At 68.7% G+C, this 55,969-nt stretch carries 52 protein-coding genes (1 of these 52 cut by a window edge); 28 read left to right on the top strand and 24 right to left on the bottom strand.

The window, feature by feature from the left end:
* Positions 1-1,208, top strand: the 3' portion of a protein-coding gene (locus ACZ6YV_RS21555) for a chitobiase/beta-hexosaminidase C-terminal domain-containing protein (RefSeq protein WP_465511308.1). The gene continues 1,126 nt to the left of window position 1, outside the view; the window shows 1,208 of its 2,334 coding nt (coding positions 1,127-2,334); its start codon lies off the left edge, out of view; its stop codon occupies positions 1,206-1,208.
* Positions 1,209-1,329: 121 nt separating this feature from the next.
* On the top strand, positions 1,330-2,634 hold the full coding sequence (locus ACZ6YV_RS21550) for an aldehyde dehydrogenase family protein (protein WP_465511307.1): 1,305 nt from the start codon (positions 1,330-1,332) through the stop codon (positions 2,632-2,634).
* A gap of 234 nt (positions 2,635-2,868) precedes the next feature.
* Here ACZ6YV_RS21550 and ACZ6YV_RS21545 read toward each other — a convergent pair whose 3' ends face one another.
* From ACZ6YV_RS21545 to ACZ6YV_RS21525, 5 genes are all read right to left on the bottom strand, one after another.
* Positions 2,869-3,084, bottom strand: coding sequence for a putative acetyltransferase (locus tag ACZ6YV_RS21545; protein ID WP_465511306.1), 216 nt, complete (start codon positions 3,082-3,084; stop codon positions 2,869-2,871).
* Positions 3,081-3,320 (bottom strand): glutaredoxin family protein, encoded by a 240-nt coding sequence (locus ACZ6YV_RS21540; protein ID WP_465511305.1) that lies wholly within the window; start codon positions 3,318-3,320, stop codon positions 3,081-3,083. Before ACZ6YV_RS21540 ends, ACZ6YV_RS21545 begins: the two co-directional genes overlap by 4 nt.
* A 3-nt stretch (positions 3,321-3,323) precedes the next feature.
* The gene (locus ACZ6YV_RS21535) at positions 3,324-6,212 is read right to left on the bottom strand and encodes an ATP-binding protein (RefSeq protein ID WP_465511304.1); all 2,889 of its coding nucleotides are present in this window, start codon (positions 6,210-6,212) and stop codon (positions 3,324-3,326) included.
* 87 nt (positions 6,213-6,299) lie between these two features.
* Positions 6,300-6,494 (bottom strand): hypothetical protein, encoded by a 195-nt coding sequence (locus tag ACZ6YV_RS21530; RefSeq protein WP_093935228.1) that lies wholly within the window; start codon positions 6,492-6,494, stop codon positions 6,300-6,302.
* Positions 6,495-6,507: 13 nt separating this feature from the next.
* Positions 6,508-9,378, bottom strand: coding sequence for a type 2 lanthipeptide synthetase LanM family protein (locus ACZ6YV_RS21525; protein WP_465511303.1), 2,871 nt, complete (start codon positions 9,376-9,378; stop codon positions 6,508-6,510).
* Between the two features lie 307 nt (positions 9,379-9,685).
* On the opposite strand from ACZ6YV_RS21525, the gene ACZ6YV_RS21520 reads away from it, so the two are divergent.
* Entirely contained in the window at positions 9,686-10,555 is an 870-nt protein-coding gene (locus ACZ6YV_RS21520) for a PfkB family carbohydrate kinase (protein WP_465511329.1), read from the top strand.
* Positions 10,556-10,562: 7 nt separating this feature from the next.
* Here the strand turns inward: ACZ6YV_RS21520 and ACZ6YV_RS21515 are convergent, their stop codons facing one another.
* Entirely contained in the window at positions 10,563-11,063 is a 501-nt protein-coding gene (locus tag ACZ6YV_RS21515; RefSeq protein ID WP_465511302.1) for a hypothetical protein, read from the bottom strand.
* 98 nt (positions 11,064-11,161) lie between these two features.
* On the opposite strand from ACZ6YV_RS21515, the gene ACZ6YV_RS21510 reads away from it, so the two are divergent.
* The gene (locus tag ACZ6YV_RS21510; protein WP_465511301.1) at positions 11,162-12,394 is read left to right on the top strand and encodes an acetyl-CoA hydrolase/transferase family protein; all 1,233 of its coding nucleotides are present in this window, start codon (positions 11,162-11,164) and stop codon (positions 12,392-12,394) included.
* 570 nt (positions 12,395-12,964) lie between these two features.
* On the opposite strand, the gene ACZ6YV_RS21505 is transcribed toward ACZ6YV_RS21510, so the two are convergent.
* The 3 genes from ACZ6YV_RS21505 to ACZ6YV_RS21495 form a co-directional block, all read right to left on the bottom strand.
* A complete protein-coding gene (locus ACZ6YV_RS21505; RefSeq protein ID WP_465511300.1) occupies positions 12,965-14,149 on the bottom strand; it encodes an FAD-dependent oxidoreductase in 1,185 nt (394 codons plus the stop codon).
* A 293-nt stretch (positions 14,150-14,442) separates the two neighbouring features.
* Positions 14,443-15,501, bottom strand: a complete 1,059-nt coding sequence (locus tag ACZ6YV_RS21500) for a hypothetical protein (protein ID WP_465511299.1) — start codon at positions 15,499-15,501, stop codon at positions 14,443-14,445.
* Complete coding sequence (locus ACZ6YV_RS21495; RefSeq protein ID WP_465511298.1) at positions 15,486-16,010, bottom strand: hypothetical protein; 525 nt, start codon at positions 16,008-16,010, stop codon at positions 15,486-15,488. Before ACZ6YV_RS21495 ends, ACZ6YV_RS21500 begins: the two co-directional genes overlap by 16 nt.
* 124 nt (positions 16,011-16,134) lie before the next feature.
* On the opposite strand from ACZ6YV_RS21495, the gene ACZ6YV_RS21490 reads away from it, so the two are divergent.
* On the top strand, positions 16,135-16,851 hold the full coding sequence (locus ACZ6YV_RS21490) for a DUF6193 family natural product biosynthesis protein (protein ID WP_465511297.1): 717 nt from the start codon (positions 16,135-16,137) through the stop codon (positions 16,849-16,851).
* Here ACZ6YV_RS21490 and ACZ6YV_RS21485 read toward each other — a convergent pair.
* On the bottom strand, positions 16,831-17,940 hold the full coding sequence (locus ACZ6YV_RS21485) for a serine hydrolase domain-containing protein (RefSeq protein WP_465511296.1): 1,110 nt from the start codon (positions 17,938-17,940) through the stop codon (positions 16,831-16,833). The genes ACZ6YV_RS21490 and ACZ6YV_RS21485 overlap by 21 nt on opposite strands.
* Before the next feature lie 169 nt (positions 17,941-18,109).
* Between ACZ6YV_RS21485 and ACZ6YV_RS21480 the strand changes: the two genes are divergently transcribed.
* From ACZ6YV_RS21480 to ACZ6YV_RS21465, 4 genes are all read left to right on the top strand, one after another.
* The gene (locus tag ACZ6YV_RS21480; RefSeq protein ID WP_465511295.1) at positions 18,110-18,280 is read left to right on the top strand and encodes a hypothetical protein; all 171 of its coding nucleotides are present in this window, start codon (positions 18,110-18,112) and stop codon (positions 18,278-18,280) included.
* Between the two features lie 85 nt (positions 18,281-18,365).
* Positions 18,366-19,202, top strand: a complete 837-nt coding sequence (locus ACZ6YV_RS21475) for an MBL fold metallo-hydrolase (RefSeq protein ID WP_465511294.1) — start codon at positions 18,366-18,368, stop codon at positions 19,200-19,202.
* Positions 19,203-19,536: 334 nt separating this feature from the next.
* Positions 19,537-20,133, top strand: a complete 597-nt coding sequence (locus ACZ6YV_RS21470; RefSeq protein WP_465511293.1) for a hypothetical protein — start codon at positions 19,537-19,539, stop codon at positions 20,131-20,133.
* 6 nt (positions 20,134-20,139) lie between these two features.
* Complete coding sequence (locus ACZ6YV_RS21465; RefSeq protein WP_465511292.1) at positions 20,140-20,658, top strand: hypothetical protein; 519 nt, start codon at positions 20,140-20,142, stop codon at positions 20,656-20,658.
* A gap of 21 nt (positions 20,659-20,679) precedes the next feature.
* On the opposite strand, the gene ACZ6YV_RS21460 is transcribed toward ACZ6YV_RS21465, so the two are convergent.
* Genes ACZ6YV_RS21460 through ACZ6YV_RS21450 form a run of 3 tightly spaced genes read right to left on the bottom strand, consistent with a single transcriptional unit; the run spans position 20,680 to position 24,031 of the window.
* Positions 20,680-22,410, bottom strand: coding sequence for a tetratricopeptide repeat protein (locus ACZ6YV_RS21460; RefSeq protein WP_465511291.1), 1,731 nt, complete (start codon positions 22,408-22,410; stop codon positions 20,680-20,682).
* On the bottom strand, positions 22,407-23,591 hold the full coding sequence (locus ACZ6YV_RS21455; protein ID WP_465511290.1) for an ATP-binding protein: 1,185 nt from the start codon (positions 23,589-23,591) through the stop codon (positions 22,407-22,409). Before ACZ6YV_RS21455 ends, ACZ6YV_RS21460 begins: the two co-directional genes overlap by 4 nt.
* Complete coding sequence (locus ACZ6YV_RS21450; RefSeq protein ID WP_465511289.1) at positions 23,588-24,031, bottom strand: hypothetical protein; 444 nt, start codon at positions 24,029-24,031, stop codon at positions 23,588-23,590. The genes ACZ6YV_RS21455 and ACZ6YV_RS21450 overlap by 4 nt, the downstream gene beginning before the upstream one ends.
* A gap of 181 nt (positions 24,032-24,212) precedes the next feature.
* On the opposite strand from ACZ6YV_RS21450, the gene ACZ6YV_RS21445 reads away from it, so the two are divergent.
* From ACZ6YV_RS21445 to ACZ6YV_RS21430, 4 genes are all read left to right on the top strand, one after another.
* Positions 24,213-24,500 (top strand): hypothetical protein, encoded by a 288-nt coding sequence (locus ACZ6YV_RS21445; protein ID WP_465511288.1) that lies wholly within the window; start codon positions 24,213-24,215, stop codon positions 24,498-24,500.
* A gap of 124 nt (positions 24,501-24,624) precedes the next feature.
* A complete protein-coding gene (locus ACZ6YV_RS21440) occupies positions 24,625-25,476 on the top strand; it encodes a DMT family protein (RefSeq protein ID WP_465511287.1) in 852 nt (283 codons plus the stop codon).
* 445 nt (positions 25,477-25,921) lie between these two features.
* Positions 25,922-26,422, top strand: a complete 501-nt coding sequence (locus ACZ6YV_RS21435) for a hypothetical protein (protein WP_465511286.1) — start codon at positions 25,922-25,924, stop codon at positions 26,420-26,422.
* Complete coding sequence (locus ACZ6YV_RS21430; RefSeq protein ID WP_465511285.1) at positions 26,419-26,697, top strand: hypothetical protein; 279 nt, start codon at positions 26,419-26,421, stop codon at positions 26,695-26,697. The genes ACZ6YV_RS21435 and ACZ6YV_RS21430 overlap by 4 nt, the downstream gene beginning before the upstream one ends.
* A gap of 870 nt (positions 26,698-27,567) precedes the next feature.
* On the opposite strand, the gene ACZ6YV_RS21425 is transcribed toward ACZ6YV_RS21430, so the two are convergent.
* Complete coding sequence (locus ACZ6YV_RS21425) at positions 27,568-28,047, bottom strand: DUF6326 family protein (protein ID WP_465511284.1); 480 nt, start codon at positions 28,045-28,047, stop codon at positions 27,568-27,570.
* Between the two features lie 163 nt (positions 28,048-28,210).
* On the opposite strand from ACZ6YV_RS21425, the gene ACZ6YV_RS21420 reads away from it, so the two are divergent.
* The 7 genes from ACZ6YV_RS21420 (at position 28,211) to ACZ6YV_RS21390 (ending at position 34,788) form a co-directional block, all read left to right on the top strand.
* Positions 28,211-29,353, top strand: coding sequence for a sensor histidine kinase (locus tag ACZ6YV_RS21420; protein ID WP_465511283.1), 1,143 nt, complete (start codon positions 28,211-28,213; stop codon positions 29,351-29,353).
* The gene (locus tag ACZ6YV_RS21415; RefSeq protein ID WP_465511282.1) at positions 29,350-30,006 is read left to right on the top strand and encodes a response regulator; all 657 of its coding nucleotides are present in this window, start codon (positions 29,350-29,352) and stop codon (positions 30,004-30,006) included. Before ACZ6YV_RS21420 ends, ACZ6YV_RS21415 begins: the two co-directional genes overlap by 4 nt.
* A gap of 326 nt (positions 30,007-30,332) precedes the next feature.
* Positions 30,333-30,947: an indole-3-glycerol phosphate synthase TrpC gene (locus tag ACZ6YV_RS21410; protein WP_465511281.1), complete on the top strand. Its 615-nt coding sequence runs from the start codon at positions 30,333-30,335 to the stop codon at positions 30,945-30,947.
* Positions 30,948-31,206: 259 nt separating this feature from the next.
* Positions 31,207-32,529: a M20/M25/M40 family metallo-hydrolase gene (locus ACZ6YV_RS21405; protein WP_465511280.1), complete on the top strand. Its 1,323-nt coding sequence runs from the start codon at positions 31,207-31,209 to the stop codon at positions 32,527-32,529.
* Positions 32,529-33,407, top strand: coding sequence for an alpha/beta fold hydrolase (locus ACZ6YV_RS21400; protein ID WP_378241253.1), 879 nt, complete (start codon positions 32,529-32,531; stop codon positions 33,405-33,407). The genes ACZ6YV_RS21405 and ACZ6YV_RS21400 overlap by 1 nt, the downstream gene beginning before the upstream one ends.
* 40 nt (positions 33,408-33,447) lie before the next feature.
* A complete protein-coding gene (locus ACZ6YV_RS21395; RefSeq protein WP_465511279.1) occupies positions 33,448-34,044 on the top strand; it encodes a winged helix-turn-helix domain-containing protein in 597 nt (198 codons plus the stop codon).
* A complete protein-coding gene (locus ACZ6YV_RS21390) occupies positions 34,045-34,788 on the top strand; it encodes an SRPBCC family protein (RefSeq protein ID WP_465511278.1) in 744 nt (247 codons plus the stop codon). It abuts the gene before it with no gap.
* On the opposite strand, the gene ACZ6YV_RS21385 is transcribed toward ACZ6YV_RS21390, so the two are convergent.
* From ACZ6YV_RS21385 to ACZ6YV_RS21375, 3 genes are all read right to left on the bottom strand, one after another.
* Positions 34,781-35,002: a DUF5703 family protein gene (locus ACZ6YV_RS21385; RefSeq protein ID WP_465511277.1), complete on the bottom strand. Its 222-nt coding sequence runs from the start codon at positions 35,000-35,002 to the stop codon at positions 34,781-34,783. The genes ACZ6YV_RS21390 and ACZ6YV_RS21385 overlap by 8 nt on opposite strands.
* On the bottom strand, positions 34,999-36,012 hold the full coding sequence (locus ACZ6YV_RS21380; RefSeq protein ID WP_465511276.1) for a YncE family protein: 1,014 nt from the start codon (positions 36,010-36,012) through the stop codon (positions 34,999-35,001). The genes ACZ6YV_RS21385 and ACZ6YV_RS21380 overlap by 4 nt, the downstream gene beginning before the upstream one ends.
* 113 nt (positions 36,013-36,125) lie before the next feature.
* On the bottom strand, positions 36,126-37,091 hold the full coding sequence (locus ACZ6YV_RS21375; RefSeq protein WP_378241248.1) for an aldo/keto reductase: 966 nt from the start codon (positions 37,089-37,091) through the stop codon (positions 36,126-36,128).
* A 136-nt stretch (positions 37,092-37,227) separates the two neighbouring features.
* On the opposite strand from ACZ6YV_RS21375, the gene ACZ6YV_RS21370 reads away from it, so the two are divergent.
* The 4 genes from ACZ6YV_RS21370 to ACZ6YV_RS21355 all read left to right on the top strand — a co-directional run bounded on the left by ACZ6YV_RS21370 (position 37,228) and on the right by ACZ6YV_RS21355 (position 42,073).
* On the top strand, positions 37,228-38,274 hold the full coding sequence (locus ACZ6YV_RS21370; RefSeq protein ID WP_465511275.1) for an LLM class F420-dependent oxidoreductase: 1,047 nt from the start codon (positions 37,228-37,230) through the stop codon (positions 38,272-38,274).
* A complete protein-coding gene (locus ACZ6YV_RS21365) occupies positions 38,274-39,113 on the top strand; it encodes an undecaprenyl-diphosphate phosphatase (RefSeq protein WP_465511274.1) in 840 nt (279 codons plus the stop codon). The genes ACZ6YV_RS21370 and ACZ6YV_RS21365 overlap by 1 nt, the downstream gene beginning before the upstream one ends.
* 103 nt (positions 39,114-39,216) lie before the next feature.
* The gene (locus ACZ6YV_RS21360) at positions 39,217-39,927 is read left to right on the top strand and encodes a histidine phosphatase family protein (protein WP_465511273.1); all 711 of its coding nucleotides are present in this window, start codon (positions 39,217-39,219) and stop codon (positions 39,925-39,927) included.
* 103 nt (positions 39,928-40,030) lie between these two features.
* Positions 40,031-42,073 carry a M3 family metallopeptidase gene (locus tag ACZ6YV_RS21355; protein ID WP_465511272.1) on the top strand — a complete coding sequence of 681 codons (2,043 nt, stop codon included), beginning with the start codon at positions 40,031-40,033 and terminating at the stop codon, positions 42,071-42,073.
* Between the two features lie 57 nt (positions 42,074-42,130).
* On the opposite strand, the gene ACZ6YV_RS21350 is transcribed toward ACZ6YV_RS21355, so the two are convergent.
* Positions 42,131-43,363 (bottom strand): aminotransferase class V-fold PLP-dependent enzyme, encoded by a 1,233-nt coding sequence (locus ACZ6YV_RS21350; RefSeq protein WP_465511271.1) that lies wholly within the window; start codon positions 43,361-43,363, stop codon positions 42,131-42,133.
* Between ACZ6YV_RS21350 and ACZ6YV_RS21345 the strand changes: the two genes are divergently transcribed.
* Positions 43,362-44,744 carry an aminotransferase-like domain-containing protein gene (locus tag ACZ6YV_RS21345; RefSeq protein WP_465511270.1) on the top strand — a complete coding sequence of 461 codons (1,383 nt, stop codon included), beginning with the start codon at positions 43,362-43,364 and terminating at the stop codon, positions 44,742-44,744. The two genes, ACZ6YV_RS21350 and ACZ6YV_RS21345, sit on opposite strands and share 2 nt — an antisense overlap.
* 33 nt (positions 44,745-44,777) lie before the next feature.
* Here ACZ6YV_RS21345 and ACZ6YV_RS21340 read toward each other — a convergent pair whose 3' ends face one another.
* Complete coding sequence (locus ACZ6YV_RS21340) at positions 44,778-45,407, bottom strand: hypothetical protein (protein ID WP_465511269.1); 630 nt, start codon at positions 45,405-45,407, stop codon at positions 44,778-44,780.
* A gap of 70 nt (positions 45,408-45,477) precedes the next feature.
* Positions 45,478-47,271, bottom strand: a complete 1,794-nt coding sequence (locus ACZ6YV_RS21335; protein WP_465511268.1) for a right-handed parallel beta-helix repeat-containing protein — start codon at positions 47,269-47,271, stop codon at positions 45,478-45,480.
* A gap of 87 nt (positions 47,272-47,358) precedes the next feature.
* Between ACZ6YV_RS21335 and ACZ6YV_RS21330 the strand changes: the two genes are divergently transcribed.
* Positions 47,359-48,225 carry a TetR/AcrR family transcriptional regulator gene (locus tag ACZ6YV_RS21330; protein WP_465511267.1) on the top strand — a complete coding sequence of 289 codons (867 nt, stop codon included), beginning with the start codon at positions 47,359-47,361 and terminating at the stop codon, positions 48,223-48,225.
* Positions 48,226-48,299: 74 nt separating this feature from the next.
* On the opposite strand, the gene ACZ6YV_RS21325 is transcribed toward ACZ6YV_RS21330, so the two are convergent.
* Both ACZ6YV_RS21325 and ACZ6YV_RS21320 read right to left on the bottom strand, forming a co-directional pair.
* Positions 48,300-48,533 carry a DUF397 domain-containing protein gene (locus ACZ6YV_RS21325; protein ID WP_378241238.1) on the bottom strand — a complete coding sequence of 78 codons (234 nt, stop codon included), beginning with the start codon at positions 48,531-48,533 and terminating at the stop codon, positions 48,300-48,302.
* The gene (locus ACZ6YV_RS21320; protein WP_465511266.1) at positions 48,523-49,392 is read right to left on the bottom strand and encodes a DUF5753 domain-containing protein; all 870 of its coding nucleotides are present in this window, start codon (positions 49,390-49,392) and stop codon (positions 48,523-48,525) included. Before ACZ6YV_RS21320 ends, ACZ6YV_RS21325 begins: the two co-directional genes overlap by 11 nt.
* A 300-nt stretch (positions 49,393-49,692) precedes the next feature.
* On the opposite strand from ACZ6YV_RS21320, the gene ACZ6YV_RS21315 reads away from it, so the two are divergent.
* Positions 49,693-50,790: a ThiF family adenylyltransferase gene (locus ACZ6YV_RS21315; protein ID WP_465511265.1), complete on the top strand. Its 1,098-nt coding sequence runs from the start codon at positions 49,693-49,695 to the stop codon at positions 50,788-50,790.
* Positions 50,791-50,796: 6 nt separating this feature from the next.
* Here ACZ6YV_RS21315 and ACZ6YV_RS21310 read toward each other — a convergent pair whose 3' ends face one another.
* Complete coding sequence (locus tag ACZ6YV_RS21310) at positions 50,797-51,669, bottom strand: helix-turn-helix domain-containing protein (protein WP_465511264.1); 873 nt, start codon at positions 51,667-51,669, stop codon at positions 50,797-50,799.
* 594 nt (positions 51,670-52,263) lie between these two features.
* Between ACZ6YV_RS21310 and ACZ6YV_RS21305 the strand changes: the two genes are divergently transcribed.
* On the top strand, positions 52,264-53,397 hold the full coding sequence (locus tag ACZ6YV_RS21305; RefSeq protein ID WP_465511263.1) for an SWIM zinc finger family protein: 1,134 nt from the start codon (positions 52,264-52,266) through the stop codon (positions 53,395-53,397).
* Here ACZ6YV_RS21305 and ACZ6YV_RS21300 read toward each other — a convergent pair.
* Positions 53,380-55,827: a DUF6493 family protein gene (locus ACZ6YV_RS21300; protein WP_465511262.1), complete on the bottom strand. Its 2,448-nt coding sequence runs from the start codon at positions 55,825-55,827 to the stop codon at positions 53,380-53,382. The genes ACZ6YV_RS21305 and ACZ6YV_RS21300 overlap by 18 nt on opposite strands.
* Positions 55,828-55,969: the final 142 nt, after the last annotated feature.

Genomic DNA, 55,969 nt, shown 5'->3' with positions numbered 1-55,969 from the left:
TCTCGGGCAAGACCGCGTCGATCTCGCAGCAGCAGTGGTACTCCCGCGACAGCAGTTACGGCAGCTGGGAGGGCGGCGTCTGGAACATGGTGTTCTCCGGGACGAACGGCGCCCCGGCGAACACGTTCCCGAACCCGCCGGAGACGACGCTCGGCACCACGCCGGTCTCCCGCGACGTCCCGTACCTCTACTTGGACGGCTCCGGTAAGTATCGCGTGTTCCAGCCTTCGTTGCGCACCAACGCTTCCGGGCCGAGCTGGGCCAACGGCGGCACCCAGGGCACCTCGCTGCCGATGAGCCAGTTCTACGTCGTCAAGGCGGGGGACACGGCGTCGTCGATCAACACCGCCCTTTCCCAGGGCTGCAACCTGTTCTTCACCCCTGGCGTCTACCACCTCAACCAGACGCTGAACGTGACCAAGGCCAACACGGTCGTCCTCGGCGTCGGATACCCGACTTTGGTGCCGGACAACGGTGCGGACGCGATGAAGATCGCCGACGTGGACGGAGTCCGGCTGAAGGGGCTGCTGTTCGACGCCGGAACCACCAACTCGCAGTCGCTGCTCACGGTCGGCCCGGCGGGCTCGACGGCGAACCACTCGGCCAACCCGACGACGCTGCAGGACGTGTTCTTCCGGATCGGCGGCCAGCTCGCGGGGAAGGCGACGAACAGCCTGATCGTCAACAGCCGGGACACGATCATCGACCACATCTGGGCCTGGCGGGCCGACCACGGCAACGCGGGCACCTACGGCTGGACGGTCAACACCGGCGACACGGGCGTGGTCGTCAACGGCGACAACGTGCTGGCGACCGGCCTGTTCGTCGAGCACTACCAGAAGTACCAGGTGATCTGGAACGGTCAGAACGGCAAGACGATCTTCTTCCAGAACGAGATCCCGTACGACGTCCCGGATCAGGCGGGCTGGAAGAGTCCGAACGGGCTGAACGGTTACGCCGCCTACAAGGTGGGGGACAACGTGACCACGCACGAGGCGTGGGGCCTGGGCAGCTACTGCTTCTTCAACGACAACCCGGCGGTGAACCTCTATCACGCGTTCGAGGTGCCGAACCGCTCGGGCGTCCGGTTCCACAACCTGGTGACGGTTTCGCTGAACTACAAGGGGACCATCACCCACGTGATCAACGACGCGGGGGCGGTGACGCCGCCGGACACGCGGCCGAGCAACCTGGTGAGCTATCCGTAGCGGCCGGTAACTGAAGGGGACTTTCCCCGCATGACATGCGGGGAAAGTCCCCTTCAGTTCCTTCTGTATAACGACCTATACCGCCCGGCAGTCGGCGCGCCGCGCGGTTAGGCTCGAGACCATGATCAGCAACGATGCCGCCGAGGTCGTCGGTGACCTGCGCGAACTCTTCCGGTCCGGCGTCACGAAACCGGTGGCCTGGCGGCGGGCGCAGCTCACCGGCTTGCGGGCGCTCCTGTCGGAACAGTCTGAGGTGTTCCTCAAGGCGCTCTACGCCGACCTGCGCAAGAACGCCGTCGAGGCCAAGCGCGCGGAGATCGCGCTCGTGCGCAACGAGATCGACCACACGCTGGAGAACCTCGACTCCTGGCTGACCCCGGAGCCCGCCGGCATCCCGCAACCCCTGCGGCCGGGCGACGGTCGTGTCGTGCGCGAGCCGCTCGGGGTCGCGTTGATCATCGGGCCGTGGAACTACCCGCTGCAGCTGGTGCTCGCGCCGCTGGTCGGGGCCCTGGCGGCGGGCAACTGCGCGGTCGTGAAGCCGAGCGAGCTGTCCCCGAACACTTCGGCCGCGATCGCCGAACACCTGCCGCGGTACGTCGAAGGCGTCAGTGTCGTCGAAGGGGCGATCCCGGAGACGACGGCGCTGCTGGAGCAGAAGTTCGACACGATCTTCTACACCGGGAACGGGACGGTCGGCCGGATCGTCATGACCGCGGCGGCGAAGCACCTCACCCCGGTCACCCTCGAACTGGGCGGGAAGAGCCCGGCGATCGTCGAGCCGGGCGCGGACCTCGCCGTGACCGCGCAGCGGCTCGCTTACGGCAAGTTCGCCAACGCGGGCCAGACCTGCGTCGCGCCCGACTACGTCCTCGCGATCGGCGACACCGGCCCGAAACTGGCGGAGCACCTGGCCGAGACCGTCGAAGGGATGTTCGGCGCGGACCCGGCCACCAGCGACTCCTACGGCCGGATCATCTCGACCCGGCACTACGACCGGCTCTCCGCCCTGCTGGACAACGGGACCGCGGTCGTCGGCGGCAAGGGTGACCGCGACGAGAAGTACATCGCCCCCACCGTGCTCACCGGCGTCTCCCCGGACGCCCCGGTGATGAAGGACGAGATCTTCGGCCCGATCCTGCCGATCATCGAGGTCCCTGACGTCGACGCCGCGCTGGCGTTCGTCAACGAACGCGACAAGCCCCTGGCGTTGTACGCCTTCACCGAATCGGACGAAACGAAGCGCAGGATCGAGACGGAGACGTCGTCCGGCGGGCTGGTCTTCGGGGCGGCGATCATCCACCTCGCGGCCCCCGAGCTGCCATTCGGCGGGGTGGGGGAGAGCGGGATGGGCCGCTACCACGGCCGCTATTCGATCGACAACTTCAGCCACGTGAAGGCAGTGCTGGACAAACCCCTCGCGTAGCTCGCAAGCGTTGGAAACGCGCGAAGGTACCGGCCTGTTCGCCGGGCTCGAAGGCGTGACTCGCGTGATCAGACGCCGAACTCGCGTGATCAGAGACGGAACTCGCGTGATCAGAAGCCGCACACACGAGTGCGGCATCCAGTCACGCGAGTTCCGTCTCCAATCACGTGAGTTCCGTCTGTAATCACGCGAGTTACGTGCCGGATCCTGTTCGGCCAGAACCCGAATCGCCACTCACGACCCGCGAGGCCGACGCGGAGCTGGTGGAGGCGGGACCGTCTTCGCCAGGACGATGTCCGCCAGCCGGATCGTCGCGAGACCGCGTTTGGTCTCCACCGTGCATTCCGCGTCGTCACGGGAGCGCAGGTAGCCGAGCGCGTCGGTGAAGCCGCCCTCGATCCGGTACCGCACGACGACCCGCGTGCCGACAGGGACGCCCGGGAGGGTCACCGGTTCAGGTGCGCGGTGAGCTCGTCGTCGCTCGGTTCGACCAGGTGGGTGCCGTCCGGCCAGACGATGGTCGGGATCCGCCGCGCACCGTTCTGAAGCGCTCGCACGGTCTCTTCGGCGCCGGTGTCCGCTTCGACGTCGAGGTAGGCGTACTCGACGCCCTTCGCGTCCAGCAAGGCACGGCTGCGTTTGACGTCGGGGCACCAGCCGGCGCCGTACACGGTGAGGTCGCTCATGGATCACAGCATGCCAGGTCGCGGTCCGGCGGCGTGTTCGGCGAGGGCCGAACGGTCGGCCAGCCCGGTCTTGGCGAGCAGGCTCGCGACGTGCTTCTCGACCGTCCTGGGGGAGATGTGCAGCCGGGCGCCGATGTCCTTGTTGCCCATGCGCTCGGCGAGCAGCACCAGCACCTCGTACTCGCGCACGGTGACACCGGCGGCGCGCAGGGCACCGGGGACCCTGTCGACACCGGCGCGGCGCTGCCGGACGGGCGCGCCGAGCTTGCGGAGCAGGCTCCGGCAGGCGGCGGCGACCGCCTGGAGGTCTCTGCCGTGGAAGTACTCCTCGGCCTCTTTGAGCCAGCCCGCCGGGTCGCCCCAGCCGTCGGCGGCGGCCGGTTCGGCGATCAGCCGGAGCCCGAGGTGCCTGGCCAGCGGATACGGCGCCGACGTCTCCAGCGCGGCGGCCACGGCTCGTCCGGCCTCCGCCGTCTCGCCTCGCCTGCCGTGCTCGACGGCGTGCGCGAACTCGACGAACTGCCGGTTCCACCGCATCCCGCTCACGGCGGAGCCCGGCTCGGGGCAGGCGGCCCCGCCGAGCGTGTCGAGAAGTGTCCTGAGTCCGTGCTGGCCGGCGAGGTGGAACCGGCTCGGCCGCCGGTCTTCCAGCGCGATCACCTGATCGAGTTCGCGGCGGGCCCGGTCGGCGTCTTCTTCGAGCAGGGAGCAGAAGACCCGTGCCAGCCCGATGCTCAGCACCATCTCCTGCGCGTTCTCGCCGCCGCTCTCCCGGAAGTCCCCGAGCGCCTGTTCCATCGCCGGGCGGTCCGCCCGGTGCCCGGCCGACATCGCCCTGGTCATATGCGCGTACTGCAGCAACGCGGTCAACCGGAGCCTGCCGAGCACGGCGAGGTTCTCCTCCAGCAACGCGTGCGCTGTCTCGAACTCGCAGCGCAGGATCGCGTGCATGGTGCGCACGGAGTCGACAGCGCAGTGCAGCGTGATGGACCCGGTCCGCTGGGCGTCGGCGCGGGCGAGCAGCAGGGTCTGCTCGTCACCGTTCATCAGCACGCGATGCCCGCCGAGCCGCACCAGCGCCTGGGTGCGGAGGTGGTGCAGGTGGTTGTCCTCGGCGGTCCGCCGCGCGAGCTGCATGTAGCGCTCCGACTCGCTGAGGTCCCTCGACAGCGCGAGCATGCCGAGCACCTGAAGCGCCTGGCACACGACGAACGGCTGTTCGGTCTCCTCGGCCACTTTCCACGCCTGACGCGCGAGCCGTTCCGCCGTCCCCGTCCGGCCTGGGACGTCAAGCCAAAGGTTCGCTTCGACGGCGTCGAGCGCGGCCTGCTGAGCGGGCGAGATCTCCGAACCCAGGGGAGCGCGGGCGCGTTCGATCTGGCCGAGGCATTCGTCGTGCCGTCCGGCGATATAGGCGGCCCAGGCCAGCTGGGTGTGCAGTTTGGCGGCCCGTTCGAGGGTCCCGATCTCGCCGAAGCCGTCGGAGAGTTCGACGGCGCGGTCGAACTGCCCGGTCTGCCCGAGCGCGTACAACAGCGTCTCCAGCACCTCGGCCCGATCACCCGCGTCGGCTCCGGCGAGCAGGTCGACGGCTTTGGTGAGCATCGTGACCGCCGAGTCCGCGGCACCGGCGTCGAGGGCACGGCGCCCGGTCTCCGCGAACATGCGGCCCGCCGCCCGCTCGTCCAGCGCGGTCAACCGGAGCGATGCGACGAGCGCGCACAGATCGCCCGGCAGTCCCGGGTAGAGCTTCTCGACGACGTCGGCCGCCTGGCGGGCGAGTGTCGCTTTCCGTGCCGGTGCCTGGCGCGCCAGCAACGCCTCCGCTGTCAGCGGGTGCCGGAAGGCGTACCAGCCGGGCGTCGTCTCGTCGGTGGTCACCAGGTTCGCCGAGACCGCGGCGCTCAGGTGGTTGTGCAGGGTCCGGTCGTTCGTTCCGGTGACCGTCTGCACCACCGACAGCGGGAAACGGCGGCCGATGATCGCGGCCACCGACAGCAGTTCGCCCGCCTGCTCGCCGAGCTGTTCCATGCGGACACCGATACTGGTGACCAGCGCGGCGGGCACCCGGGCACGGAGTTCGCCGATCACCCGCCAGCCGTCCCGGCCCTCGACCAGCAGACCGTCGTTCACCATGCCGTGGAGCAGTTCCTCGACGATGAACGGCAGGCCGGCGCTGTTGCGCCACAACAGTTCCGCGGCGGGCGCGGGCAGGTGTCCCGGCTCGGTCTCCAGGCAGGCCGCGGCGAGGGCGCGGGTATCGGAGAGGCCGAGCCTGTCGAGTTCGAGGACGGCGCAGCTCATCCGCTGGGCACCGGAGGTCGCGAGGCGGAGGGCGTCGGAAGGCTCGTTGCGGAGTGTGCCGACGAACAGCGTCTGCGCCGCGGCCAGGTTGTCGACGAGGTATTCGAGGATGAACAGCGTCTCGGCGTCGGCGTCCTGGAGATCGTCGAGGACCAGGAGCGCGCCGCGATCGCGGCTGGTGACGGCCAGCAGCCGGAACACCGCTTCGGCGAGCACCATCAGGGAGCCCGATTCCCGTGGCCGGTCGCCTTGGCTCCAGTCGGGGATGAGCTGGGCGAGCACGGGGACGAAGGGGTCGAGTTCGGCCGCTTCGGGCGGTCCGCCGCCACGGAAGTACGACAACAGTGCCTGGGTCAGCGGCCGGAACGGGACCAGCGGGCCGATCGAACTGGCCCGGCCCTGCAGGACGGGGATGTCCGCGGTCACGGCTCGTGAAGCGGCTTCGATCGCGAGCCGGGACTTGCCGATGCCCCCTTCGCCCACGAGAAAGATCGCGCCGCCGCGACCCGCGATGGCGCGATCAAGGGCTCCGGAGAGCTCGTCCAGTTCGGCGTCGCGGCCGATCACCCGCGACGAACGGATTCCCACCGCCGTGACTATAGCGAGCGGAATCCCCTGTCACGGGAAAGCCGATCACGAAGGCGGGCGGCGCGTGCCCGCCTCCGTGGGCCTGTCTCAGATCCAGCCGCCGGTGAAGACGCTGACGACGGACGGCGATCCGGGGTCGCCGGACAGGGTGGCGAGCGGGTTGGCGCTCAGCCGCGGCTTGCTGCCCGCCAGCGCGTGGTTGCGCGAGCCGACCTCGAGGGCGCGCGGCAGGTTCACGGCGCCGAGGGCGTCTTCGGTGGCGGGCAGATCTCTTTCGTACATTCGGTTCTTCTCCTCATACTCGGTTTACCGGCGGAATGACGGTGGCCGCGGGATGCGGCCGGTCGGGGCGGAGCAGGAGCGCGGACGGGACCCGGTCGCCGAAGCCCAGCCGCAGCAGGCCGTAGCCGATGCCCGCCAGGCCGCTCAGCAGCCCGGGCGCGGGGACCGCGCCGGGAGTCCCGCAGCGGGCACCGCGCTGGTCGATGGCGGCGAGCAGATGACCGGTCCGGCGACGCACCGCGCCGGCGGCGCCAGTGTGCCCGTTCTCGGCCAGCACGCACAACACTTCCAAGACTCCGGACTCGCCGTGACACAGGCTGAGATCCTTCAAGGGCGCACCGTCGGACAACCGCTTGATCGTCCTGTCGAGCTGGAGGGCGTGGGTGGGATCGGGCAGGTGGGCGGCCTGGCCGAGAGCGTCGCCCGCGAGGCCCTCGCACCAGCCGCCGGTATTTTTCGCCCGATAGTCCGCCTTTCCGGGCGCTTCTTCGCCGGTCCGGTCGTGTGCCCGCAGGACCCAGTCGATCCCGGCGGAACCGCGTGCGAAGCCCGTCCCTTGTGGACGTTCGCGGTCGAGCAGCTGCCCGGCGTAGCGGTCCGCCTTCGCCAGCGCCGCCTCCAATCCGGTTTGGACATAGACCGAACGCATCGAGGCGACACCGCCCGCCAGTCCCGTCGTGAACCCGGACGGTGTCGCGGGCGTGGCGTCGGGCATCAGGTCGACGGCCTGTTCGATCAGGTCCCCCGCGGGAAGTCCGACCAGCGTGCTGAGCCGGGCGATCGTGTAAGCGACGCCGCCGAGTCCGAGAAGCCCGCCGCAGCCGGCGGTGGCGGCCAGCTCGCGATCGGCCCGGAGGGTGGCGAAGAGGCCGGGGAGCGGGCTGATCGCGTACGCGGCCAGATCGCGGTAGCGCGCGATCCCGGTCAGCTCGGCGAGCTGGGCGAGGAACAGGGCGACACCGCAGTAGCCCTCGCCGAGTCCCGCGCCCATCGGCAGCACGGTCCAGTAGCGGTCGTCGACGAGTTCGATCCCGAGCCAGTTGGAGCGGCGCTCGTCGGAGAAGGCGTTGGCGACGATGTGATCGGCGATCCCGCACGCGGTGACCAGCAGCCGCTCCGCGTCGGGCGCCTGATTCGGCACGGCGGTTTCTGCGGTCTCGACGCCGCTGTGCTGCCCGGTGGACGCCGTGCTGATGGCGAGGGTGGCCGAGATCAGCCACTCCTGGTCACGCTGGTCGAGCGGATCCATGTCGGCGACCTTCGCCAGCACGGTGTCCAGCGAAGGCCGGTCGACAACGCCTTCGACACCGTCACCGCGTGAATCCAGCAGCGACGTCGAGCCGGGGTTCGAGGTGAACATCGGTACGTCGCCCGCCCACAGGTCGGCCCGTTCGTGCGGTACGAGCCGCAGCAGCTTGTCCTCGCCCGCGGAGTCCTCTTCGAGCAGGTCGAACGCGCGGTCGCGATCGGCGGCGTCGCGCAGGAGGTCGGGATGGGTGGTCTCGTCGAGCAGGCGGAAATAGAAGTTGGTCGGCCGGATGAGCACCCGGATGGGGTCGTCGGCGCAGCGCCGGAGGTGCTCGGCGAGTTCGTCCCGTGCGGTGGAGATCGCGTCGTAACCGTGCCGGAAACCGGCCAGCAGTGCGGCGCTGTGCTCGGCGGGGGTGACGTCGCGGCCGTCGAGGCGGGGGAGGTTGTTCCCGCCCGCGAGTTCGCCGGGCACCCGGACCAGCCGCATCCTGTCGGTGCCGGGATCGGCCCAGTCGACCCGGTCGGTGGGCAGCTTGCCGCCGCGGCCGGCGAGTCCGGAGATGTCGACGGCGCCGTGCTCCCCGGCGAAAAGCTGGGGGAGCAGCAGCGTGCGCTGGACCGATCGCGCCAGCATCGCCGCCGCGGGGTCGCCCTCCGGCGGGTCGGGCGGCGACGGCTGGAACAGCGTCTCGATGTCGATCAGCACCGGCTGGTCGCCGCAGGCGATGATGTTCTCGTAGTGGACGTCGGTGGCGTCGAGCGCGTGCAGGAGCGCCAGGAGGATGCCCTGGCGACGGTAGAAGCGGTCGACGTCGGCGATGTCGGCGCACGGCCGGTGCTCGACGAACCGGAGCCAGCCGTATCCGTCGCGCGGCAGTGCGTCGGCGGTCCGCAGTTCGAGGCCGGGCAGCCGCTTGTTCAGCAGGCCGACGACGTCGGTGAACCGCTCGTGCAGGATCAGCGGGCGGGGTTTGTAGATCACCTTGGCGCCGCTGGAGAAGCGGAGGAGCTTGACCGACCGTCCTCGTGCGTGCGAGTCGCCGATCCCGCCCGCCACCTCGACGAGCGTGCCGAGTTCGCCGTCCACGACCGAGCCGGGCAGTGCGGCTGAGTCGGCGGCGAACCGGGCCAGCATTTCGGCGTGTGCCTCAGCGGCGTGCAGACAGGCTTGGGCGAGGATCCGGGCCAGGACCGGGTACTCGCTGAACAGCCGGACGAGCCCGGCCGGGGTGGATTGGCGGCGCGCGAAGTCGGAGAAGCGCGCTTCGGAGGTCTCGCCTTCGAGAGTCCCGGCCTTGCGGGCGCGGTGGAGTTCGAGGACCAGCGTGCGGACCGAGAGTTTGAGCAGATGCTGGTCGAGCTGAGCCGCGAAACCCTGACGGAGGGCTTCGACGTCGGCATCGGCGAGGTCGTCGGGGACCGCTGTACGGGAGGCGGCTTCGACGAACGACCTGAAGACCCCGGCGAACTCGACACGCCAGTCACCGACTGGGGGGCGCTTCGGCAGAAGCGTGGTGACAGCGTGTTCGGCGAAGTCCGCCCACACGGGCTTGTCCACCTTCGGTTCGCGCGGGGTCCGGCCGTGCACCCACCAGTCCGACGGCAGGGACGTCGCCGATGTCTGGGGCGTCACGGCGGTAATGCTTCCAGTTCGGCCCGACCCGCACATGGGGGCGACACCCCCACATTCAGCGCACGCACGAAGATGCCCGGAGAGTGACGACAGGGGAGGGCCGCACCGGAATATGGGGTCCCGGTACCCATGCGCGGGGACCGGTCCCGGGGTGACCATGGTCGGGTGGCGCGGAACTCGCGGTGATCGCAGAGGGAGCACCGCGGTGTCGGGCGCGGGCCGGTTTCTGGGGGTCCGGCCCGCGCCGCGATCCGCCGCGGATATCGGGATGACGGGGGAGGTGGCCGGTGGGCCGGGCGGGGGTGCGGTGACCGGACGGCTGATCCACACCGGACAGGTCGTGCTGGACCTGGTCATGCGGGTTCCCGGACTGCCGGTGGCCGGCGGCGACGTCATGGCGTCCTCGATGGACTTCCTGCCGGGCGGCGGGTTCAACGTGATGGCGGCTGCCGCCAGGGCGGGCGCGGACGTCCTCTACGCCGGCCTGCACGGCACTGGCGGCTTCGCCGACGTCGCTCGGGCGGCGATGGCGGCCGAGGGCATCGCGCTCGCGCACGCGCCGTCCGCCGAGGGAGGCACCGGGATCGTGGTGGCGCTGGTGCAGGACGACGGCGAGCGCTCGTTCATCACCGGACCCGGCGCCGAAGGCCGGATGCCGCCCGGTCTGCTCGATGCCATCACGCCGACGGACGAGGACGTCGTGTACGTCACCGGGTACAGCCTGCTTCACGAGACGAACGCGAAAGCGCTCCTCGAATGGCTGCCGCGTACGGGCGAGGCCACCGTGCTGTTCGATCCCGGACCGCTCGCCGGGAAGATCCCCGCCGCCGTGCTCGCCGGGGTGCTGGCGCACGTGGACATCATGAGCTGCAGCGCCGGGGAAGCGAAGATCCTGGCGGACGGGCACGTCGAGGTGCTCATCGTCCGCGAGGGACCCGCCGGATGCCGGGTCGTCTCCGGCGGCCGCAGCGTCACCGTGCCCGGTTTCCCGGTGGCCACCGTGGACACCAACGGGGCGGGAGACGCGCACTGCGGGGTACTCGCCGCCGAACTGATGGCCGGGACCGGACTGCTCGAAGCCGCGCGCCGGGCGAACGCCGCCGCCGCGATCGCGGTGACCAGGCACGGTCCGGCCACGTCTCCCGTCAGGGCCGAATTGGACGCCTTTCTCGGGTGAGTCCGCATCACCCGAGTCGTCGCCTTTCGGCCGGAGGCGCCGAGGCTTCGACTTGGCGGTGCAAGCGCGCGAGTACCGATCTCTTGCAGGGCTTGCCGTGCCGCAAGACCCCGCCCGCCCGCGCATAGGGGTGGAGGAAGTCCCGGTTCAAGGCACCGAACCGGTCGAGCGGCTCTTCGAGCTGGGCCCAGTCGCGTTTGATGACGACGGTGTCACCCGGCTCCAGCCGCAGGGGGAGGATCTTGTCGACGTCGATGTCGAATCCGCTGAACCGGTTGGCGCGGCGGCCTCCCAGCCGGAAGCCCGCTTCGTCGACGGTCGTGCCGAGCCGTCCGCGGTTCGTGACGGCGACGTGGACGGTGGTCGTGGCCGGGGCCGTACCGAGGGTGTGGACCGAAAACCCGCAGACCACGTGGACACGGGCTCCGGACCTCGCCCAGGAGAGCACCTGCCAGCCCAAGGACGACACGGACACGATCAGCGCCAGCCAGGCGACCACAGCGGTCATCGGTAAAGGAGATCAGGTCGTCTTCCGCGCTTCAAGGTCGCCTGTGGGCTGGGACATCATCCGGAGCCGTCGCGTGGTTCCTCGGGCATGATCGACTCATGCGCGTCCTGTCGGAGAGTCAGCTCGGTTCCGTTCTGGCGGGCGTTCCCGCGTCGCGGCCGCGGGTGGTGGTGAGCGGGAACTTCGCCACGCCGATGCGGGCCCTGAAGGTGCTGGACACGGCGCTGGCGGAGTACCGGTTGTTCGCGTTGAACGCGCAGGCCGGAATGCCGGACCGCCCTGGCGTGCTGCTGGAGACGCCGTTCGTGGGCGCGGGAATGCGCGGGCGTGCGGGGCTGCGCTACTTCCCGTCCCGGCTGTCCCTGGTGCCGCAGCTGCTCAAGCACTCGCTGCCGCCGGACGTCGTCCTGCTGCACACCTCGGTTCCGGTGGACGGCGTGGTGTCGCTGGGCACGGAGGTGAACATCCTGCCCGCGGCCGTCGAGGCGGTGCGGGCCCGCGGGGGCCTGGTCGTCGCGCAGCTCAACTCCGAGATGCCGTTCACCTACGGCGACGGCGTGGTGCCTGTCGACGAGATCGACTACGCGATCGAGGCGACGGAGCCACTCCTGTCGCCGGTCCCTCGGCCGGTGGGGGACACGGCGCGGACCATCGGCGAGCGGGTGGCCGGGTTGGTGGAGGACGGCGCGACCCTGCAGCTGGGCATCGGCGGGATCCCGGACGCGACCCTGGCGGCGGTGACCGGACGGCGCGGACTCGCGATCTGGTCGGAGATGTTCAGCGACGGCGTGCTCGCGCTCGATCGTGCCGGAGCCCTCGATCCGGCGGAACCGGTGACGGCGTCGTTCGTGTTCGGCAGTGCCGAGCTGTACCGCTGGCTCGACCGCAATCCGCGGATTCGCCTGTTGCGCACGGAAAAGACGAACGATCCGGCCGTGATCGCCCGGCAGCGCGGGCTCGTCTCGGTGAACAGCGCGCTTGAGGTGGATCTGTTCGCGCAGGCCAACGCGAGCCGGGTGCGAGGAGCGATCTACTCGGGATTCGGCGGTCAGACCGACTTCGTGGTCGGGGCGCTGCACTCACCCGGTGGCCGGGCGATCATCGCGCTGCCGTCCTGGCATCCGAAGGCCGACGTTTCGACGGTCGTGCCCCGGCTGGCCGGACCGGTGACGTCGTTCCAGCACAGTTTCCTGGTCAGTGAGCACGGCGTCGCGACCATCTGGGGCAACGACACGAACGAGCAAGCGCGGCAGATCGTCGGCCACGTCGCGCATCCGGCGGCCCGGGAAGAACTCGTGACGCGGGGCAAGGAGCTGGGGTTCGCGCTTTAGCAGCGAATTCGGCCCCGAGATACCGGAACCCGGTAAAGGGACACGGTCGTGTCCCTTTACCGGGTCGCAAACACGGAGGGACCGACCCGCGCCAACAGACCGGCCCCCGTCAAACCCTGTGCCTAGAGCGTCAGACCAGCCAGCCGAGCACGTGAGCCAGGTGCGCGAGCAGACCCGAGATCAGGTCGTGGCCGTGGTGCACGTGCTGGGTGAACATCTGCATTGAGGGGCTCCTTGTTCGGATTTCGTGTTCGGTTGTTGCTCTCGCGAGGAGCGATCGAAGATTTTCACCGGGTTGGCAGCCTGTCAAAAAACGATTTCCCGGGTCGGCGCCGAGTCGTGAATCTTCCCACGATAAACACGTAAGGCTTTCGTGTTTTGTGCGAGGGGTGGGTTCACTGAGCGGTGACACTGTGGGTAGCGAGCCGGGGTGAGCCGATGTGGACGTCAAGCCTCCACTACGGCAAGTGGGCGGGGGAGTGACACGAAACGGTGATCCATTTGCCACGAATGGTGATTCGGCGAGAATCACCGATACGGGTGACAAAGACAGGGGCTGGAGCGGCTCGCTCAACAAGGGAGCGGGTTCTCGCCGAGTATCCGGACGCCGTTCGCCGAGGATCGTTTCACCGCATCAAAACCCTTGGTGAGCATGGTTCGCTCGTAGGCGTCGACGACTTCCACGATCGGGACGCCCGCAGCTGCTTCGGTCAGTGCCGTGGAAAGTGCCGCCGCGTCGCGCAGCGCCATGTTCGCCCCGGCACCCGCCGCCGGGCTCATCGCGTGGACGGCGTCACCGAGCAGGGTGACGTGCGAGCTCGCCCACGGCGAGACGGGGACGCTGCTGCGGACCGTGATCGGATAGAGGGTCGAGGCGTCCCATCCGCTGACGACGCGGCGCAGCAGCGGATGCCAACCGGCGATCTGCTCGAGAACGACTTCGCGCAGCCGCCCGCCGGATGCCGCGAGCAGTTCGTGGTCGGTCAGGCCCAGCGAGTCGCGCCGCCGCCCGAACATGACCGCGAGACTGTCCGATTCGGGTTCCAGGGTCAAACCGGGGGCGAGCCGGGCCGCGGCCGCGTTCGGGCGCTCCCGGTACTCGACCGGGGCGATCCCGAGGAAACGCTGTCCCGGGCCGGTGATCGTGGTGAAGACGCTGAACATCTCGGCCGGTAGCTCGCTGCGCAGTCGCGGCGTCAGGGGAACTCGGCCGTAGATCAAACGCGCGCCGGAGTCGGCCACCCGGGCATGGGGAAGCCGCTGCCGCCGGATCGCCGACCCGATCCCGTCCGCGGCGACCAGCACCGTGCCCTGCGCGGTGCCGCCGTCTTCGAAGAAGGCCGTGACACCGTCCCCGGTGGCCTCGTAGCCGACACACCGCCTGCGGAACTCGACGACCTCGTCCAGGCCGTCCAGGAGTATCCGTCGCACCACACGCCGGTCGATCACGACGTGCGCGGGCATGATGTCGTCAAAGTCCGGATCCCCGGGCAATGCGAACACGGCTGTCGGGCGCAGGTGCTCGTCGAAGCCGCTCACGCGTGCCGCCGGACGGCCCGCCAGTGCCCCGATCAGGGCGAACAGGTTCGCCGGCAGGCAGGCGGCGAGCGCCCGCCGACCGTTCTCGTCGATGTGGAGACGATGCCCCTGCGCCCGTGCCACCGGAGAGGCATCGCGCTCATAGACGGCGACGCTGATCCCCGCGCGGCGCAAGCCCTGCGCCAGGCAGAGCCCGCCGAGACCAGCGCCGATCACGATCACATGCAGGCCGGCAGGGACGGCAGGGGCCAAACGTGCTGAAAAGGGTGCCAAGACAGACCTCGCCGGAGTCGAAACGCCACTCCCACCTCCCTGCCGCGGCGCGGCGGGGAACCAATCAGCGAGGCCAAAGCCCTTGAGGGCTCAGCGAGCCCTCCGGTGAGGAGATATGGGCACTGTAGCAGTTTCGTACGCCGGGTCGAATTTCGTCCACTTAGGACAATGAGAGTTGACGTCCTCGGCTACGCGACCGCCGATCCTCGGATGGCGATGCCCGGGAAATGCCTACCTCAGCCGCCGATCCGCGATGAGGGGTGGATGGGTGCACCGGATTCGTAGAGTTCCAGGGGGAGCGCGCTGACCGAGTGGCTCTTGGGGTCGAGGTAGCGGCAGGAAATGCCGGGTACGTGGATCCACTTGCCGGCGATCGACGATCCGGACGGCCGTCGCCGGGTGGAGCCGAATTCGAAGCGCACGTGCTCGGGCATGTCGCAGGCCTCGTACTCGGTGCTGTTCTGGTGCCGCAGCACCGTTTCGACCCGGTCGCGGACGATCGGCCCGGCGGTGAGGTCCGCGGTGTAGGAGATGGTGCCCTGTTCGGTGCGGCCGTCAGTCAGTCCGTTGCCCCGGAATTTGATGTCGCGCAGTACGTAGTCGTAACTTTCGCCGAGGTAGGTGACCGTGCAGGTCACCGAGGTGGTGCGGCCGGGGTTGATGGCGGGGCAGGACGAGCGCGCCGCGGGGTCGACGTGGTTGGCGAAGTCGGTCACTTTTTGCAGCGCTTCCCAGGCGATCCGCTCTCGCAGGGGTGCGGAGTCCGCGGGTTTGGGCGGCAAACCGCTCAGGTCCGGCTCGGGGTAGTCCGCCGGGATCGTGCCGCGGCGCAGCGACGAAAGGTCGACCGTCGGCGTCGTGCTCGTGGGAGCTGTGCTCGCCGGGGACGATGACGGGGGAGCGGAAGTCGGGGGAGCGGTGGGGCTGCTGCATCCGGCAGCGAACAGGAGCAGCGCTGCTCCTGCCGAGAATCGGGCACCTGTCGTGCGTGTCGGCCGTGGCAGGTCGGCGGTGGCTTTCGCGCCAGCACGAATCACGCCGGTCATCTCCGATCCAAGCAATTCGACGACCAGGTCGCCCGGCCAGTTCGAGAATGAAACTAGCACGGGAAACAGTCGTCGCGGCAGCGTGAAAAATACCGTTTCCGGTTGGTGGTCTCCGTGTCGCTCGACGCCTGAAACGGCAGTAGGTTCGGCGGGGAGAAATTCGTCCAGGTCGTCGGTTCCGTTGTCAGGAAAAGACTTTCTGATCGTCGCGGGCAGGCGGGTAGTGCGTTTCCCTAAGCGCGCCAGCATGCGCCGGTGTTGTCGGTGGCTTTCAGGAGTTCGTCCGGGTGTGGTGTGGCGGGCCAGATTCGGATCAGGTGTTGTTCGACCGGGTCGTCGGGTCCGCGGTCTTCGCCGGCGTCGCGGTTGCGTACTGAACCCCGGACGCGGAAGTTGTTGTCCGGGGCCGGTGGCAGGGTGGTGGGGATGTCGTCATCGATGTCGGCTTCGGATCCGCAGACCGCGACCTGGCGGGTGGGCCAGGTGACGGATACTTCGGCTACGTCGTCCCAGGAGGTGAGGTCTGGTTCCGGTGTGCTGTCCCAGATCTCGGTGGTGACGGTGATGTCGCCGAGGTGGACGCCACAAGTGACCGCGACGAATCCGGGCGCCACTGCGAGAAGTCCCGTGGCGTCGGGGTTGGGGAGGGCGCCGACAATGTAAAGGGGGCTGTGCGGGTCGTCGCGGTCTCCGAGGAAGAAGCCGTTGTCCTCGATGAAGATGGTGCCTGTGGAGTGGTGGAGCATTGTGGGAGGCATCGGTCTCCAGTCCGGTTTACGGGAACGTGCCCGAGCGGAAACCGTACCCATACGGCACGGCGAGAAGACTTCAGTGCCGTGACAGACGGTCTGTCGCGTCGAGCGCCACGGGTAGCTTGGTCGTATGGGGAAATCGCCGTACCAGGATCTGGTCGATGCAGGTGGTCTCAAGGCCGTGCTCCAGGCCGCCTGCCCTGACTGTGACATCGAGATGGCGGAAGCTCGGGGCGCCTTCGGCGGCTTCGTGGCCACGGTAAGCAAAAGCGACCGTGCCGTGTACGTCATACCGCTCCGTGACAAGCGCCTGTTCCACATGCGGCACAAACTGCGGTCGACGTACCTGAGCTGGCTGACCACGACCGATTTGGCCGAGGTCACCGGACCTGCCGCGACCTGGCTCGGTGGCGCCACGGCGCGGGAGATGGCGGTCGCGTGGCCGTTCGCCGATTTCGTCGACGTCGCCGACGCGTACGAGAGCGGCGACAGGATCGAGCTCATGTGGCAGTTGTTCCGCGCGCACGACCGGTTCGACCTGGGCGCGTTCGTCGAGGCGGCGATGCGGGAGCCTCGGCTTCGGCGGATGTACCCGTTCACCTCGATACTCTGGATGTCGTTCCGGCCGACCTCGGACGAGTACTGGGTGCCCGGGCCATGGGTGCACTCGGTTGGCGACGGACGGTTCACGGTCGTCGCCGACCGGCGTGTGGAACCCGAGGTCACGTACGACGCCGCAGAGGCGGTCCGGGTGTGTGTGGCCGAGATGGACCGCCTCGGCATGCCGTCGCTCGACGCGCTTGGCGCCGGACAGTCTTCCAGTCCGTCAGCAGAAGACTTCGTTTAGCAGCTTGAGGAACGCCGGGTTGGCGTCGCCCTCGGTCGGCGCGCTCGTGATCGAGAGCTCCAGCCGTTTCTTGGTGTCCGGCGTCGTCAGCAGCTGCGAGGAGTAGCCGGGGATGCCGCCGCCGTGGCCCCACACTTTGGTGCCGCACGGCAAGGTCTGCACCTGCAGGCCGAGGCCGTACTCGGGGCTGACCGCGGTGGTCTTGCTGATCTCCTGCTGCTGCGCGGGCTTGAGCAGCCTGCCGCTGGCCAAAGCCACACCGAACGTGTCCAGGTCACGGGTCGTGGAGATGATCTCACCGGCGGCCCAGGCGACCGACGGGTTGATGCGGGTGATGTCGTTCGGCTTGCCCCCCACGGTTACATAGCCGTGCGCGTGGGGGCCCCGGATGTCGACGTTGTCGCCGGGAACCTCGGTGCCGTCGAGGTGCAACGGCTTCAGGATCCGGTGCTCGACAGCCTTCTCGTACGGCCTGCCGGTCAGGTTCTCCACCAGCAGACCCGCGACCACGTAGTTGGTGTTGGAGTAGCTCCACCGGGTGCCGGGATCGAAGTCGAGCGGCTTGTCGGTGGAGATCTTGAGCATCTCCTGAGGTGTCCAGTGCTTGTAGCGGATCTGCTCGAACTTGTCCGGGTCGAGCGGCAACGCGTTGGTGTAGTTGTAGAGGCCGCTGGTGTGCTGCATGACCTGACGCACCGTGATGCGGCCGTCGATCAGACCGGGCAGGTAGCGGACGACCGGCGCGTCCAGGTCGAGCTTGCCTTCGCCCGAGAGTTGCAGCAGGACAGTCGACACGAACGTCTTGGTGATGCTGCCGATGCGGAACCGGCCGTTCTCCGGGACCGGGCGGTTCGAACCCAGTTCCGCCTTGCCGGAGCGTGCGGTGAACCGTTGGTGGCCATCGGCCACCCTGGCTTGCACGCCGAGCGCTCCGCCGCTCGCGGTGATCTGGTCGAGTGCCTCCTGCACGACCTTGCGGTCGGCGCTGGTGTCGGCGAGCGCGGTGCCGGTGGTGGCGATCAGTCCGGCCGCGGTGAGTGCGGCCACGAGTCGAATCCTCAGCAAGGGCCGCGAGAATCTTCTTCGCATGATTAGAAAATCTCCCCTCAAAGCCCGAAAGTTCTCCCCAGGCGGCGGTTTGCCGCCAGTTCAGCCGACGCCAGTCCGCTGATCACCATCCACGTTACCGGAAAATCGCCACCACCCGAGCAGGGCAGAAAACGCTGAATCGAACGATCCATCCGGCACCCTCGCCTTCATGGTCGCCACGGGAACGACCAGTCTCGGCATCGCCGGAGTCCTCGCCGCCCTGTACCCGGCCGTCACCGTCCTGCTCGCCGCCGGCGTACTCGGAGAGCGGATCGGCGCCGCACAACGAACGGGCATCGGTATCTGCACGCTCGCGGTGGCCACCCTTGCTCTCGGCTGAGGCACGCCACCATTCACGACAGGAGACCTCGAATGAACAAGACCGAGCCGCGGACCGCGGAACGAATCACGAACGGAGAAGCCCCGTGCTGACGCAGGTTGCCGAGGGTGTGCTGGTCCACCAGAGCGAATTACTCCGGAACAACACGGTTGTCGTGCAGGGCACGGGCGGCGTGCTGCTCATCGATCCCGGGCTGACAGACGGTGAAATGGCCTGCTTGGCGAACGACCTCCGCGAGCTGGGCCAGCCCGTCATAGCGGGCTTCTCGACGCATCCTGACTGGGATCACGTGCTCTGGCACACCGAACTCGGCGAAGCGCCCCGCTACGGTACGGCCCGCTGCGCGGCCCGTATGCGAGACCTGCGGTCGAACCCGGACTGGAAGGCCCGGGCCGCGGAGGGATTGCCGCCGGAAATCGCCGGGGAGGTTCCGCTGGACCTGTTCGGCCTCATCACGGCTCTGCCCCCGGAGACCGCGCGGATTCCTTGGGACGGCCCTGAAGTTTGGATCATCGAGCATCCGGCTCATGCCCCGGGCCATGCGGCGCTGGTGATCGAGGAACGCGGGGTTCTCGTCGCCGGCGACATGCTTTCAGATGTCTTCATTCCGATGCTCGACGACCTGAACGGCACCAATGACCCGATCGAGGAGTACTTCGTCGGGCTGCGACGGCTCGACGAAGTGGCGGGCGACGTCGATGTCGTCGTCCCGGGTCACGGATCCGTCGGCAGAGGTGATCAGGTGAGCGCAAGGATCGAACTGGACCGCGCGTACGTGCATGCCTTGCGTGGCGGGGATGATTTCGACGACCCGCGGATCGGCTCGTCGGCCGAGCCTGGCTGGGAATGGGTGAGCGACATCCACGCCGGGCAAAGCCGGCGCTTCGCCAAAGGAAGCGAGCGCGACGGGACGCCGGGCTAGCGACCTTTCGGACGCAGCGGTCGGATCGGCGCCGGTGGTCCACGGATGGACCTGGTGGCGCCGATCTCCGCACCGGAAGCCCAAAACCCATGGCACGGCAGCACCTCAGAACCCGCGGAAGACACCGTCTTCGGCTACTGAACTCGTAAAGTCCGCCCAGTCCATGTTCGCGAGGTCGTTCACCAGAGCGACATTCGCGAGGAACCCGTCATCGCTGGGCGTCCGAACCGCCAGGACCAGTGACTCCCGTGCACTGACCGTTCTGGCCGACATCGACCCCGTCCAGACCGACGTGCCGACCGACCGTGAGTCGCCGGTCAGCGATACTCGCGACATGGGGTACGACGCGTATGGGGCTGTGGTCGAGTGGGAGCCTTTGCTCTCCCTGACCCGCGAGCCGCATTGGGATCATGTGCGGCTTTGGGACGAGGCAGGAGAGCCGACGGCGCCGTTCCTGTCCGTGGAAACCATGCCCGGCACCAAAGGCCACTGGAACAGCCTCTGGTACTACGGCGACTGCTTGCGCCCACGGCTCACCCTCGAGACTCGCGCACTCACCGACATCGTGCTCGGTACGTTGACCACCGGCTACACGTTCGCCGAGGAGTGGGAGCCGGAGCGCCGCGACGACCTGGCATCGGACGCGGGTCCGCACGCTCAGCCGACGCCGGAGGACTGGCGCAACCTGTTGACCTACGCACTGCGCCCCGCCGGTGTACGCGAGGTGCTCGAGGCGGCGCACAGGCTGCCCTGGGACCTTCTGGCCGGCATCGGTGAGGTCTGCGACGCGATACCGCAGGAGCAGTGCGAACCACCGCCCGGCGCGGTGCTCTGGTTCCACGACTTCCGCCACTTCACTCTCTCGCACGTCAGACTGATCGAGGAGGCCGCGGCCGGTGGCCACGGAGTCGTCACGATAGGCGGTTGGTGACCGAGGATGGGCGAGTACGAGGACGCGCTTTCGACGGCGGAGGTGATCGAGCGCGCCATCCGCGAACAGGTCGCCGGCGCGACTCCGAAGTGGACGGACCTCGGCGTCCCGGTGATCGACCGGAGCGCGTATGCGATCTTCCCGCTCGCCATCGCGGACGTGCGGGACGAGGGCGTGTCCGAGCTGGCGGAAATGCTGTACCAGCGCTGGGGATACTGGTACGGCGGGCATGACTACCGAGTCGGACGGCTCGCACCCGGCGAGGGATACGGTCGAAAGCTCGTCGAGGCTGGAGGCCGCGGACGCGGACCCTACTGGTGGGATATCCTGAACTTCGCCGTGGTCTGCGTGCACTCCGCCGACGAGAATCGGGGCCTCGAAACGCTGGCGCTCCACGTCGTCCCGAAGGACTGGGTGTGGTCCTTCCGGCCCGACCCGGGAACCAAGCGGGAAGCATCGCGCTATCGGCGGGTCATGCGAGCGCGGGACGCGGCGGACGTCACCTGGACCTTGCCGGGCGAGTGAGTGGATTGTCGGCCAGGCTGCTCAGACGTCGGTGGCCCCCAAGAAGATCCGGGCGAGTTTCCCCGCCGCCCACTGCAAGCCGAGCCGATGCTCAGCCAGGTCGTAGTTGACCGTGACCTCGCCAGTGGCGCGACTCTCCCAGCTGTTGTGCGCAAGCGCGCCGTTCGCCCGCAGATAGTCGTCGACCGAGTGGCGAGACCCGGCGAGGTCGAGCCCGGAGATCACCCGGTCAGCGCTCGGGCAGAGCCCGAGATCGACGGTGACCCTCGTCACCAGCCCGTCGAGCAGCGCGATGTCGATCCCGTCGGCACTCGGAAGCACCGGGTCGAGCACGCTCTGCCGGATGGTCAAGCCGGGAAAGAGCTTGTGCAGTTCCGCAGACCGTTCGGGCGTGCCCAGCGCGGCGTACATCGTCGTGATGACACCGGTCAGCGACGTGCCGGGGACCGAAGGCTGGTCGGCCGGAAGATCCTCGGTCTTCGGGGGTGCCGGTCGCGGGTCCGGTCCGCCGAAGCCGGCCACCCGGTCCCAGATCCAGTCGGCCATCGACTCGGCGACGGGCTCGTCGGGGTGTCCGGGGCGGCGCTTGACCAGAGCCCCGAACGCGACGGCGACCAGGTACGTCCCGTCGTCGTCGGTCATCACCTGCTCCCAGGCCTCGTTCTCGGGCCAGTCCGGATGCGCTGCCTGGTCGGCCTCGATCTCGGTGCTCATGGCGATGATCTCGGCCGCCGACAGCAGGCGGAACGGTTCGGCCAGGCCCCAGGCGGCGCCCGAGCCGGCCTGCTGACCGTCGTGCCAGGCCACCAGATCCTCCGCGACCATGGAGCCGAGCTTGTCGCGCTCGGCATCGTCCGAGAGCGAGGTTCCTGGTCGCAGGGTGGCGCGCAGGCCGGCGGGCATCACGTCGTCCAACGCCGCCAGCGCGGAAGCCAGGTCAATGCCGAGCATCTCGTCGCGGAGTTGCCGCCATCCCAGCTCGATCACCCCGGTGCGGCGGATGTCCTCCAGGGTGATGTCCTGAGCGTGCGCGTTTTCGACGATCCGCTGCATCGTCCGGACCGTCCCCACCAGGTTCTGCGCCAGGTTTTCGGTCGGATCCTCGCGCAGCAGTCGCAGGCCGACTTGTTCGGCGTCGTCGAGCCGGTACTGCACCAGGTAGGACCAGCCGAGCATCAGCATGATCCACGAGTTCGCCGCGTCCGCCCGGACGGCCTCCTCGGCCGCGTGGACGAACCGGTCCGGTGGGGCGAGACTCCCCAGCAGATACACCGCGCGTTTCCCGAGCGCCTTGGGGAGCTCGTCCGGTGCCGTCCGGGAGCACCGTGCCACCGCCTCACCGAGTTGACGCCACCCGTCCTCGTGCTCCCCGCAGAGCGCACGGGCGTACCCGAGCTCCATCCAGTCGGCCCAGTCCTCCTGCTCCTCGGCCAGCACGGTGTGCGCCCAGCGCAGCGCCTCGGGATTGTCGCGCTCACCGAACGCCAGATGCCGCAGCGCGCGAGCCGCGTTGACGAACTGGCGGTCACGGCGACCGGCCACCTGGCGGTAAAGACGCCGCGCCTCGTCGGTCTCGCCGCAGATCTCGCGATGATTGCCGAGCAACAGCGACACGCTGCTTCGCTCCGGCTGGGCCGCGAGCACTCGCAATGTCAGCTCGGCGACCCGGGGATGCGACGGCTGCGCCGCGAAGAGCTCCCAGGCCAGGTCCAGGTCCCGCTCCACGGCCTCGGTGTGGCCGAAGTCCGTCATCGCATTCCTCGCTTGACCCGGTACGCCCGGAGTTGGTCGAAGGTGCCGTCGTCGACGCCGTACTCCAGCACCGGCGCCACCTGGTCGAACCAGGCCATCGTGGACGGGGTGATGCCGCCGACCGCCGCCAGCAGCGCGCTGGTGGTGACAGGCACGAGTTCACCCTTGCTCATCGACTCGACCATCGCCTGCTGCAGGACAGTGGTCGTCAAATGGCTGAGATCGGCACCGGAGAACCCCTCGGTCGCCGCCGAGACGGCCACGACATCGACATCGCCGGCAGGCTTGCCCGCCAGCGCGCCCTGGACGATCGCCGCCCTGGCGACCGCGTCCGGTGGCAGCACCAGCACCGTCTTGTCGATCCGGCCCGGTCGGCGCAGCGCGGAGTCGATGTCCCACGGCCGGTTCGTCGCGGCCAGGAAGTAGACCCCGTCGTTCGCGCCTGCCACGCCGTCGAGCTCCTCCAGCAGCTGCGTGACGAGCATCCGCATCGAGTGCGACCCGCCGCCACCGGAAGTGCGCCGCCCTCCGAGCGCGTCGAACTCGTCGAAGAAGATCACGCACGGCGCCGCCGCGCGTGCGTGGCGGAACACGCTCTGGATCGCCTTCTCGCTCTCTCCGATCCACTTGCTGAGCAGGTCCGCGAGGGTCACGTGGATGAAGGACGCGCCGAGATCGCCGGCGATCGCCCTGGCGATGAACGTCTTGCCGCACCCGGGCGGGCCGTACATCAGCAGCGATCCGCCCGGCTTCTGCCCGAACGCGGCCGCCAGCTCGGGATTGCGCAGCGGAGCGAGGAAGGCGGTGTCCAGGTGCTGCTTGACCTCGGCGAGACCTGTGACGTCGGCCAACGTCACCGCCGGGCGCTCGGCGTCCCACAGTGCCGCCGAACCCACGGCGCCGCCGTACTGACGGTCCTCGTCGGCCGGGGACGCCACGGTCTCGGCGGGCGGGTTCGAGGTTCGCAACCGTGCGGCCATCAGCCGGGCGCGGAGCAGACGGATCCGCGCCGGACCGCCGCCATGGGCCTCGAACGTCGTCAGTTCGGCGGCGGCACGATCCGGGCTCTGCTCCAGCAACAGTGTGATGAAGTCCTCTCGCAGCGCCAGATTGCCCGGGTCGGCCGCCACTTCGCGCGCGATCACCTCGATGAAGGCTTCGCTTTGATCGGCACCGCTCACCGCGCGGCCTCTGCGATCCAGCCCTTGAGCAGACCCAGGTTCGGCAGCGGGATGTGGTGGCCGATCCGAGGATGGTCCAGCGCCACACCGACGACACCGGACTCGCCGAACGCGGCGAGGTAGTCGATCGCGGCCGGCATCGGCACGCCGAACAGCGGCACCGCGTCACCCTCCGGGATGGCCAAGCCGAGGGCGCGGGCGGCTTCGGTCGCCCGTCCGGCACTGCTGTAAAGGCAGATCATCGGCCCCTGCTCGGAGGCCGCCGCGTAAGGGCGGGGGCGGTCGGCCGGGCCGCGCGCGATGAAGAACCAGTGCTCCAAGCGGGTCGCGTGCCGCCACAGCGCGATCTGCGCCGTCGTGTCTCCCGCGGGCGCTGCTTTGACCGCCTCGTCGAGGCGGTCCAGTTCGGCGACCAGTTCGGGGCTGTTGTCTCCCGGCATTCGGTTCTCTCTCGCGTCTGAGCTCAGCTGTCGGCGGCTTCTTCTCACCTCGACCAGGTCGACGCCACCTTGGCGGCTGCGCCCGCACTCCAAAAGGGCCGAAGAGACCACCCCGCCCCAGCGGGTATCGATCTTTCGGTTTTGGCCGGACGAGAAGGCGGCGGTTGTTAGGGTCCGCGCCATGCGGATGTGGTGCTGTGGCCTGGTCGTGGGCGTGGGTGTGCTGCTCGGCGCGTGCGCCGGGGGCGGGTCGAAGACCGGCCAGGTGGTGCCCGTGACGACCACGGAGGCCCCGAACACGGTCCCGACAGGCCCCCTGACGACGCCGACGTCGTCACCGCCGGAGACCCCGGCGACCACCACGACCCAGCTGACGCCGGAGACGACGCGAACCACGGCTCATCGCTCCACGACGACCGCGAAACGCCCGACGACCCCGCGTCGCACCACCCCCACCCGGAGACGCTGACGGCGGCGCAGCGGACCGTGGAGATCCGGAAACGAGCGGTGACGCCCGGTGACGAGGTTCGATCATGGTGTAACGCGTCGAGTGCTGGTCCGGGCGCCCGGGGCGTGGCTGACAGACTGCGGGGATGATCGTCGGATACGTCCTCGCGCTGCTGGCGGCGCTGGCCTCGGGTAGCGGCTCGGTGCTGGAGTCGATCGGCGTCCGCCGTGCGGGCGCTTTCGGCGGCAGCGCGCTGGACCTGGTGCACGTGCGGCGCCAATGGATCTACTTCTTGGGCATCGGCGTCGACCTGGTCGGCTTCGCCTGCGCCGCGGCCGCGTTGCATCGGCTGCCGCTGTTCCTGGTCCAGTCGGTGCTGGCGTTCAGCATCGGCGTGACGGCCACGATCTCCGCGTTCCTGGGCACTCGCCTGGCGGCGCCGGGCTGGGCCGCGCTCGGCGTCGGGGCGGTCGGTCTGGTCCTGCTGGGACTGTCGGCGCAGCCGGGTCCGGCCAAGGTGCTCCCGTCAGCCTGGCGCTGGGTTTTGCCCGCGATGGCGTTGGTCGTGGGGGCGATCGCCTGGTACTTCAGGCGCTTCGACCGCCCCTGGGCAGCGCAGGTGCTCGGCTTCGCCACGGGAGTCGGTTTCAGCGTGGTCGGCGTCTCGGCGCGCACCCTGGAGGTCCCGTCTTCGGGCTGGGCCCTGCTGGTGGAACCGGCCGTCTGGGCGATGATCCTCAACGGCTTGGCCGCGGCGGTCGCGTTCGCCCTGGCGCTCCAGAAGGGCGGCGCGACGGCGGTCAACGCGATCATGTTCACCACGAACACGGCGTTGTCCTCGGTCATCGGCCTGCTCTTCCTCGACGACCGCGTCCGCGACGGCTTCACCGCCTTCACGATCGCGGGCCTGATCCTGGCCATGTCCGGCGCGATCGTCACCGCCCACTACGCCACCCAGGTCAAGGAACCCGTCCGTGCGGCCCAAATGGCCTCGTGAGTCTTGTCGAGCCATTCGCCGCCGAGCATCTGCGGCCGAAGTCAGCTCTTCCGGCGGTAGAACAGCATGGTCAGCGAGCCGAACACCACGACGAGCGCGGCCGAGGTGATCAGCACCAGCCCGACCTGACCGGCCGTCACGGTGCCGTGCATGAGCCCGCACCCTTGGACATGGCCACGACGCTACGTGGGGTCCAACGCCTGGTGCACCGCTAACCGGAGTCCGAGGCCCAGGTCCAGCTCGGGTGCGCCCGGCACACCTGGACCTCGCGACAGGTGGCGTAGAGCGAATGGCCGCCTTCGGCCACTCGAGCGCGAGGTCTTGCCACCGGTCAACGCACGCCGCCGGCACGCTCCGAGCCTTTGCCCGATTGTCGAACTGGTGGTAACGGGACGCGGGCTGAGCGCGACTGGGGAGGGGAGTGTTGGCGAGGGGTGGCTTGTATATGGGGCCGGCTGTCAGCGGCATCGGGGGTTGGCTGGTTCAGGCCGCGCCTGATATCTCCAGTAATCTGATCGCGGCGGCCATCGGGGGTGTGCTGGTCTGGTTGTCGACGGATACGAGACGACGGGTCAAGCTGGTACGCGCACGCAGGTTCTGGCGTAATTTGGGTGGCCGTCACCCCTTGATCGTCCTGGGGGCACATGACTTCGGGCGGCATCGGCGGTGGGCCAGAGCTGGTGTGGTGGGTATGGGGGACATCGGGGCGCTGGTAGAGATCGAGGCCCAGCTTCGTGGGCTGGGCTTTGCCGGCAGGATCGCGGAGTCGAAGCAGTTGTCGTCGCGTGAGCTGAGTTCGGACCTGGTTCTGATCGGCGGGCCGTTGGCGAATGCCGTGACGAGGACGATGTCGGCGAAGCTGAGCGGGATGACTTCCTACGGTTTTGTCGAAGATCGGGACCATGGGCAGCCGCGGTGTGCGATGGGAGTACCGGCCGTGTTTTGACGCCGCAGTACGAAGAGTCGGGCTATCCGGTCAGTGACTATGCCTTGATCATCCGGGCACCGAACCCCTTGGCTCCGGATACGTCGGAGCTTGTCGTCGTGGCGGGGTGCTGGGAACATGGAACCGCGGCCGCGGCTGAGAAGCTCGGGGACCGGAAGTTTCTTCGCATGGTGAAGAAGATGAAGCACTTCGAGGTTCTCGTCGAGGTCACGGTCGTGGATGGTGCTCACTACAATGCCACGGTCGTCGAAACCCGCCGGATTTTACCAATTTGATGTCCTGTCCTGCCGAAAAGTCCGCAGTTTCGTCGAGTGCGCGGTGCGTGAATTCGCCGAGCGCTCGATCCGTTCCGTGAGCCCCACCGGCGCCGGGCTTCTGGTGCTCGGTGTCGCAGTCTTTTGCGTGGTGACCACACCGGACCTCCTCGGTGGCGTGGGCCTGACATCGCTTCGTCAGCCCGGTGAACCAAACGCGCGGAGTCATACAGGAATTGCCGGGGAATAGACGTCGCCCGCTCTGATTGTCCTTAGTGGACAAGGTCGACGAAAGTCGCGCGCCGGGGGCGATGAGGCGACTGAGCGAAGTTCGGCAGGCCGGACAGGTCGATAGGTGGCCTGAGCAGCGAGAACTGAACGGTCATGCCCTTCCTTGGGGTTGCCGGCCAGGCAGGCGCGCAATGTGCTCGGTGGAGTCAAAGCCTACGCGCCGGAGGACTTCCGGGCGCCGACCCCGATCCCGGAGAACGTGATTCTCGCGTCCGGTCCACCCAAGATTCCGGGCGCCTCACCGGAGAAGTGCGCGGAATACTTCCGGCGGCTTTCCCAGCCGGGCGCCCTGACCGCCGCGTTGAACTGGTACCGGGCCAATGATTTCACGGGTTACGAGCAGCGGGTCACGGTGCCGACGCTCTTCATCGCGAGTACGAAGGACCGCATGGTCGCCCCTCGGGTGTGGGGCGACCAAGAACCGGGTCACCGGACCGTACCGGCTGGAGAATCTCGAGGGGATCGGGCACAACATCCCCGAAGAGGCCGCCGAGACCACGACGGCGCTGCTCCTCGCACATCTCGCTTCGGACTTCAAACGGCTCTGCGGCCATAGCGGTGCTTCCTTCCTCGGCGAAATCGACGTTACTTCCCGGCAGTTCACGCTTGCTGCTGGGCGCGAACGGTTTCACGGTCCGGGCTGGTCGCCGACGGTGCGGTGTGGGGCCAGGTCCAGGCGTACCGCAGGATGAGGACGAGAAGGATCACTTCCAGGGCGACGCCAAGGCCGTAGAAGTACGTCCAGGATCCGCCTACCACGTTGAATGCCGCGTAGGGGATCTGTACCGAGGCCACGATGAGGTTCGTGACGCGGTTCGCCCTGGCAGGCAGCGTTATCGACAGCACGATCATGAAGATCGGGATCGCCATGAGCGTGAGGAAGAGGACATACAACGGCTGGCTGATGTCGAATTCGAAGACGACGCCTGCCAGGATGTCCGTGACGACGCCGGGCTTGAAGAAGGCGAGAATGTCCACGTAGGCGTACAGGAACATGACGCCTGTCCACGCCGCGGCGAGCTTGGCCTTCACCGGGATCCGCAGGTCTTCCAGTGTGGTGGTGGGTCGATGTGTTCTCAACGTGGGCTCCGTCGTTGTGGTGAGGATCGGTAGGCCCACGATCGCTGAGCCCCGGCTGCGGGCACATCGGCATCGAGGCCGGACCCACGACACCCGTCGGGAGGACCGGCGTCTCGTTCTTTCGGTCGGTCCCCGACGCCTCGGCGGTCCCTAGGCTGGGTGGGTGACCACCAACGCCCTGAGCTCGCTGTGGGCCGAACCCCGCGCCACGGACGCTCCCGAACGGGTATCGCGCGACTGGGTGCTGGTCGGGGCGTTGATGGTGGCGGCGCTGCTCGAGGGAATCCTCCGGGACGACGTCGCCTGGCGGCCGTTCGCGACGATCGTGGCGGTCGGACTCGCGCCGGTGCTGCTGTGGCGGCGTACCCACCCGTTGGCCTGTGTCGTGGTGGCCTTCGGCACCGTGATGGCGTTGGGACTGGCGAGCCTGCTGGGTGGGGCCCCGAGCGTGGGCCCCGACACGATGATCTACGTCCTGGTGCTCGTATACGCGCTGGTCCGCTGGGGCTCAGGGCGCGAGATCGTGATCGGGCTGGCGGTGGTGGCGGTCGCCGCGGGAATCGGTATGGTCCCCGACTACATCGGGCCGACCGAGGTCATCGGCGGGTTCGCCATCCTCTCGGCGGCGGCGGCGGGCGGAGCGGCGTTCCGCTATCGCGCCGAGAGCTGGCGCCGGGCGTTGGACCAGAGCCGTAGCCAGGAGCGGGTCGGCCTCGCGCGCGAGCTGCACGACATCGTCGCCCACCACGTCTCGGCGATCGCCGTGCAGGCGCAGGCGGGCCGGGCGATGGCCGGGCAGCGACCTGAAGCGGCGCTCGAGGCGCTGGTGGTCATCGAAGGGGAAGCGTCGCGGACGCTCGCGGAGATGCGGGCGATGGTCCGGGTACTGCGCGACGGAGCGCCGGCGGAGTACGGCCCCCAGCCTGGCATTGCCGACCTGGTGTCCCTCGCCCGACGCGCCCCGGTCCCGGTCGTCGACGTGGAGGTGCCAGCTGACCTGGACGAACTTCCGCCCCAAGTCGACGCGGCTGTCTACCGGCTGGCGCAAGAGGCGTTGACCAACGCCCTGCGGCACGCCCGCAACGCCTCGCGTGTGGAGATCCGGGTCGCAGAGGGTGCGGGAAGGCTGCGACTACGTGTGACCGACGACGGACAGATCGACCCGGCACAGTCGGTGAACCACGGCTTCGGGCTGCTGGGGATGACCGAGCGCGTGCAGCTGCTCGGCGGCACGCTGGGTGCCGGGCCGGCGCCCGAGGGCGGGTGGACGGTCGACGCCGAACTGCCGACTAAGGTACGCCGATGACGGTGCGTGTGCTGGTGGCCGACGACCAGGATCTGGTGCGTACCGGTCTGTCGATGATCCTCGACGCGCAGCCCGACATCGAGGTCGTCGGCCAAGCCGCCGACGGTCACGCCGCCGTCGAGCTGGCGCATCGGCTCCGCCCCGACGTGTGCCTGGTCGACATCCAGATGCCCGGACTCGACGGCATCGAGGTGACCAAACTCCTCGCAGGGCGGGGTGTCCCGGACCCGATCGCGGTAGTGGTGATCACGACATTCGACCTCGACGAGTACATCCAAGGTGCACTCCGGGCTGGCGCCCGAGGCTTTCTGCTCAAGGACGCCGGGCAGGAGCTGCTCGTCCAGGCCGTCCATGCCGCCGCCGTCGGCGATGCCCTGATCGCGCCGAACGTCACCCGGCGACTGCTGGCCACCCTCGCGGCCAGAGCACCGTCGAGCCGGCGGACCCAACCGATCGAGCCGCTCACCGCACGCGAGGAGGAGGTGCTGATGCTGGTCGCTCGCGGCCGCACGAACGCCGAGATCGCCGCCGAGCTGTTCGTCGGCTTGACGACCGCCAAGACCCACGTCGCCAGCCTGCTGACCAAAATCGGCGCCCGAAACAGGGTCGAGATCGCGATGTGGGCGTACGACACCGGCAGGGTGGGGGACTGAACCGAACCTGATGTGCATGCACGACGACTGGTTCCCTGCCGTCGGCATCTGCGGCGTGTTCGCCGCGGATCAGGCCGGGCTGCTTGGTTGGAGCGCGTTTATCCAAGGAACAGGTGGCGAGTGCTGCGCGGCTGGAGTACTAGCCCTGCGGTCTCCGTACTTTGTCGCTGCTTCCTCGATAAAGGTTGCGCTCGACTGAAGGTTGACGACCAGTATTCGGCGCCACCCGCTCCGCGGCGCTGTGTTCTTCGCCGAGCTGCACGCGGAGGGGAAGTCCGCGTCGACGGGATCTGGCGGTCCGAGAGGCCTCGGCGCCCCTGAAGGCGATGAAGCAGCGGGCGTCGCGTGCCCGGCCTGCCCTCGACGTACTGGCGGCTTTGCGGGCTCCAGGAGTCGGGGTCATCGCCGACCTTGTCGCGCGCCCGGCTCTGGCCCGCAGCTACGAGGAGGCCGGCGCCTGCGCGATCAGTGTGCGCGGCACGATGCTCGCCGAAGTCCGGGACGCGGTGAACATTCCCTTGCTGCAGAACGACTTGATCATCAGCCCTTACCAGGTCTACGAGGCGCGAGCCTTCGGAGCTGATTCCATCGTGCTCACCGTGGCCGTGCTCGACCAGCCCACACTGACGTCGCTGATGGAGTGTGCGGAAGCAGCAGGCATGGTGCCGATCGTGCAGGCCGGTACGGCGCCTGAGGTGGACCAGGCGTTGGAAGCGGGGGCCCGGATCATCGGTCTCACCGCGAGGGACCCCGAAACTCAAGAACCCGGCCGTAACGCCTTTGCCCGGCTTGCGCCGTTGGCGCCGCTGAACGTGGCGAAGGTCGCGATGTCCGGGATCCGTGGACCAGACGACATTCTGTCGCTCGCCGGTGCCGGAGGTGACTACCCGGTGATCGCCCTCGGCTCGCTCGTTGCGGCCGGAGCCAGCAGGTGGAACTAGGGCTTCAGCCCTGTCGGAATGGCAGGAGGCGAAGCCCGGATGTCGGACAGCAAACGGGGTCCAGGCCAGGTCTGCCGCGGGTGTGTCCACCGTCGGGGTGTCGCTGGAGACGCCACGGGCGGGTTGAGCGGCTCAAGTTCGGCTCGCCACGGGTCGACGACGTCACGCGCGCGCCGGGGCCACGGGAGTGGGTCTTCCCACGGCGTCCATCACGCGGTGGTGCCGGGTCTGCGGGCTTCACCAATGGTAGGAATGCCTGGTGACCGAACCGAATCTGATCGAAGCCGCCGCCGAAGAGGCAGTCACCCTCACCAGTGAACTGATCCGCATCGACACCACCAACACGGGTGATCCCGACACGCTGGTCGGCGAACGCGCCGCCGCGGAATACGTCGCCGAGAAGCTCACCGACGCGGGCTACGAGATCACCTACGTCGAGTCCGGCGGCAAGAACCGCCACAACGTCATCGTCCGGCTGCCGGGTGCGGACCCGTCGCGCGGCGGGCTGCTGATCCACGGTCACCTCGACGCCGTCCCCGCCGACGCCTCGGAGTGGTCGGTGCACCCGTTCTCGGGCGCGATCCAGGACGACTACGTCTGGGGCCGCGGCGCCGTGGACATGAAGGACATGTGCGGCATGGCGCTCGCGCTGGCCCGCCACTACAAGATCAACAACATCGTCCCGCCTCGGGACCTCGTCTTCGCGTTCCTCGCCGACGAAGAGGCTGGCGGCAAGTACGGCGCTCAGTGGCTGGTGGAGAACCGGCCCGAGCTGTTCGAGGGCGTCACCGAGGCGATCAGCGAGGTCGGCGGCTTCTCGATCACGCTGAAGGACAACGTCCGCGCGTACCTCATCGAGACAGCCGAGAAGGGCATCCGCTGGATGAAGCTGCGCGTGCGCGGCACCGCCGGCCACGGCTCGATGATCCACCGCGACAACGCCGTCACCAAGCTGTCGGAGGCCGTCGCCAGGCTCGGCAACCACCGCTTCCCGCTGGTCATGACCGACTCCGTCCGCGAGTTCCTGGACGGCGTCACCGAGATCACCGGCTGGGACTTCCCCGAGGACGACATCGAGGGTTCCGTCGCCAAGCTCGGCAACATCTCCCGGATGATCGGCGCGACCCTGCGCGACACGGCGAACCCGACGATGCTCACCGCGGGCTACAAGTCGAACGTCATCCCGTCGGTCGCGGAGGCGTCGGTCGACTGCCGGATCCTTCCCGGCCGTCTCGAGGCGTTCAACGCCGAGCTGGAGGAAATCCTCGGCCCGGACATCGAGAAGGAGTGGATGGAGCTGCCGCCGGTCGAGACGACCTTCGACGGTGCCCTCGTCGACGCGATGACCAACGCGGTCCTCGCCGAAGACCCGGGCGCCCGCACGCTCCCGTACATGCTCTCCGGTGGCACGGACGCGAAGTCGTTCCAGTCACTCGGGATCCGGAACTTCGGCTTCGCGCCGTTGCAGCTGCCCGCGGACCTCGATTTCTCGGCGCTGTTCCACGGGGTCGACGAGCGCGTCCCGGTCGACGCGCTGAAGTTCGGTGTGCGGGTGCTCGACCGCTTCCTCCGCTCGGCCTGATGCCCGGTCTGCTGGCGGCCGACGGGACGCCCCTGCACTTCGAGCGCTGGGGTGATCCGTCGGCGCCGGTGACCGTGGTGCTCCTCCACGGCTACGCCCTCGACAGGCGGAGCTGGCGGGCCATCGCGCCGGTGCTGGCCGAGGCCGCGGAGGAGCCGATCGCGGTGCTGGCCTACGACCAGCGCGGGCACGGCGAATCCGGCGAGGTCCGGGCCGCGTCGGCGACCATGGGGCATCTCGCCGACGACCTGGCCGAGGTGCTGGGCACGGTGATTCCGGACGGCAGGGTCGTCCTGGTCGGCCACGACATGGGCGGGCTCGCGATCCTGTCGCTCGCCCAGCGCCATCCGGACGTCTTCGCGGCCAGGGTGGCGGGGATCGGGCTGCTCGCCATGTCGGCGGGCGGTGTCACGCCGGACGCGATCTGGCCGAACGCACTCGGGAAGCTCGGCCGCGACCTGGAGATGGTGTTCGGGACGAAGCTGATCGGGCTGGTGCGGGAGCATACGAGCAAGGCGGTGACCGCCGGGCTGCGGTGGTGGCTCTTCGGGGACGACCCGGTGCCCGGCGACGTCGAACTGGCGGTGCGGATGATCCGCGGCAACTGGCCGCAGACGGTGTCCGCGTTCCGTCCGGCGCTCGACGCCTACACGCGGGAATCGGCGTTGTCGCAGGTCGGGGCGGTGCCGGTGACCGCGATTGTGGGGGAGCGCGACAAGCTCGTGCCCGCGGCGGACGTCGAGGAACTGGCGGGTGCGGTGGAGAACGGGACGTCCGTGGTGTTGCCCGGCGTCGGGCACGTCGTTCCGCTGGAGGCGGCTCCGCAGGTGGTGCCCCGGCTCCTCGCCCTGGCGAACCTGGCCCGCCGACAAGACTGACTTTCTTGACAACTTCTGTTTTCGGTGGCATCTTCTTGCCATGTTCTCCGTAGCGGTGATCGAGGACGCGGAAGCGGCCGAAGTGTCGCTGGACCCGGTCCGGGCCAGGTTGCTCGCCGAACTCGCCGAGCCGGCGTCGGCCACGATGCTGGCGGCGCGGATCGATCTGCCGAGACAGAAGGTGAACTACCACCTGCGCGCGCTGGAGAAGCACGGGCTGGTCGAGCTCGTCGAAGAGCGGCGCAAGGGCAACGTCACCGAGCGCATGATGCGCGCGACGGCGGCGTCGTACGTCATTTCGCCGACGGCGCTTTCGGCCGTGCAGCCCGATCCGGCCCAGTCGCCGGATCGCCTGTCCGCGCGCTGGCTGCTCGCGGTGGCGGGCAGGCTGGTGCGCGACGTCGGCGTGCTGATCACCGGTTCCACCAAGGCGCGCAAACGGGTCGCGACCTTCGCGATCGACGGCGAGGTGCGGTTCTCCTCCGCGGCGGACAGGGCCGCGTTCGCCGAGGAACTCACCGTCGCGATCACGAACCTGGTGGGCAAGTACCACGACGAAGACGCCGAACAGGGCCGCGACCACCGGATCGTCGTCGCCGTCCACCCGAGCGTCAGAACCGGGACCGAGGAGAGCTGAATGGGACACGAATACGAGATCGCCGATCGCGTCGAGGTCGACGCGACGCCGGAACAGGTCTGGGACGCCATCGCGACCGGCCCGGGGATCACGTCCTGGTTCATGGGGCGCAACGAGGTCGACGGCGGCGTCGGTGGCACTGTGAAGACAGCGTTCGCTGCCTACGAACCCTCGTCCGAGATCACCGCCTGGGACCCGTTGGAGCGGCTCGTCTACGGCACCGAACCCGGGCCGGACGGGAGATTCGTCGCCTACGAGTTCCTCATCGAGGGCCGTTCCGGCGGGAGCACCGTACTGCGGACCGTGACGAGTGGTTTCCTGCCCGGCGACGACTGGGAAGACGAGTTCGAGGCGATGACCGCCGGCGGAGAGCTGTTCCTCCGCACCCTGGTCGAGTACCTCAACGGCTTCGCGGGCCGGAAGGCGGTGCCGGTGACGGCTTTCGGGCCGATGATCGAGGACTGGGACCGCGCGTGGCTGACGCTGGGCCGGGAACTGGGGTTGGCCGGGCGGCCGGGAGTCGGGGACAGGGTGCGCCTGTCCGCCAGCGCGGTGTCCACTGTGGACGGCGAGGTCTACTTCGCGAACGCGCACACGGTCGGGATCCGGACCCCGGACGCGCTCCTGAGGTTCGTCCGCGGGTTCGCCGGGCCGATGGTCGCGATGCATCACCTGTTCGGCGAAGTCGACTCCGCGAAACAGGACGAACTCTGGTCCGGCTGGCTCGGCCGGGTGTTCAGATGATGATGCCGGGCAGGGGAGTGGCGGTGCGCTTGCGGCGCAACCACACTCTCCTGGTCCCGTCGGAGTAGAGCCGGACGGTCGAGAGCTCCCAGCCGGCGAACTCGGCGTGGATCGACAGCTGCGTCGCCGCCGCCCGCCGGGAAACACCGGGAGGCAACTGCAGCCGCCGGTACTCCCAATCCCCTTCGACCACCGCCTCGTCCACAACTGTCATGGCGTGATCACCTGGATCCCTTCTCCGATGGCCGAGCCGACGACCACACGGCCGCTCTGCTCGTCGACGGTGACCGAATCTGGCTGTCGCACGGTGGGGAACCGGTGCTTCTCGATCGGCTCCCCGCCGCGGACGTCGAAGCCGACGACCTCGTTGCGTTCGGTGAGGGTGACCCAGGCCAGGCCACGGGTGCGGTCGTAGGCGATGCCGTACGCCCCGCCGGGGACGGGGTAGCGCTGGCGCAGCAGCAGCGGCGTGGTGGAGAACGCCAGGAGAGCGCCCGCGCGCGCGTCGGTGACGAAGACACGTCCGAGGTCGTCGGTGACCGCGTTGGCGGCGCCGTCACCGGCTCGCAGACCCTCGCCGATCTTGCCTTCGGTGAGGTCGACGGCGAACAAGGCGGTGCGCAGCTTGTCGAGCACGACCACGCCGTCACCGGTGTTCAGGACGTCGTCCGCGCTGTAGATCTGGCCGGTGATGGTCTTCGGGCCCGAGTTCTTGGACAGCACCTCGACGACCTTGCGGTCCCGGACCGAGACCAGCGTCGCGTCGCCGTCGGCGAGACCGGCGGACGGCTGCCCCGCGACAGGGACCGTCTCGAGCGCGCCACCGGGCAGGGAGACCTTCGCCAGGACGCTCTTGCCGGGAACGCTGGCGAGCACCTGGGAACCCGAGACCGTGAGCCGCTCCGCCGGACCGGGCAGGGCCACGGTCGCCTTCGGCGTGTCGAGGGCGGCGAGATCGTAGATGCGCAGGGAAGGCGGCTCCGAGACGGCGACGACGAGCGTCTTGCTCACCTCGTCGGTGGCCAGCGCCTTCACCCCGGGCAAGGCGAACACCGAACCGGCGGGCTTGACCGTCACCGCGGGGGAGACGGCCGCCGTCACCGCGACGGGATTCTGCACTATCTGGAGCGAGTCGTTCGGGGTGTCGTCCGTACCGCAGGACGAGAGCACCAGGGCACCGGCGAGCGGGATCGCGATCCGGGAAACGGCGGACAGCCGACCCACCTTGGTGCCTCCACCTGCTACTCGTCGAACGGACTTGTCCAGCATCCCCCAGGAACCCCACCGCGTCACGTCTGTGTCACCCAACAGTCACCTAATCCAGTAATCGAGACGGCTCAGAGGCCGCGTTCCGGGTACCCGACCTCGATCGCGCTGACGTCGTCGAGCGCCGAGCGGATGGCGGGCGGGAGCGTGATCTCCTCGGCCGTGAGCGAACCGGTCAGCTGACCGGTGTCACGGGCTCCGACCACGGGCGCGACCACTCCGGGCCGGTCGCGGACCCAGGCCAGCGCGACGGCCAGCGGCGAGGTCCCGAGGCCGTCGGCGGCCGTCGCGACCGCCTGCACGATGCGGGCCGCGCGGTCGGTCCGGTGATGTTCGACATAACCCGCGAAAACACTCGAGGCGCCACGCGAATCGGCGGGCGTCCCGGTCCGGTACTTGCCGGTGAGCACACCCCGGCCGAGCGGCGCCCACGGCAGGAGCCCGATGCCGTGATGCTCCGCGGCGGGCACGACCTCGCGGTCGACCCCGCGCTCCAGCAGCGAGTATTCGACCTGCGTCGAGACCAGCGGGGCGACGGCGGAACTGCGGGCCGCGGCGGTCGCCAGCTGCCAACCGGAGTAGTTGGAGACACCGACGTAGCGGGCCTTCCCGCTGGTCACGGCGTAGTCGAGGGCGGCGAGGGTCTCGTGGACCGGCACGGTGGTGTCCCAGGCGTGCAGCTGCCAGAGGTCGATGTGGTCGGTGCCGAGCCGGCGCAGCGACCCTTCGAGCGCGCTCAGCAGGGCCCCGCGCGAGGCGCCGCCGCCGAACGGGCCGTCGGTGCGGCGGGCGACGGCTTTGGTGGCGAGCACGATGTCGTCGCGGGGGACGAGGTCGCCGAGCAGCGCGCCGAGGACGCGTTCGCTCTCGCCCTCGCCGTAGATGTCGGCGGTGTCGACCAGGGTGCCCCCGGCGTCGACGAACGCGACCAGCTGGCTGGCCGCCTCCTCCGAGTCGGTGTCGCCACCCCACGTCATGGTCCCGAGGGCCATCCGCGAGACCCGCAGTCCCGAGCGGCCGAGCTGTCGCTTTTCCACGACGGGCGAGCCTAGCCGGAAGGCAAGTGCGGGACGCGGAGCAGGTCAGCGTGTCGTGATCGAGTACCACCGTGCGGGTCATCGGCTGTCAACACCCTGAACGGAGGTGTGACGCCCCGATCGATACATTCACGCCGTGCGACTCGGACTGAACTTGGGCTATTGGGGCGCGGGAAACGACGCGGCCAACCTGGCATTGGCGAAGAAGGCGGACGAACTGGACTACGCGGTCGTCTGGGCCGCGGAGGCGTATGGCTCGGACGCGCCGACGGTGCTGTCGTGGGTGGCGGCGCAGACCTCAAGGATCGACGTGGGCAGCGCGGTGCTGCAGATCCCGGCGCGGACCCCGGCGATGACCGCGATGACCGCCGCGACCCTGGACACGCTCTCGGGCGGCCGGTTCCGCCTCGGACTCGGTGTTTCCGGCCCGCAGGTCTCCGAAGGCTGGCACGGCGTGAAGTTCGCTTCGCCGCTCGGCCGGACTCGCGAATACGTCGAGATCGTTCGCAAGGCGCTGAGCCGTCAGCGGGTCAAGTACGAAGGCGACCACTTCCAGCTGCCCCTGCCGGGCGGGCCCGGCAAGGCACTGACCCTGACCGTGCACCCCGTGCGCGAAGAGATCCCCGTGTACCTGGCCGCCATCGGCCCGAAGAACCTCGAACTGACCGGCGAGCTCGCGAACGGCTGGCTGCCGGTGTTCTTCTCGCCCGAGCACGCCGGTGACCAGCTGAAGCTGATCCAGGCGGGAGCGGACAAGGCCGGGCGGTCCCTCGACGGCTTCGACGTCGTCCCCACCGTCCCGCTCGTCGTCGGTGACGACTGGAAGGCCTGCGCCGACGCGGTCCGCGGCTACGCGGCGCTGTACCTCGGCGGGATGGGCAGCCGGGAGAAGAACTTCTACAACCAGCTCGCCTGCCGGATGGGCTTCGCGAGCGAAGCGGCCGACGTCCAGCAGAAGTACCTGGGCAGGGACTACGAGGGCGCCATGGCGGCCGTCCCGCTCGAGTTCATCGACGCGACGTCACTGCTGGGACCCAAGGAACGGATCGCCGAACGGATGCAGGCCTTCGCCGGGGCGGGCGTCACGACGCTGACCGTCGCGCCCTCCATGCCGGACCCCGAGAGCTCCGCACACGCCCTCGAGGTCGCCGCCGAAGCGATCGAACTGGCCGGTGTCGCCTGATGGGATGGTTCGAAGCACTGGTCCTCGGGCTCGTCCAGGGCCTCACGGAGTTCCTGCCGATCTCCTCCAGCGCGCACCTGCGGATCACCGCCGCGCTCGCCGGCTGGGACGACCCGGGCGCCGCGTTCACCGCGGTGACCCAGATCGGCACCGAGCTCGCGGTCATCCTGTACTTCTCGACCAAGATCGGGCAGATCCTGCGCGCGTGGTTCTTCTCGATCTACAAGAAGGACTGGCGGCAGGACCCCGACGCCCGGCTGGGCTGGCTGATCATCGTCGGCTCGATGCCGATCGTGGTGCTGGGTCTGCTGCTGCAGGACGCCATCGACGAGACCTTCCGTGACCTGCGGATCACCGCGACCACGCTGATCGTGTTCGGCCTGATCCTCCTGGTGGCCGACCGCATCGGGAAGCAGCAGCGCACGCTCGACCACCTGACCGTGCCGCACGGCCTCGGCTTCGGGTTCGCGCAGGCGCTGGCGCTGATCCCGGGCGTCTCCCGCTCCGGCGGTACGACCAGCGCCGGGCTGCTGCTCGGCTACACCCGCGCCGAGGCGGCGGAGTACTCGTTCCTGCTGGCCCTGCCGGCGGTGTTCGGGTCGGGCCTGTACAAGCTCACCGACATCGGCAAGGACGGCGCCCCGGCCCAGTGGGGGCCGACGATCCTGGCGACGCTGGTCGCGTTCGGCGTCGGCTACGCGGTCATCGCCTGGCTGATGTCCTACATCAAGACCAAGAGCTTCGTGCCGTTCGTGATCTACCGGCTCGTGCTCGGTGTCTTGCTGTTCGTGCTGATCTTCGCCGGCGTCCTGGACCCCGGCGCGGGCCCGCACCTGTAACCCCGCGTTTCGTCCTCTGGATGCGGTCCTGGCACACGCGAGTACCGCGTCCAGAGGACGAATCGCGTGAGCAGGCAAAGTGCCGGCACGTAGGGTGGGCCACGTGAGTACTGTGATCCTTCTGCGCCACGGCAAGTCCACGGCGAACGGTTCGGGCATCCTGGCCGGGCGCACGCCCAAGGTCGGCCTGGACGACACCGGCCGGGCACAGGCGGCCGCGCTCGTCGAGCGCCTGGCGCCGGTCCCCCTCGCCGAGCTGGTGGTCTCGCCGATGCTCCGCTGTCGCCAGACGGTCGCGAAACTGGCCGAGGCACGCGGTCTGGACAAGGTCAAAGAGCCCGGTTTGTCCGAAGTGGACTACGGCGAATGGACCGGCCGCGCGCTCAAGGATCTGTTCAAGGAACCCCTGTGGCGGGTCGTGCAGGCGCACCCCTCGGCCGCGGTCTTCCCCGGCGGCGAAGGACTCGCCGAGATGCAGGCCCGGTCGGTCGCGGCCGTCCGCGCGCACGACGCCCGGATCACCGCGAAGCACGGCGAGAACGCGGTCTGGCTTCTGTGCAGCCACGGCGACGTGATCAAGTCGATCCTCGCCGACGCGCTCGGCCAGCACCTCGACGCGTTCCAGCGGATCGTGGTCGATCCGGCGTCGGTTTCGGTCGTCCGCTACACCGAGACTCGTCCGTTCGTGTTGCGCGTCAACGACAACGGTGGCGACCTGGCCGGTATCTCCCCACCCGAACCCAAGGCCAAAGCCAAGCGTGGCAAGGGGAAACAGAGCTCCGACGCGGTGGTGGGCGGTACCACCGGAGCGTGACCATCGCCGTCGGTGGCATCACCGCCACGGACGGCATCCACCGGCCCCTCACTGCCCGTAAGGTGGCCAGAACAGCAGATTCGACGACCCGGGAGCAACACCGATGATTTCGCAGGACAACCCGTTCGCCGCGCCGAGTGAGCTGCCCTACGCCCTTCCGCCGTTCGACCGGATCTCCGACGAGCACTTCCTGCCCGCCTTCGAAGCGGGCTTGGCCGAGCACGCCGCCGAAATCGAGGAGATCGCCGGTTCGGCCGAGCCGCCGACCTTCGAGAACACCATCGCCGCGCTCGAGAAGTCCGGCAGGCTGCTGTCCCGCGTCTCCAGCGTGTTCTTCAACCTCGCCGGATCGAACGCGAACGACGAGATCCAGCGCGTGCAGGCCGAAATGGCCCCGCGGCTGGCCGCGCACGCCGACGCCGTCAACCTGAACCCGGCGCTGTTCGCCCGGATCAACAGCCTGTTCGAGCGCAAGGACGAACTCGGCCTCGACGCCGAGTCGCTCCGCCTGCTGGAGCGGCATCACACCGACGTCCGCCGCGCCGGTGCCGGGCTTCCCGAAGCCGACCAGAAGCGCCTGCGCGAGCTGAACGAACAGCTGTCGACCCTGTCGACCCGCTTCCAGCAGAACCTGCTTAAGGACACCAACGAACTCGCCGTGGTCGTCGACGACGTCGCGGAACTCGCGGGCCTGAGCGAGGACGAGATCGCCACGGCCGCAGAAACCGCGGGGGAGAAGGGCAAGTACGTCCTCAAGCTGACCCTGCCGACAGCGCAGGCCTCGTTGGCCGCGTTGGAGGACCGCGCCCTGCGCGAGCGGATCTTCACCGCGTCGGTGTCCCGCGGCAACCGGGGCAACGAGTTCGACAACAACGACGTCGTGTCCCGGATGGTGCGGCTGCGCGCCGAGCGGGCCGCCGTGCTCGGCTTCCCCGACCACGCCTCGTACGTCATCGAAGACGAGACCGCGAAGACGGCCGCCGCCGCTGTCGGGCTCCTGGAACGCCTCGCGCCGGTCGCGGTCGCCAACGCCAAGGCGGAGGCCGAAGAGCTGCAGCGCTACCTCGAAGCCGACATCCCCGGCGCGATCCTGCGGCCCTGGGACTGGGCGTTTTATGCCGAGCGCGTCCGCAAGGACCGGTTCGAGGTCGACACCGCGGCGCTGCGCCCGTACTTCGAACTGAACCGGGTGCTGACCGACGGGGTCTTCTTCGCCGCGTCCAACCTGTACGGCCTGAGCTTCACCGAGCGGGAAGACCTGCCGAAGTACCACCCCGAGGTCCGGATCTTCGAGGTCTTCGACGCCGACGGCGCGGAGCTCGGCCTGTTCCTGCTCGACTACTACGCCCGCGACTCGAAGCGCGGCGGCGCCTGGATGAACAACTTCGTCGACCAGACGAAACTCCTGGGCACCAAGACGGTCGTGGTGAACGTGCTCAACGTCGCCAAGCCGCCGTCGGGCGAGCCGACCCTGCTGACCTTCGACGAGGTCGTCACCGCGTTCCACGAGTTCGGGCACGCGCTGCACTCGCTGCTTTCGGACGTCGAGTACCCGGCGTTCTCCGGCACCAACGTCCCGCGTGACTTCGTCGAGTACCCCTCGCAGGTCAACGAGATGTGGATGCTGTGGCCCGAGGTGCTGGCCAACTACGCCAAGCACCACGTGACCGGCGAGCCGCTGCCGCAGGAGCAGGTCGACAAGCTCCTGGCGTCGCAGCAGTACGGCGAAGGCTTCTCGACCACCGAGTACCTCGCGGCGTCCCTCCTCGACCAGGCGTGGCACCGGCTCGGCACCGAGGACCACGTCGAAGACGTCCAGCGATTCGAGGCCGAGGCACTGACCAAGGCCGGTGTCGCGCTGGAAGCCGCGCCGCCGCGCTACCGCACCACCTACTTCGCGCACATCTTCAGCGGCGGCTACAGCGCCGGGTACTACTCCTACATCTGGAGCGAGGTCCTCGACGCCGACACCGTCCAGTGGTTCCGCGAGAACGGCGGGCTCAGCAGGAAGAACGGCGACCACTTCCGCCGTGAACTGCTCGGTCGGGGCGGCAGCATCGACCCGATGGCGGCCTTCCGCGCGTTCCGCGGCCGCGACCCGGAGATCGAGCCGCTGCTGAAGCGCCGCGGCCTCGCCGGGGCCTGATCCACCTGACGGTTCCCCCGCCCGGACACCCCCAGTGCCCAGGCGGGGGAACCGCGATCAGGCGGGGCGCCCGGCGACTTCGGCGACGGCGGCGGCCACGTCGTCCACTTCCCGCTCGGTGTTGTAGTAGTGCGGGCTCAGCCGCAGGCACCAGTCGACGTCCTTGTCCCCGAAGTCGAACTGCGCGAACTCCCGGTAGCTGAGCGCCGAGTTGATCCTCCGGGCGTCCATCTCCTCTTTGAAGGGGACGGCTTCCCAGCCCCTGACCGAGAACGTCACCAGCGCGCCCAGTTTCGGGCCCCTGTCGAGCACCTCGACGCCCGCGACGGAGGCCAGTCCGTCGCGCAGCCTCGCCGCGAGCACGGGGGTGCGCCGTGAGATCGCCTCCAGGCCGACCTCCTGGGCATACCGCGCGGCGGCGGCACAGCCGAGCACCGTGGCGTACGGGAATTCCCATTCTTCGAAGCGGGAAGCCGATTCCGCGGGTTCGTAGTCGCCGGGCGCGCTCCAGCGGGCACCGTGCATGTCGATGAACAGCGGCTCGTGCCCGGCTTCGAGGAACCTGTCGGAAACGAACAAGAACCCCGAACCGCGCGGGCCGCGCAGGAACTTGCGGCAGGTCGAGGTGAGCAGATCGGCCCCGATCTCCTCGACGTCGACGGGGTACTGGCCGACCGACTGGCAGGCGTCGACCAGATACAGCAGACCGAGTTCCCGGCAGTTCCGCCCGATCTCGGCGATCGGCTGGACCAGACCCGAGTTGGTCGGGATGTGCGTGGCGGCGACCAGTTTCGGCTTCCGCGTGCGCATCAGGGCCGCCATGGCCTCGACGTCGACACCGCCCTCCGGCGCGTCCGGAGCGTGCACGACCTCGACGCCGAACCGCTTCCGCAGCGACAGGAACGCGATCTGGTTGGAGATGAAGTCGTTGCGGGTGGTGAGGACGACGTCGCCGGGCTCGAACCGGATCGAGGACAGCGCGGTGGAGTACGCGTGAGTGGCGCTCGCCGCGAAGGCGATGTTGTGCGGCCGCGCGTTGATCAAGGCGGCGATCTCGCGGTAGAAGCCCGCGACCTCGCCGGCTTTCGCCGCAGCGGCCTCGTAGCCACCGATCTCGGCTTCGAGATTCAGGTGGTCGAGCATCGTGGCCAGGACCGGCTTCGCCAGGAGCCCGCAACCCGCGTTGTTGAAGTGCACGACCTTCTCGCTGCCGGGCGTATCGGCTCGCAGGGCCGGAACGTCCAGTAGTGATTCCGTGCGGTTCTCAGTAGCACTACCATGGTCTTTCATGTCGGATAGTAGCACTTCCGCGCTCGTGCTCCAGCTGCGTTCCCTGGTCCGGGCCGCGGCGCCGGGGGACCGGTTGCCCAGCAGTCGTGAGCTCATCGAGCGCTACCGGGTCGGCCCGGTGACGGTCTCGCGGGCGATCGCCCTGCTGGCCGCCGAGGGCGCTGTCGTGACCCGTCCCGGGAGCGGGACCTATGTGGCGACGAAGCCGACGGCCGCCGGCGAACCGCTCGACACGGCCTGGCAGACGGTCGCGCTGACCGATCGCAGCGTCGACACCAGGTCGCTCACCGGCACCCTCGGTCCGCCGCCGGACGGAGCGATCCTCCTCGACGGTGGCTATCCGCACCGATCCCTGCAGGCGACCCGGTTCCTGAGCGCGGCGCTCGCGCGAGCGGGCCGCCGCCCGGACGCCTGGGACCGCGCACCCGCCGCGGGGCTGGCCGCGCTGAGAGCGGTGTTCGCGGGTCCGGCCGGTGCGTCACCGGACGACGTCGTGATCACCGCCGGCGGGCAGAGCGGGCTGTCCATGGCGTTCCGGGCCGTCGCGGCGCCCGGAAGCCCGGTCCTCGTCGAATCGCCGACCTATCCGGGGGCGCTCGCCGCCGCGCGAGCCGCGGGCCTCCGCCCGGTACCGGTCCCGATCGACGACGACGGGGTCCGCCCGGATCTGCTGGCCGAGGCGTTCGCGATGACCGGCGCCCGGCTCTTCTACTGTCAGCCCACCTTTCACAACCCGACCGGGACCGTGCTCGCGGCCGAGCGGCGGACCCAAGTGCTGGAGGTGGCGCGGGCGGCGGGAGCGTTCGTGCTGGAGGACGACTTCGCCCGCCACCTGTCACACGGGGCGACGGCGCCGCGTCCGCTGATCACCGACGATCACGACGGCACGGTCGTCCACCTGACCTCGGTGACCAAAGCCGCCGCGCCGAGCCTCCGGATCGGCGCGCTGATCGCGCGAGGACCGGTTCTCGACCGGATGAAGGCGATCCGGCGGGTCGACGACTTCTTCGTCACCCGCCCGCTGCAGGAGGCGGCCCTCGAACTGCTCAGTGCGCCGTCCTGGGAACGTCACGTCCGGAAGCTGGGCACGGAACTGCGGGAACGGTGCGGAAAAGCGGCCGCCACGCTGGCGCGAGAGTGTCCTGAATGGACTGTCGCGCGCCTTCCCTCGGGAGGACTGCACCTGTGGGTGCGGCTACCGGCGGGGAGCGACGCGAACGCGCTCGCCCGCGCCGCGAGAGACCGGGGAGTGGTCGTCGGGGCAGGGGAGCGGTTCTTCGCCACCGAGCCCGCCGGACCGTTCCTGCGGCTGGGCTTCGCCGCCGCGGCCGACGTCACCGAACTCGGCGAAGGCATCCGGCGACTCGGACAGTGTCCATGAAGACAACTGTATAACGGCCTATACGGCGGGGGGTCAGGCTAAAGCAGCTTCAAGCGCCAGATAAACACCGCCGCCGAGGAAGACACCAGCGACCGTCCCGGCCGTGACCTCGGCCTTGGTGTGATCGCCGAGCTCGATGCGAGACCAGCAGACCCAGCCGACGCCGAGGAAGACCAGCGCGAGCCAGGGACCGTAGACGCGGATCAGCATCACGGCCGCGCCCGCCGCCACCATCGCGTGCATCGAGATCTTGAACTTCCATCCGAAGGTGATCGCGAGCGCGGCGACCAGGCAGACGAGTTCGGCGGCGGCGAGCGCGATCATCTCGTGCGGAGCGCCACCGGCGATCAGGATGACGAATCCGGCGGCCAGCGAACCGATGCAGACCGCGAACGGGACCAGGCGCCCGGCCCGGTCGGTGACATGGTGGCTGTCCCACTTGCCCTTCTTGGCGCCCCGCACGATCACCGCCATCGGGATCAGCGAGCCGGTGACGCCGGCGATCAGACCCCAGAACAGGGTCTCGCCGAAGTGGAAGCCGGTGACCTTCCAGGCGACGACCAGCGGCAGGCCGAGCACCCACACCCACGGCGCGAGCACCTCGGTCGCGATCCGCGCGAGCCGTCGGCGGATCCCGGGCGCTTCCGTGGACTGGGTCGGCATGGCGCGTGGTCTCCTCGGTGATCGGGGCCGGAGCGGCTCCTGCCGGGCACGCGCCCGGCAGGAGCGGTGATCATCGTTCCAGACCCCGACGCCCGGCCCGCGCGAGGATGTCGGCACCCGCCGGGTCGGCTCGGACGGCCTCGTCGAAGGTCTCCTTGGGCAGCAAGGTGTTCGCGGCCACGGTCACCGTCTTGGGCGGGTCGTCGTAACCGTCGGGCCGGACATCCCAGAAGTTGCCCACGAAGGCGACGTTCTCCATCGGCGGACCCACCTGGAGCACGATCGGGGTGTCGGCGCGGTGGACGATGTTGCCGACGACGGTGATCCACGCCGCGCCGTAGTCGGTGTAGAGACCGAAGTTGTACGAGGTGAGGACGTCGCGGATCACGTTGCCGCGGACCGTCGCCCCGCCGGCGAACGACGAGCCCTGTGGTGCCGAGAGGTAGATCCCGCCGCCGTCCATCAGCTTCCCCATGCTGCGTTCGACGAGGTTCGAGATCACGTGGGTGCCGTTGGCCCGCTCGCCGCCGGTGATCACGATTCCGTTGTGCGGGACGTCGCGGATCTCGTTGTGGGCCACGGTCGTCTCTTCGGACTCGACCACGAGGACGGCAGGGGAGCCACGGTACTCGGTGCCGATGTCGTGGACGAGGTTGTCTTCGAGCGAGACCCGGGTGCCCGTGTGGACGGCGATCCCGCTGCCCGAGATCTCGTCGAAGACGCATCCCCGGATCTGGACGTCCGTGCTGTCCTCGATCAGGAGCCCGCCCGCGCCGAGGCGGGTGAAGTGGTTGTCCCGCAGGGTGACCCGGCTGGCCGAGGTGAGGCTGACGTTGGCGGGCAACTGCACCGGGCCGGCCGGGACATGGACGTAGCCGACGTCCGCGCCCATGTCGATCTTCTGGAACTCGCCCCGCTCGTAGCGGGCGTTGCCGTGATAGTGCAGGTAGCCGCCGGTTCGGGTGGGGCCCGACCAGGCCGCGTCGGCGAAGGTGAAGCCGCGCAGCACGAGGTCGTGCACGCCTTGTCCGCTGATGAGCGTTTCGAGTACCGGGGCGACGACGACGGTCTTGCCGATTTCCTCGCCAGGGCGCGGGCGGTAGTGCAGGACGTGGTCGCCCGGCTCGGTGCGGCTGACGGCGAAGGTGCCCGGCTCGGTCAGGAAGGCGACGTTGTTCTCGAGCACCGAAGGCGCGGCGAGACCGTCCCAGGTCCCGTCCCCGCCGGCGCCGTACCACTTCGAGTCGTAGAGGGACTTGGCGTTGTCGAAGGCGGGCTGCGCCATGGTGATGGTGGTCGAGGAGCCGTCGCCGGAGATCGACGCGACCGCGAGCCGGGCTTCGGACCACGGATAGACGCCGGGGTAGACGAACTCCAGCCCGGACGGATCCGGCCAAGACTGAGGCTCCACGCTGTCTGTGACGTAACCAGTAGCTGTTTTCGTCACGCTTCCCGGCAGTCCGGTCGCTCGCGCTGCCCGTGCCGCAGGGCGGCCGTCAATGGTGAGCCGCCGTGGCGCCAGGTCGCCGATCGGTGCCGTCCAGACGCCGTCGTCGCCCGCTGACCAGCCGCTGATCTCGCGGCCGCCACTCAGTTCGACTCTCGCCCGGCCGGGCGTTCCGTAGTCGTGCGCCTGGTAGATCACCCGGAAGCCGTTCGCGCCGGAATCCGCTTCGCCGAAAACAAGAGGTTCTTCAAGGTGGTGGACGCCGGCGGTGAAGGTGACGACGATATCGCCGGTCATCCCGTCGGTGGCGGCACGGACGGCGTCCTGTGCCGCTTTCGGGGTGGCGAAGGGCTGGTCGACGGTCCCAGGCCAGTCGTTCTGGCCGTCGGGGGACACGAAGAACCTGATTTCAGGCATGCTGAAGCGCTCCTGTGGGTGGTTTATGGGATATACTGAGGTTTATCAGCTAAACACGCGAGAGTGACGAGCGTCAAGGGAGTAGTGGTGGCGGAAGACGACGCGCAGCCGGATCCGGAGCGCGCGATCGAACTGCTGTGGGGAGCGCCCGAACCGGATCGCCCCGGCCTGAGCCTCGGCCGCATCGTCACGGCGGCGATCGAGGTCGCGGACGCCGAAGGGCTCGCCGCCCTGTCGATGCGCAAGGTTGCGGAGCGGTTCGGTACCACCACGATGTCGCTGTACCGGTATGTTCCCGGCAAGGCTGAACTGGTGGAACTCATGCGCGACGCTGTGTACGGCGAGTTCCCGATGGAGCCCTCGGACGGGCTCGGCTGGCGGGCGGGCCTGGAACGCTGGGCGCGGCGGGCGTGGGAGCTGCACCGTCGGCATCCGTGGGTGGTCCACAGTGCCGGGACCCGCCGTCTGCCCGGGCCGAACATCATGGCCGGGTACGACCACGCGCTGGACGTGGCGTCACGGAGCGGCCTGGCGCCGGCGCAGGTGATCGCGGTGGTGAACCTGGTAGGCGGATTCGTTGAGTCGGTCGCACGTCAGGCGGGGGAGACCGCGGAACTCCAGCGGCGCACGGGCGTGTCCCACGAGAGCTGGTGGAGTGAACGCGAGTCCCTGTTCGAGCGCCTTGACCGTTATCCGGCGCTGGATGCGCTTTGGCGGGGCGGGGGAATGGACGCGCCGCTCGATCCCTTCGAATTCGGGCTGCAGTGCACCCTGGACGGCGTCCAGGCGCTCGTCGAAAGCCAGGGGAGTGAGGTAATGCGTGACGAAACCGAGGCAGGGGAGTGCGTCATCTGCGGCAAGCCGCTGGACGGGGGAGGGCGGGGCAGGCCTCGGGACTACTGCTCACGAGCTTGCCAGCAACGCGCCTACCGTCAACGCCAGGCTCAACCCTGAAGCTCGAACTGCGGAGTGTTCGCTCCGGCCATCACCCGATTGCCGGAGCGGATCACCTTGTGTCAGAGGAGGTATCAGGGGAGCAGGTGGTCGAACTCGCCGTTCTTCGCACCGAGGACGAAGGCTCGGATCTCGTGCGGTTCGAAGACGAGGACAGGGCTGGCGTCGCCGAGCTTCGAGTCTCGCACTCCCACGTAACCGGCTACCGAGTCATTGACCTCGACGCAGCCGCTTGCGCCGCCGCTGTAGCTCGACTTCCACCAGCCTGAAAGGCCGAGGAGGGTGGGACGGGTGGTGTCATTGTTCATTGAGTTCCCTTGCCAAGTTTTGAATGAAATTCCGTGTCCGTCCCGGATGCTCCGCTTGAGCTTGAAGGCGCTCAAACGTATTGCGGAATCGACGCAGGTCTTCTTTGTCGTCGTAATAGAGGCCTTCTCGTCGGTTTTCGACGTACACGGTTCCGGGGTCACCGCTGAATTCGGGCGGGTAGTCCAAAAGCACGAACATCCCGTCCGAGGCGCCATGGGCGCCCGCGGTGAAAGGAAGCACCTGGATGTCTATGTTCGATCGCTCGGACAGATCCATCAGGTGCAGCAGCTGATCATGCATCACTGCCGGTCCGCCGACCTGGCGGCGGAGCACGCTCTCGTCCAATATCGACCATATCTGCGGCGCGTCCCCAGGGCGATCGAGTATTTCCTGTCGCGCCATCCGCAGGTCGACCATGGTTTCGAGTTCGGCCTTGTTGTCCCATCGACGGCCTTCTCGCATGATCGCGAGAGCATAGTCGCGGGTCTGGAACAGGCCGGGTAGTACGACCATGTCCACGGTACTGATCCGGGCGGCGCCGGTTTCCAGGCCGAGATACAGGTTGAACCAGTCGAACACCCCGTGGTCGAAATTGATCCACCAGTCGCGGCCGCGTTTCGCTCGCTTGGTCAGGTCGAGGAAACGCGGTGCCCGTTCGGGCACTCCGTAAAAATCGAGCAGGATTTCCAGGTCGGCGGGCGCGGGCAGGTTGCGCGAAGTCTCGATGTGCGCGATGACCGTCGTCGCCTTACCGATGCGCTCGGCCGCGGCGGCGCGGTCGTAGCCTGCCGCTTCCCTCAGGCGCTTCATCTCGAGCGCGATCCAGCGCTTGATGGCGGTGGGGGTCAGCGTGCCCACGAAGTCACCACCTCTTCACTGTCCTGTTACGGAGGGTGATCCCAGCATCACCCGCATGGCCCCACGGAAGACGTAGACGACTTGCAATGTATCGCTCTACATTTGAGGTGTCCACAACAGGGCACTCTACATTGTGGAGATTCTTCCGCCGGTAAGCGGGTCGGCGCGTCCGGTTCGTTCCCGGCGTGGTCGGGGGAAAGGAGGTGGCCGGTGATGATCGAGATCGTGATGGTGGAGCGTACCGACGCGATTCGCCACGTTTACAGCGGAGACAACGGTTGACCTTGGGAGGGGTTCCGCGTGCGTCCACGAATCAAAGATGAGCACCGTCCGGTCCGGTTCGGCGACGGCTGGATCCGGATCGGCGGGGAGGTGTTCGGCATCGCCGCCGAGTTGAGGGACTCCGACGGCGCTGTGTGGGCGTTACTGGACCTTCTCGACGGCACGCGAACGATGAGTCAGGTCTTCGCGGACCTGGCTCATCGGTTCCCGGCCTCGTGTCCCGACGAGGTCGCCGCCGCCATCGAGATGCTGGCCGAGCGTGGGTATGTCGAGAACGCCGACGAGCCGACGTGTGCCGCACTGACCGCGCGACAACTCGAGCGTCACTCGAGAAGCCGGTCGCTGTACCGGTGGATCGATCTGACGCGAAGAAGTTCGAGCTGGGACTTCCAGGTGTCGTTGGCTCAGGCGCGGGTGGTGTTGGTCGGCGTGGGTGGCGTCGGGTGCACGGCCGCCCTGAGCCTCGTCATGTCAGGGGTGGGACGGTTGCACTGCGTCGAACCGGACGTGGTCGAACTGTCGAACCTCGGCCGTCAGATTCTCTACACCGAGCAGCATCTGGGGCTGCCGAAGGTGTACGCGGCGGTGGACAGGTTGCGCGCGGCCAACTCGGACGTCGAAGTCACCGGTGAGCCGACGCGGATCGGAGATGTGGCGTCCCTGCGGAGACTGGCCGCCGACTGCGATGTCCTGATCATGACCGCCGATCGTCCGGCGGAGATCCGGACCTGGACGAACCAGGCGTGCGCGTCGACGGGCACGCCTTGGGTGTACGGGGGGTACCACGGTCCACAGGTCAATCTGGGCGTCTACCGCCCCGGAGCCGGGCCGTGCTACGAGTGCGCCCGTCTCACCGAGAAGGATCGCGACGCCGAGCGGCCACCGCTGGCGACTTGGCGACCCGCCGCGAACATCCCGGAGCATGCGGCCAACGCGGTGACGGCCGGTGTCGCGGGCAATCTGGTCGCGCACGCGGCGATGTGCCTGATCACGAACGCGCCCAAGCTCGCGTTGAACTGTCAGTACGGTTTCAGTCTCGCCACCATGGACCACAGTTTCGTCACCAGCCTGGAGCAGTCACACGCGGAGTGCCGGACGTGCCGGACCGCGGTGTGATCGTGGTCAGGAGTCGTCGGCCAGTCGGTGCGAGACATTCCGGATCAGCCGGGCCGCCGCGTCACCGGACACGGATGCGGCCTGCAGGCGGCCGAACAGGTCCTCGTACAAGGCGATCTCGTCAGGATCCATGATCAGGTGCTCGCCGGCGAACAGTTCCACGACGACGAGGTCGGCGTCATAAATGGTGAAGCCGTGCAACGGGGCGATCGGCATGACGCTGTCGAACGGCACGATCCTCAGGTCGACGGTGCGCAGGCCGACGAGAGTGTGGAGCCTGTCCAGCTGGCCGAGCTGGGTATCGCGATCGCCAATCCGAGTCCACAGGGTTGCCTCGCCGATCGCCAGGGACAGGGCTTTGCCCGGGTCGTGCAGCTGTGCCTGCCGTTCGATCCGGACAGCCACCAGTTGCTCGATATCGGCGTCGGAGGCGCCGCCTGTCCGCGCCGGGCCGGAGGGGAGTGCGAGCAGTGCCCGCATGAACGCGGGCGTTTGTAGCAGTCCGGGAAGCAGCGCCGGCTGGTACTGGGCGACGCGAGAAGCCCGCTGTTCCAGTTCGAGGACCGATCGTTGTTTGGCGGCGGCTCCGCCCGGCTTCCGGAACTCTTGGCGGAACGACACCGACTCCACGCGAGCGCGCTTGAGCAGCTCAGTGACCGCGTTCTCCTCCGTGACGGCGCCTGCTGCGGCGAGCCAGCCGGTGATGTCGTCACCGGTCGGGAACTGCGTCCCGGTCTCTATCTTGGACACCCGCGATTGGGGCCAGCCCAAGGTCTTGGCGAACTGATTACCGGACAGTCCGGTGGCGGCCCGGATCTCGCGGAGTTTCGTGGCGAGCCGGGCGCGGTCGGAGCCAGGGTGGGGCGGCGAGGTGGGCATGTTCTTCTCTCACGGTTCGAAGCGGGCGGAGCTGCTGTTCGGCGCGCGATCATGCTACCCGACCGGCACTAGGTCGCGAATAGTACACGAATAGCCGCTTCGGACTCGCATAGTTGGCGAATAGGATCGAGGGGATGAGACTGGCCGAAGAGTGGGGAGACCGATGTTCGCCAACTGGATCCAGATAGCCGAACTCGCATTGCTGCCGCTTGGCTTGGCAATCGGCTTCGCGGCCGGACGAACCAGTCGCGAAGACGAGCGCACGTCCTTCGGTGGCGGGGTCACGATCACCCACCCTGGCTTGGTTTCGGAATATCAAAGCCCTGCCCCGGACGTGGGCGACACTTGGAGATCGGTGCGGTAGGCCGAAAACCAGGGGAGGGGAGTGCGTCGCGCACGTCGAACCTCCGGGTGGGGGAGGGCGGTGGCAGGCCTCGGGTTCCTTCTCGAGGCCTGCCACCGACAGTGTCAGAGATGCATTGAACTCTTAAAATGTATAACGCTCTATACATTCTGGCTTTGGACAAGATCATTTCCAGACTTTTGAGAACCAAGCCAGCAAAGAGTGTCAGGGGGTCTGGCTAGGGTTGTCCGGTGATCACCGAGATCTTGTTGGAGCCGGTCGAAGAGGGCGTCCGGACGCCCGTGCTCTTCGAGGGTTTTCTCGAACCCGGAGCGCAGGCGGCCCAGGCCTTGCTCGTGATGGGGAAGGTCGCCCGTACGCGGTTCTGGATGCCGCCGTCGATGGTGAACCGGCTCATCGCCGAGTCCGATCCGGTGTTCACCGCGGACCGGACCACACTGCGAGCGGAGGCCTTCTCGCCGTGCTGTGGTGTCTACGCCAGGCTCGATCTGCCGGATGTGGGAAGTCTCGGCGAAGGCTGCACGAACGTGGACTTGTCCGACGCGACGCGAACCGTCCTGGCCGGAGTCGTGGCGCAGGATCCGTTGCATCTGACCGTTCGTGGTGAGGGTATCCACCTGCGCACTCTCGACGGGCAGAACGACGAGTCGGTGGTACCACTCCCGGATCGCTGGGTGGCGGGCTTCGCCGAGGTCGCCGCTGTCACGGCGGGCGCGGTCAAAAGGGCGGAGCTCGACAAGCTTGAGACGCGGGCCTTCCTGCGTCGGCTGCCCACCACTGTCGGCAGGTCGTGGGCGGTGGCTTCCGGGCGTGGGCTCCGATTGACATCACGGTCCGGCCCGGAGTCGATTCCGGCGTCCGGGCTGCACCGGCTGCGGGTGATCGAGCCGCTCGTCCGGTTCGCCCAGGGGCTGACCGTCTACACGCGACCGGACAGCGAAGTCGCGACCTGGGTGCTCCAGTTGGAACGAGCGCGCCTGATCGTCACGTTGTCCCCGGATCCGTCCCGGGGCTTCTCCGGTGAGGGAGGCTGGCTGAACGCATTGGCGGCGGGCCTTGACGTGCCGGAACTCGTCGAGGGTCGCGCCGGCCACGATGTCGTCGACGGCACGTGGTTCCCGCGTGAGCTGCCGAGTGGGCGCGCTCCGGCGAACAGCCGGGTGGCGAAGGCGCGCGAGCTCGTCGCCGACGGAGCTGTCCGGTCGTTACCTGACGGCGGCTACGAGATCACGCGTGCGGGGTCGGTGCAGCGAGTGCGGTTGTCGCCGGCTGGTTGTACCTGCGCGTGGTGGGCCAAGCACCAGGAGACCCGGGGACCGTGTTCGCACGTACTGGCGGCCCGTCTGTCAGCGGCGGAGGCGTGATGCCGCTTTCGCCGCCTTCGAGCTGCCTTTGAACCCTGCGAGCCAATCCTTCGTTTCGGCGCTGATCGTGCCTGCTCCGCGTTCCACGAGATCCGCGGCGAGTTCGAGCAGGGCGAAGACGCCGCGGTGGGCGGGCTCCAGCTTCGGCAGCAATATGTCCAGTGTGGACAGGGTGGCGATCGGGTGTTCGTTCGCGATGATCGAAAGCCTGGGGACGAGTCTCGTCGGAACGAGATGGGGGCCGAGTACTCCCAGTGCTTCGCCGAGTGCGCGCGGGCCGAGCATGCGCCGGTCCAAAAGGGTCAGCGCGGCATCCGCGCCCAACTGGGCCGAGGCGGGTCGTTTCAGTACGAGCGTGGTCGCGATGAGCATCGTGCCGGGGTACCCGGGTATCGAAGGACTGTCCAGGAACGGCGGCAATGCGGCCTTTTCCACCGGATGGCCGGCGTCGAGGTCGTTGAAGAACAGGTTTCCGGCGACCAGGGCTTCGAGGCGATCGCGGTCGTAGGGTGAGGAGATGGCTTCGTGGCATTCGGTGAAGCCGAGCCACTGGTGATCCGGGCGTTCGAAACGTGCGCCGAGCCAGGGAGCTTTCGGTGAGACGGTCTCTGGAGCTTGCTCGATGTCCAGCGAGGTCAGGCCGTATTCGTTGGTGGCGACTTTCGCCGTCCAGGTGATCGGCGGTCCGGGTTCGCCGCGGAGCGCGGCGGCGGGGTCGGCGGATTCGGGGTGCCGGGCGCGGGCGGCGGCGAGGGCGGTCCAGCCGGTGTCGTCGATGGCCGGGCCGCCAAGGGCGTAGCGGATGGTGTCGGCGTGCGGTCCGGTGAGTGCCGCGGCGAGTGAGAGAGCTTCGGTCCGGGTGTCCGGGGCGAGCCGGAGCAGTGCGTCGACGACGTCGTCCTCGGGTGCTTCCGGGTGTTCGAGCATGCGGGAGACGAAGACGGCCGGGTCGAGCCAGCCTCCCTGGTGGGTGGCCGCGGAGACGGGTATGGCGGTGCCTTCCAGCAGGGCGGTGACCCGGTGGTGGAGCGGGCGGCGCCAGCCGTCGACTTGGGGCGGGTGGGCGACGTCGCGGCCGCTGAGGCCGAGGATGAGCTTGGCGACGAGTTTGGGGATGGCCGCGGGGTATTTGTCGCCCGTGATCTTGGTGGCGCGTTTCAGCAGCGGTTTGAGGGCGTCCTGGAGTTGGCCGGAGACGCGGTGGGCGCCGTCGAGGACGGCCAGGAAGAGGTCGGCCTGGTCGGGGTCGGCGAGGAGGGAGGAGAGGGCTTCCGCGACGGCGGCGGGGGTGTCCGGGATGTCGAGCGGGATGGTCAGCGTCTTGCGCTGGTCCCATGGTGGTCGCGCGGGTTCGGGGTATTCGGCGGCTTCGACGACGTCCGGTGCGTCGGGGGTGACGCCGAGCCGGGCGGTGGCGATGGTGCGGACGTCGGAGGCTTCGTGGGTGAGGGCTGCTTCGAAGACTTCGTTGGCGAGGTCGGTGAGTTCGGGTCGTCGGTCGGCGATACGTCCGGCGAGTTTGAGCGCGAGTTTGGCGGTGGCGGCGCCGCGTCCGGCCGCGGCGGCGGGGAGGTGCTGGAGGGCGACTTCGTCGTCGAGGGTGCCTTGTTTGTCCACTAGGGACAGTGTTTTGACGGCGAAGGAGACGGTGCGGGGGAGACCGCTTCCGCAGAGGCGTGCGTAGCGGGTTTGGGCCGCCGCGCGCTCGTCCGGTGTTGGTGCGAGCGTCTCGTGGAGGGCCGCGTACCACTGGGCGCGGAAGGCCGCGAAGTCGCGGGCGAGGACGTCGAGGGTGAGGTCGAGCAGCCTGGTGCGGTCGACTTCGCCGGTCGTGGTCAGTTCGAGCAGCGCGGTGGACCACTTGTCTTCGTCGCGGACGTACTTGTCGAAGGCGGCGAAGCTGGCGTCGCCGTTGCCTTCGAGCGCGAGGAGTTCCCAGAGTTCGGTGAGTGCTTCGGGTTCGGTGCGGAGCCGTTCGGCCAGGGATTTTCCGCCGAAGCGTCCGGCCCAGCGGAACCAGCCCGAGTAGTAGTCCGGTGTGCGGATGGGTTCGAGGTCGCCGTCGATGGTCATGCGGCGGATCGCTTCCCAGGCGGTCTGGTGGCCGATCATGCGGAGGGCGATGGTCTTGCGTTCGGCGAGTGACCGGTCCTGGAGGACGCGTTCGAGGATCGTGGGTGAGGCGAGCCAGAGTCTGCGGAGCAGGGGGTCTCCGGCGGGGAGGACGGCCCAGAGGGCGGTCGCGGCCTGCTGGCCCTTGAGTGGGTTTCGGGCGCCGTAGGTGTTGGGTTGGATCTCGACGAACTCGCTGCTGTCCTTGAACACGGCTGTGAGCTCGGGGGTGAGGGCTTTCCGCTCGGCTCGGGCGAGTTCGAGGGTCCTGGTGAGGACTTCGGAGGGTTGGCCGGTGAGGAGCGCGTCCAGGTGCACGGGTCCATTGTGGCCTCAAGGTGGTGGTGGGTGGGGGGGGGGGGGGTGGGTTTGGGCGAAGAAACACACCGAAACACCCACACCACCCCAAAAAAAAGCAGCCCAAACCCCAAAATGGAGATTGGGTGGGATTAGATAGGGA

This window comes from Amycolatopsis sp. NPDC102522, assembly GCF_055584485.1.
This window is presented reverse-complemented; position numbering and strand designations above follow the sequence as displayed.

What these genes read in the sequence shown, in the direction of transcription:
- ACZ6YV_RS21325 (WP_378241238.1), bottom strand. Translation starts at nt 48,533, where the DNA reads ATGAACAATGACACCACCCGTCCCACCCTCCTCGGCCTTTCAGGCTGG.
- ACZ6YV_RS21495 (WP_465511298.1), bottom strand. Translation starts at nt 16,010, where the DNA reads ATGCCTCCCACAATGCTCCACCACTCCACAGGCACCATCTTCATCGAG.
- ACZ6YV_RS21355 (WP_465511272.1), top strand. Translation starts at nt 40,031, where the DNA reads ATGATTTCGCAGGACAACCCGTTCGCCGCGCCGAGTGAGCTGCCCTAC.
- ACZ6YV_RS21340 (WP_465511269.1), bottom strand. Translation starts at nt 45,407, where the DNA reads ATGCCGACCCAGTCCACGGAAGCGCCCGGGATCCGCCGACGGCTCGCG.
- ACZ6YV_RS21470 (WP_465511293.1), top strand. Translation starts at nt 19,537, where the DNA reads ATGGGGTACGACGCGTATGGGGCTGTGGTCGAGTGGGAGCCTTTGCTC.
- ACZ6YV_RS21445 (WP_465511288.1), top strand. Translation starts at nt 24,213, where the DNA reads ATGCGGATGTGGTGCTGTGGCCTGGTCGTGGGCGTGGGTGTGCTGCTC.
- ACZ6YV_RS21440 (WP_465511287.1), top strand. Translation starts at nt 24,625, where the DNA reads ATGATCGTCGGATACGTCCTCGCGCTGCTGGCGGCGCTGGCCTCGGGT.
- ACZ6YV_RS21400 (WP_378241253.1), top strand. Translation starts at nt 32,529, where the DNA reads ATGCCCGGTCTGCTGGCGGCCGACGGGACGCCCCTGCACTTCGAGCGC.
- ACZ6YV_RS21550 (WP_465511307.1), top strand. Translation starts at nt 1,330, where the DNA reads ATGATCAGCAACGATGCCGCCGAGGTCGTCGGTGACCTGCGCGAACTC.
- ACZ6YV_RS21385 (WP_465511277.1), bottom strand. Translation starts at nt 35,002, where the DNA reads ATGACAGTTGTGGACGAGGCGGTGGTCGAAGGGGATTGGGAGTACCGG.
- ACZ6YV_RS21480 (WP_465511295.1), top strand. Translation starts at nt 18,110, where the DNA reads ATGGTCGCCACGGGAACGACCAGTCTCGGCATCGCCGGAGTCCTCGCC.
- ACZ6YV_RS21365 (WP_465511274.1), top strand. Translation starts at nt 38,274, where the DNA reads ATGGGATGGTTCGAAGCACTGGTCCTCGGGCTCGTCCAGGGCCTCACG.
- ACZ6YV_RS21410 (WP_465511281.1), top strand. Translation starts at nt 30,333, where the DNA reads ATGAAGCAGCGGGCGTCGCGTGCCCGGCCTGCCCTCGACGTACTGGCG.
- ACZ6YV_RS21450 (WP_465511289.1), bottom strand. Translation starts at nt 24,031, where the DNA reads ATGCCGGGAGACAACAGCCCCGAACTGGTCGCCGAACTGGACCGCCTC.
- ACZ6YV_RS21540 (WP_465511305.1), bottom strand. Translation starts at nt 3,320, where the DNA reads ATGAGCGACCTCACCGTGTACGGCGCCGGCTGGTGCCCCGACGTCAAA.
- ACZ6YV_RS21465 (WP_465511292.1), top strand. Translation starts at nt 20,140, where the DNA reads ATGGGCGAGTACGAGGACGCGCTTTCGACGGCGGAGGTGATCGAGCGC.
- ACZ6YV_RS21510 (WP_465511301.1), top strand. Translation starts at nt 11,162, where the DNA reads ATGCGCGTCCTGTCGGAGAGTCAGCTCGGTTCCGTTCTGGCGGGCGTT.
- ACZ6YV_RS21310 (WP_465511264.1), bottom strand. Translation starts at nt 51,669, where the DNA reads ATGCCCACCTCGCCGCCCCACCCTGGCTCCGACCGCGCCCGGCTCGCC.
- ACZ6YV_RS21500 (WP_465511299.1), bottom strand. Translation starts at nt 15,501, where the DNA reads ATGCTGGCGCGCTTAGGGAAACGCACTACCCGCCTGCCCGCGACGATC.
- ACZ6YV_RS21460 (WP_465511291.1), bottom strand. Translation starts at nt 22,410, where the DNA reads ATGACGGACTTCGGCCACACCGAGGCCGTGGAGCGGGACCTGGACCTG.
- ACZ6YV_RS21530 (WP_093935228.1), bottom strand. Translation starts at nt 6,494, where the DNA reads ATGTACGAAAGAGATCTGCCCGCCACCGAAGACGCCCTCGGCGCCGTG.
- ACZ6YV_RS21435 (WP_465511286.1), top strand. Translation starts at nt 25,922, where the DNA reads ATGGGGCCGGCTGTCAGCGGCATCGGGGGTTGGCTGGTTCAGGCCGCG.
- ACZ6YV_RS21490 (WP_465511297.1), top strand. Translation starts at nt 16,135, where the DNA reads ATGGGGAAATCGCCGTACCAGGATCTGGTCGATGCAGGTGGTCTCAAG.
- ACZ6YV_RS21515 (WP_465511302.1), bottom strand. Translation starts at nt 11,063, where the DNA reads ATGACCGCTGTGGTCGCCTGGCTGGCGCTGATCGTGTCCGTGTCGTCC.
- ACZ6YV_RS21415 (WP_465511282.1), top strand. Translation starts at nt 29,350, where the DNA reads ATGACGGTGCGTGTGCTGGTGGCCGACGACCAGGATCTGGTGCGTACC.
- ACZ6YV_RS21350 (WP_465511271.1), bottom strand. Translation starts at nt 43,363, where the DNA reads ATGAAAGACCATGGTAGTGCTACTGAGAACCGCACGGAATCACTACTG.
- ACZ6YV_RS21390 (WP_465511278.1), top strand. Translation starts at nt 34,045, where the DNA reads ATGGGACACGAATACGAGATCGCCGATCGCGTCGAGGTCGACGCGACG.
- ACZ6YV_RS21335 (WP_465511268.1), bottom strand. Translation starts at nt 47,271, where the DNA reads ATGCCTGAAATCAGGTTCTTCGTGTCCCCCGACGGCCAGAACGACTGG.
- ACZ6YV_RS21395 (WP_465511279.1), top strand. Translation starts at nt 33,448, where the DNA reads ATGTTCTCCGTAGCGGTGATCGAGGACGCGGAAGCGGCCGAAGTGTCG.
- ACZ6YV_RS21345 (WP_465511270.1), top strand. Translation starts at nt 43,362, where the DNA reads ATGTCGGATAGTAGCACTTCCGCGCTCGTGCTCCAGCTGCGTTCCCTG.
- ACZ6YV_RS21485 (WP_465511296.1), bottom strand. Translation starts at nt 17,940, where the DNA reads ATGCGAAGAAGATTCTCGCGGCCCTTGCTGAGGATTCGACTCGTGGCC.